This is a genomic window from Barnesiella sp. An55, from assembly GCF_002161555.1.
Classification (GTDB): domain Bacteria; phylum Bacteroidota; class Bacteroidia; order Bacteroidales; family Barnesiellaceae; genus Barnesiella; species Barnesiella merdipullorum.
Genome location: NZ_NFHZ01000007.1, coordinates 1 through 57,671 on the forward strand (window position 1 = coordinate 1; position 57,671 = coordinate 57,671).

At 52.5% G+C, this 57,671-nt stretch carries 45 protein-coding genes, 1 tRNA gene and 1 riboswitch; of the genes, 16 read left to right on the forward strand and 30 right to left on the reverse strand.

Translation table 11 applies throughout. From position 1 onward, the window contains the following. Positions 1-193: 193 nt before the first annotated feature. The gene (locus B5G10_RS05655) at positions 194-877 is read left to right on the forward strand and encodes an outer membrane beta-barrel protein (RefSeq protein ID WP_158098782.1); all 684 of its coding nucleotides are present in this window, start codon (positions 194-196) and stop codon (positions 875-877) included. A gap of 214 nt (positions 878-1,091) precedes the next feature. Then, positions 1,092-1,643: a hypothetical protein gene (locus tag B5G10_RS05660; protein WP_087423770.1), complete on the forward strand. Its 552-nt coding sequence runs from the start codon at positions 1,092-1,094 to the stop codon at positions 1,641-1,643. Positions 1,644-1,724: 81 nt separating this feature from the next. Here B5G10_RS05660 and B5G10_RS05665 read toward each other — a convergent pair whose 3' ends face one another. The 8 genes from B5G10_RS05665 to B5G10_RS05700 all read right to left on the reverse strand — a co-directional run bounded on the left by B5G10_RS05665 (position 1,725) and on the right by B5G10_RS05700 (position 7,494). Beyond that, positions 1,725-2,135: a secondary thiamine-phosphate synthase enzyme YjbQ gene (locus B5G10_RS05665; RefSeq protein WP_087423771.1), complete on the reverse strand. Its 411-nt coding sequence runs from the start codon at positions 2,133-2,135 to the stop codon at positions 1,725-1,727. A 41-nt stretch (positions 2,136-2,176) separates the two neighbouring features. Beyond that, on the reverse strand, positions 2,177-2,545 hold the full coding sequence (locus B5G10_RS05670) for a hypothetical protein (RefSeq protein ID WP_143241073.1): 369 nt from the start codon (positions 2,543-2,545) through the stop codon (positions 2,177-2,179). Positions 2,546-2,860: 315 nt separating this feature from the next. Further along, positions 2,861-4,108: a mechanosensitive ion channel domain-containing protein gene (locus tag B5G10_RS05675; RefSeq protein WP_087423773.1), complete on the reverse strand. Its 1,248-nt coding sequence runs from the start codon at positions 4,106-4,108 to the stop codon at positions 2,861-2,863. A 12-nt stretch (positions 4,109-4,120) separates the two neighbouring features. Beyond that, on the reverse strand, positions 4,121-4,915 hold the full coding sequence (locus tag B5G10_RS05680) for a DUF6048 family protein (RefSeq protein ID WP_087423774.1): 795 nt from the start codon (positions 4,913-4,915) through the stop codon (positions 4,121-4,123). Then, positions 4,905-5,441: a DUF6452 family protein gene (locus tag B5G10_RS05685; protein ID WP_087423775.1), complete on the reverse strand. Its 537-nt coding sequence runs from the start codon at positions 5,439-5,441 to the stop codon at positions 4,905-4,907. The genes B5G10_RS05680 and B5G10_RS05685 overlap by 11 nt, the downstream gene beginning before the upstream one ends. Then, positions 5,426-5,959 (reverse strand): nitroreductase family protein, encoded by a 534-nt coding sequence (locus tag B5G10_RS05690; protein ID WP_087423776.1) that lies wholly within the window; start codon positions 5,957-5,959, stop codon positions 5,426-5,428. The genes B5G10_RS05685 and B5G10_RS05690 overlap by 16 nt, the downstream gene beginning before the upstream one ends. Positions 5,960-5,984: 25 nt before the next feature. Further along, on the reverse strand, positions 5,985-6,938 hold the full coding sequence (locus B5G10_RS05695; RefSeq protein WP_087423777.1) for a glycosyltransferase family 2 protein: 954 nt from the start codon (positions 6,936-6,938) through the stop codon (positions 5,985-5,987). Positions 6,939-6,942: 4 nt separating this feature from the next. After that, positions 6,943-7,494 carry a DUF4199 domain-containing protein gene (locus B5G10_RS05700; protein ID WP_087423778.1) on the reverse strand — a complete coding sequence of 184 codons (552 nt, stop codon included), beginning with the start codon at positions 7,492-7,494 and terminating at the stop codon, positions 6,943-6,945. A 177-nt stretch (positions 7,495-7,671) separates the two neighbouring features. After that, a riboswitch (cobalamin riboswitch) is annotated at positions 7,672-7,868 on the forward strand. Positions 7,869-8,149: 281 nt separating this feature from the next. Between B5G10_RS05700 and B5G10_RS05705 the strand changes: the two genes are divergently transcribed. The 4 genes from B5G10_RS05705 to B5G10_RS05720 all read left to right on the forward strand — a co-directional run bounded on the left by B5G10_RS05705 (position 8,150) and on the right by B5G10_RS05720 (position 12,939). Next, on the forward strand, positions 8,150-9,580 hold the full coding sequence (locus tag B5G10_RS05705; RefSeq protein WP_087423779.1) for a DUF5074 domain-containing protein: 1,431 nt from the start codon (positions 8,150-8,152) through the stop codon (positions 9,578-9,580). Between the two features lie 21 nt (positions 9,581-9,601). Further along, complete coding sequence (locus tag B5G10_RS05710; RefSeq protein ID WP_087423780.1) at positions 9,602-10,576, forward strand: DUF5074 domain-containing protein; 975 nt, start codon at positions 9,602-9,604, stop codon at positions 10,574-10,576. A gap of 246 nt (positions 10,577-10,822) precedes the next feature. Further along, on the forward strand, positions 10,823-12,223 hold the full coding sequence (locus B5G10_RS05715; protein ID WP_158098783.1) for an endonuclease: 1,401 nt from the start codon (positions 10,823-10,825) through the stop codon (positions 12,221-12,223). A gap of 20 nt (positions 12,224-12,243) precedes the next feature. Further along, entirely contained in the window at positions 12,244-12,939 is a 696-nt protein-coding gene (locus tag B5G10_RS05720; RefSeq protein WP_143241074.1) for a hypothetical protein, read from the forward strand. A 122-nt stretch (positions 12,940-13,061) separates the two neighbouring features. Here B5G10_RS05720 and B5G10_RS05725 read toward each other — a convergent pair whose 3' ends face one another. The 5 genes from B5G10_RS05725 to B5G10_RS05745 form a co-directional block, all read right to left on the reverse strand. Beyond that, positions 13,062-13,517, reverse strand: a complete 456-nt coding sequence (locus tag B5G10_RS05725) for a YhcH/YjgK/YiaL family protein (protein WP_087423783.1) — start codon at positions 13,515-13,517, stop codon at positions 13,062-13,064. 44 nt (positions 13,518-13,561) lie between these two features. Beyond that, entirely contained in the window at positions 13,562-14,803 is a 1,242-nt protein-coding gene (locus tag B5G10_RS05730; protein ID WP_241147724.1) for an MFS transporter, read from the reverse strand. A gap of 83 nt (positions 14,804-14,886) precedes the next feature. Then, positions 14,887-16,071 carry an AGE family epimerase/isomerase gene (locus tag B5G10_RS05735; RefSeq protein WP_087423784.1) on the reverse strand — a complete coding sequence of 395 codons (1,185 nt, stop codon included), beginning with the start codon at positions 16,069-16,071 and terminating at the stop codon, positions 14,887-14,889. A gap of 22 nt (positions 16,072-16,093) precedes the next feature. Beyond that, positions 16,094-17,011, reverse strand: coding sequence for a dihydrodipicolinate synthase family protein (locus tag B5G10_RS05740; protein ID WP_087423785.1), 918 nt, complete (start codon positions 17,009-17,011; stop codon positions 16,094-16,096). Positions 17,012-17,129: 118 nt separating this feature from the next. Continuing rightward, a complete protein-coding gene (locus B5G10_RS05745; protein ID WP_143241075.1) occupies positions 17,130-18,260 on the reverse strand; it encodes a cyclically-permuted mutarotase family protein in 1,131 nt (376 codons plus the stop codon). Positions 18,261-18,396: 136 nt separating this feature from the next. Between B5G10_RS05745 and B5G10_RS05750 the strand changes: the two genes are divergently transcribed. Continuing rightward, positions 18,397-19,608, forward strand: coding sequence for an ROK family transcriptional regulator (locus B5G10_RS05750; RefSeq protein ID WP_087423787.1), 1,212 nt, complete (start codon positions 18,397-18,399; stop codon positions 19,606-19,608). Positions 19,609-19,645: 37 nt separating this feature from the next. Here B5G10_RS05750 and B5G10_RS05755 read toward each other — a convergent pair whose 3' ends face one another. Then, complete coding sequence (locus B5G10_RS05755; RefSeq protein ID WP_087423788.1) at positions 19,646-19,909, reverse strand: GNAT family N-acetyltransferase; 264 nt, start codon at positions 19,907-19,909, stop codon at positions 19,646-19,648. Positions 19,910-19,922: 13 nt separating this feature from the next. Then, positions 19,923-20,384 carry a TspO/MBR family protein gene (locus B5G10_RS05760; RefSeq protein ID WP_343285887.1) on the reverse strand — a complete coding sequence of 154 codons (462 nt, stop codon included), beginning with the start codon at positions 20,382-20,384 and terminating at the stop codon, positions 19,923-19,925. A 379-nt stretch (positions 20,385-20,763) separates the two neighbouring features. Between B5G10_RS05760 and B5G10_RS05765 the strand changes: the two genes are divergently transcribed. The 3 genes from B5G10_RS05765 (at position 20,764) to B5G10_RS05775 (ending at position 26,029) form a co-directional block, all read left to right on the forward strand. Further along, on the forward strand, positions 20,764-22,041 hold the full coding sequence (locus B5G10_RS05765; protein ID WP_087423789.1) for a porin: 1,278 nt from the start codon (positions 20,764-20,766) through the stop codon (positions 22,039-22,041). Between the two features lie 46 nt (positions 22,042-22,087). After that, positions 22,088-23,272: a MalY/PatB family protein gene (locus B5G10_RS05770; RefSeq protein ID WP_087423790.1), complete on the forward strand. Its 1,185-nt coding sequence runs from the start codon at positions 22,088-22,090 to the stop codon at positions 23,270-23,272. A gap of 132 nt (positions 23,273-23,404) precedes the next feature. Continuing rightward, positions 23,405-26,029 carry a valine--tRNA ligase gene (locus B5G10_RS05775; protein WP_087423791.1) on the forward strand — a complete coding sequence of 875 codons (2,625 nt, stop codon included), beginning with the start codon at positions 23,405-23,407 and terminating at the stop codon, positions 26,027-26,029. A 197-nt stretch (positions 26,030-26,226) separates the two neighbouring features. On the opposite strand, the gene B5G10_RS05780 is transcribed toward B5G10_RS05775, so the two are convergent. From B5G10_RS05780 to B5G10_RS05790, 3 genes are all read right to left on the reverse strand, one after another. Then, positions 26,227-26,724: an outer membrane beta-barrel protein gene (locus B5G10_RS05780; RefSeq protein ID WP_087423792.1), complete on the reverse strand. Its 498-nt coding sequence runs from the start codon at positions 26,722-26,724 to the stop codon at positions 26,227-26,229. A gap of 133 nt (positions 26,725-26,857) precedes the next feature. Beyond that, positions 26,858-27,478 carry a DUF4923 family protein gene (locus B5G10_RS05785; protein WP_087423793.1) on the reverse strand — a complete coding sequence of 207 codons (621 nt, stop codon included), beginning with the start codon at positions 27,476-27,478 and terminating at the stop codon, positions 26,858-26,860. Positions 27,479-27,918: 440 nt separating this feature from the next. Beyond that, positions 27,919-29,241 (reverse strand): UDP-glucose/GDP-mannose dehydrogenase family protein, encoded by a 1,323-nt coding sequence (locus B5G10_RS05790; protein WP_087423794.1) that lies wholly within the window; start codon positions 29,239-29,241, stop codon positions 27,919-27,921. Between the two features lie 358 nt (positions 29,242-29,599). Between B5G10_RS05790 and B5G10_RS05795 the strand changes: the two genes are divergently transcribed. The 6 genes from B5G10_RS05795 to B5G10_RS05820 are packed head-to-tail and all read left to right on the forward strand — an operon-like array spanning position 29,600 to position 38,725. Continuing rightward, positions 29,600-32,173 carry a DUF4493 domain-containing protein gene (locus tag B5G10_RS05795; RefSeq protein ID WP_158098784.1) on the forward strand — a complete coding sequence of 858 codons (2,574 nt, stop codon included), beginning with the start codon at positions 29,600-29,602 and terminating at the stop codon, positions 32,171-32,173. A 16-nt stretch (positions 32,174-32,189) separates the two neighbouring features. Beyond that, on the forward strand, positions 32,190-33,452 hold the full coding sequence (locus B5G10_RS05800; RefSeq protein ID WP_158098785.1) for a DUF4493 domain-containing protein: 1,263 nt from the start codon (positions 32,190-32,192) through the stop codon (positions 33,450-33,452). A gap of 1 nt (position 33,453) precedes the next feature. Then, complete coding sequence (locus B5G10_RS05805) at positions 33,454-35,565, forward strand: DUF4493 domain-containing protein (protein ID WP_087423797.1); 2,112 nt, start codon at positions 33,454-33,456, stop codon at positions 35,563-35,565. Further along, positions 35,558-36,289, forward strand: a complete 732-nt coding sequence (locus tag B5G10_RS05810) for a hypothetical protein (protein ID WP_087423798.1) — start codon at positions 35,558-35,560, stop codon at positions 36,287-36,289. The genes B5G10_RS05805 and B5G10_RS05810 overlap by 8 nt, the downstream gene beginning before the upstream one ends. Beyond that, positions 36,286-37,149 carry a hypothetical protein gene (locus tag B5G10_RS05815; RefSeq protein ID WP_087423799.1) on the forward strand — a complete coding sequence of 288 codons (864 nt, stop codon included), beginning with the start codon at positions 36,286-36,288 and terminating at the stop codon, positions 37,147-37,149. The genes B5G10_RS05810 and B5G10_RS05815 overlap by 4 nt, the downstream gene beginning before the upstream one ends. Before the next feature lies 1 nt (position 37,150). Next, positions 37,151-38,725 carry a PCMD domain-containing protein gene (locus B5G10_RS05820; RefSeq protein WP_087423800.1) on the forward strand — a complete coding sequence of 525 codons (1,575 nt, stop codon included), beginning with the start codon at positions 37,151-37,153 and terminating at the stop codon, positions 38,723-38,725. Positions 38,726-38,978: 253 nt separating this feature from the next. Here B5G10_RS05820 and lgt read toward each other — a convergent pair whose 3' ends face one another. The 12 genes from lgt to B5G10_RS05880 form a co-directional block, all read right to left on the reverse strand. After that, a complete protein-coding gene (lgt, locus tag B5G10_RS05825) occupies positions 38,979-39,836 on the reverse strand; it encodes a prolipoprotein diacylglyceryl transferase (protein WP_087423877.1) in 858 nt (285 codons plus the stop codon). A 177-nt stretch (positions 39,837-40,013) separates the two neighbouring features. Continuing rightward, a complete protein-coding gene (locus B5G10_RS05830; RefSeq protein WP_087423801.1) occupies positions 40,014-40,910 on the reverse strand; it encodes a diaminopimelate dehydrogenase in 897 nt (298 codons plus the stop codon). 100 nt (positions 40,911-41,010) lie between these two features. Continuing rightward, the gene (locus tag B5G10_RS05835) at positions 41,011-44,031 is read right to left on the reverse strand and encodes a type I restriction endonuclease subunit R (RefSeq protein WP_087423802.1); all 3,021 of its coding nucleotides are present in this window, start codon (positions 44,029-44,031) and stop codon (positions 41,011-41,013) included. A gap of 10 nt (positions 44,032-44,041) precedes the next feature. Beyond that, positions 44,042-44,920, reverse strand: coding sequence for a hypothetical protein (locus tag B5G10_RS05840; RefSeq protein WP_206396548.1), 879 nt, complete (start codon positions 44,918-44,920; stop codon positions 44,042-44,044). A gap of 21 nt (positions 44,921-44,941) precedes the next feature. Next, on the reverse strand, positions 44,942-46,126 hold the full coding sequence (locus tag B5G10_RS05845) for a restriction endonuclease subunit S (RefSeq protein WP_087423803.1): 1,185 nt from the start codon (positions 46,124-46,126) through the stop codon (positions 44,942-44,944). An 11-nt stretch (positions 46,127-46,137) separates the two neighbouring features. Continuing rightward, positions 46,138-46,869 carry a hypothetical protein gene (locus B5G10_RS05850; protein ID WP_087423804.1) on the reverse strand — a complete coding sequence of 244 codons (732 nt, stop codon included), beginning with the start codon at positions 46,867-46,869 and terminating at the stop codon, positions 46,138-46,140. A 5-nt stretch (positions 46,870-46,874) separates the two neighbouring features. Then, entirely contained in the window at positions 46,875-48,401 is a 1,527-nt protein-coding gene (locus B5G10_RS05855; RefSeq protein ID WP_087423805.1) for a class I SAM-dependent DNA methyltransferase, read from the reverse strand. Between the two features lie 191 nt (positions 48,402-48,592). Next, positions 48,593-48,666, reverse strand: a tRNA-Ala gene (locus B5G10_RS05860). 218 nt (positions 48,667-48,884) lie between these two features. Further along, positions 48,885-51,965 (reverse strand): glycoside hydrolase family 2 TIM barrel-domain containing protein, encoded by a 3,081-nt coding sequence (locus B5G10_RS05865; protein ID WP_162612479.1) that lies wholly within the window; start codon positions 51,963-51,965, stop codon positions 48,885-48,887. Between the two features lie 63 nt (positions 51,966-52,028). Beyond that, entirely contained in the window at positions 52,029-53,582 is a 1,554-nt protein-coding gene (locus B5G10_RS05870) for an arylsulfatase (protein WP_087423807.1), read from the reverse strand. A gap of 122 nt (positions 53,583-53,704) precedes the next feature. Beyond that, positions 53,705-56,014 carry a family 20 glycosylhydrolase gene (locus tag B5G10_RS05875; RefSeq protein WP_087423878.1) on the reverse strand — a complete coding sequence of 770 codons (2,310 nt, stop codon included), beginning with the start codon at positions 56,012-56,014 and terminating at the stop codon, positions 53,705-53,707. A 20-nt stretch (positions 56,015-56,034) separates the two neighbouring features. Continuing rightward, on the reverse strand, positions 56,035-57,609 hold the full coding sequence (locus B5G10_RS05880) for a sulfatase (protein ID WP_087423808.1): 1,575 nt from the start codon (positions 57,607-57,609) through the stop codon (positions 56,035-56,037). Between the last annotated feature and the right edge of the window lie 62 nt (positions 57,610-57,671).

Below are 57,671 nucleotides of genomic sequence, written 5' to 3' on the forward strand. Positions count from 1 at the left end.
CCTCTTGATGGCTACCGCAAAGTTACTGATGTTCTAATCGAAAAATTTTCTGATGTTTGTAACTTATTGATGTTTAATAATTAAAACATTGTCGGAGAATTTTTTTCCGGACACTAGTGTTTGCGCATCATAATTTACAATGGCGCCTCCGAAAACCATAGACAGAGTAGGAAAAAACGAAAAAAATGAAATCATGAAAAAGATTCTCTTCGCAGCCGCTGCAACGGCCTTGGTACTCACCAGCGCACAAGCACAAGAAAAGTTCAAACCCGATGCCATGACCGTATCCACCGAATTGAGTTACTCGCCCGGCGGTGCTACCGATGGCGGCTTCAGCCTGCCCGGGTATGGTGCCAAAGTGTGCCTGCACCTCAACGAAAAGATGGCCGTACGCTTGAATCTGGGATTGAACACAACGTCTTCGAAGACAACCGACTTTACGGCCAACGGCACTAACGAAGAAACCGAGACCTATCATCGAAACACACAAACGAAATTCTCGATCATGCCTGGCTTTGAATATCACTTTACCAAATACGAAAGAATATCGCCTTATGTTGGTGGCGAAATCGGGATACTCACCTCTATGACCAAAGAGACAGACAGCAGTTCGAACAGCGACATCAAAACCGTGACCAAAAGACCAGGATTGGGGTTTGGCATCAACGCGTTCACCGGTGTGGATGTGTATCTGTGCAAAGGCCTCTATCTGGGTTTTGAACTGGGTCTGGGATATGAATCGATGGATAACAAGCGTACACGGACTATCCACACGACAGAAACCGGAACTACCGAAGACACGGGAAATCAGGCTATACTGCAAACCGATTTCGGTTTCCATGCCACCCCGTCGCTACGCGTAGGCTGGTGCTTCTAATCGGCCATAAAGAGTTTATCTACTTGTATATCAACAGCGAGGCATATCACCACGGTATGCCTCGCCTCTTTAAAAATGTATTGCCCTCCCCTCAACGGCCGACAACTGCCGAAATATAAATGTCGGCCCCTATATTTTTACAGGCATTATTTGGTAAGCGAAAGTTTTTTACTACTTTTACATATCCAAAAAAAGAACTTAATTACACAACATCATGATCTATAAATTCAGAATTGTTTCGGACGAAGTTGACAATTTCAAACGGGAAATCTGCATAGACTCCGATGCCACCTTTCTCGATTTGCACGATACCATACTCGACTCGGTGGGCTTCACCAAAGATCAAATGACCTCGTTTTTCATTTGTGACGACGATTGGGAGAAAAAGACCGAAATCACGCTCGTGGATATGGGTAAGGATTCCGACGAAGATACCTGGATTATGTCTTCGACGCGGCTGAGCGAGCTGATCGAAGACGAGGGACAACGGCTGGTTTTCGTATTTGACTACATGACCGACCGTATGTTTTTCATGGAATTGAAAGAGATCGAAACAGGCAAAGACCTCGACGCCCCCATCTGCACGCGCAAAGAGGGAAATCCCCCGCAACAGACCATGGACTTCGACGAGCTGGAGAAGAAGAACGCAGCCAACAGCACATCGGATCTCGACGAAGATTTCTATGGCGACGAGACCTACGACCCCTCGGAACTCGACGACGAAGGCTTTGCCGACCTGAACATGGACGACGATTACACCTTGTAACACACATACACAGTAAAAACGGGAAGAGGCCCTCACATCAATGTGATGGCCTCTTTTTTTCATTCCTTAGCTGTTATCTCGCTACTCGACAATGGTGGCTGTAATGCGACGCGAGCCTCCGTCGTTGCGAAACTCACACAGGTAAATGCCCTGCCAGGTTCCCAAATCGGGACGCCCATTACGGATGGGAATAGTCAGCGAAGCGCCCAACAGCGAAGCCTTGATATGGGCCGACATATCGTCGTCGCCCTCGCAGGTATGCAGGAAATACGAGGCCCCGTCGGGTACGGCCCGGTCGAAAAACGAGGCGAAATCGCGACGCACATCGGGATCGGCATTCTCGTTAATGGTGAGAGCTGCCGACGTGTGCCTCATGAAAAGATGGAGCAGTCCCGCCTGTGGCAATTCGGGCAAACGGGTAAAAATCTCTTTTGTAACCAAATGGTATCCCCGCTCATAATGGGGTAACGTTATCTCTATCGATCGAACCATAGCTGCATCTCTTTTATTTTGTCTCCCCTGCAAAAGCAGAGTCAGGAATTGTCTTTGCGCATAAGACGATATTTGCACCAGTCATAAAACCTTTTTATCCAGTTGGTAGATTCGGGTTTGAAGTGGACGGTTACATCAACTTCGTCTCGATTGAAAAACAGAATATACGACGATGAAACAAGAGCCATATGATACTCAAATTTTTCAATACCATAGATATTGCGCAACAAAATGGTACGGAACGGATTGTCGTTGCTCATTTGAGAAAATGTGATGGTATCGTCGGTCAAAACGACCTGGTACAACTCGCCGCATATAGCCATAAACTCATCAAGGTTCAGGCTGACCGGTGATTTGGGCGGCTTCGAATATTTCTTATACAAAGCCTTGATTACTCGTTTCGATATCATAGCACATTAAAATATAAACATAAGCACTCTTAATTTCTGGATAAATATACATATGAATAACTATATAATCTCGTCCCCATTAAGTTTTTTTCTTAAAGTTAATATATCGGCACAACTAAATACAAACATTAACGCACAAATAGTTAATATCATAACACTCTCACTCCAAACAATTTAGTCCCCTTCGAATTGGTCCAGGACATTACCCCGACTATCGAGAAACCGTACTATTCCATACTCTGGTTTCAATAAAAATTACCAATCACTATCCTACCAAGCAAGAAGTAACACACTACACAAACGGTTGCCAAGACATCACGACAAATGGTCTTTCAATGTTTGAAAGTCGTAACTGCCCGGCGACTGATAGATGCGCAGGCCAAACTCCCGAGTCATACCCAAGGTGTGATCCATCAAGTCGGCAGCCACACCTTCATAAGCCTTCCAGGTTTTCTCGGTCGAGAAGAGGTACAACTCCACAGGTAGTCCCTTCTCGGCCATGGGCAGATAGCGCACCATATACAGCAAATCGGGATTCGACTTACCCATTTGCCTGATATAATTCTCGAGATAAATTCTAAACAACATGCTGTTTGTCACCCGCAGTTCCTCGGCTCGAAACAGATTTCCCTCATCGCGGGCCTCGGCCATAGCCTGCAAGCGCTGCGAAACAAACTCGCCCAGCAAGAAGTTCGATTCAAACCGGCGAAGTTCCTCTTCGCTCAGAAACGCAATGCTGTTTACATCGAGTAGAATCTGCCGCGAAATACGGCGCCCCCCACTCTCGAACATGCTGCGCCAGTTGGTAAACGACCCCGACACCAGCGCATAGGGCGGAATGGTCGTAGTCGTATTGTCAAAGTTCAAGACCTTCACCGTGTTGAGCGTCACATCCTGCACGATACCATTGGCATTGTGGGCCGGAGCCGTAATCCAGTCGCCCTTGTGCAGCATGTTGTTGGCCGAAAGCTGTATGCCGGCGACAAAACCCAGAATCGTATCTTTGAAAATCAACATGAGCACGGCAGCCGAAGCTCCCAAGCCGGCAAACAACCGGGCCGGCGACTCATCGATAATGGTACCTACAATGGCTATGAAACCCACCGAAAAAATAATCACCTGCAACGTCTGTACCCCACCTTTTATGGGATAATGCCGCAAATCTTCCCGCTCGTTGAGGATATCGAGGAAGGCATTCAGCATACCGTTCAGGAAACGGAGTATCAAAGCAATAATATAGACTTTGCAGATGCGCTCGGCCAAGATAAACCAGCTGCTTCCCAGCTCAAAAGCCGAGGGCAAAAAGGCATACAGAATAAAAGCCGGAGCCAGGGCTGCCAACCGGGCCACCACGTTTTTGTCATACAGGTGATCGTCCCACTCAAATTTGGTGCGGCGAATAACCGGTAGCAGCAACTTATTGATGAGCAGCTTACAAAGAATATCGCACACGAAGGCAATCAGCACAATCAACGCCACATAGATGAGGGTATGCCACACCACCGTGTCGTCAAAAAAGAGGCCGGCAGCCGAGTGCAAAATATTTTCTATCGATTCCAACATAACCTTTGCTTTTTATTCCACGGCAGGAGTAGTCTCGACACCCTTCTTCTCTTTTTTCTTGTCGAAGGAGAAACGATACCCTACCGTATAGGTAAACCCAAACGGCGACCCTTCGGGCCCGAATCCCGGGATAAACCAAGGTTGGGAGCGCTCATTCTTTTTGTAACCAAACATCATGCGGTAACGCACCGTCCAACCCATGTAAAAGTTTTTATAGACCTGCACACGCAGTCCGCCCAACAGTTCGCCCCAGTGGGCCCACGACTTCTGACCGGCGATGCGCAGTTGCTCGGTCTCCTCCCAATACGACGACTCCATCGTCACGTTGTCGATATCGTAGGTAAAGACCGAGAATCCATACCTGAGACCAATATAGAAGAAACTCATCGCCTCCTTGTTGTAGCCAAAGTTGTAGTTCATACCCACGCGGTTGTAGAGCGAAGGTTTGGTGCGATAGGTAAAATTCAACTCCTCGGGAGTATTGTCGGCATAGCCCACACCAATCTCCCACACCGGGAAGAATCGGTTGTGCAGGTCGAGTTCGGCTGCGATTTCATAATTGCCATAGCTCTGGCCAAACAGTTTGGTCACTCCGTCGATAATGTTCACATTCAACGTGAGGCCGTTGAAAAGCGGATAGAGATATCCCTTGATCTCGGGCTCCTCAGGCTGAGGAGCGGCCACACTATCGGGCTGCTGGGTAGTCACCGTGTCGCGCCGGGCCGTGGGATCGACCGGCGTAATGCGGCGCTGAGCCATCGACGAGAGTACCGTCAGCAAGAACAATATGAATAGTTTACTCCTCATCGGGTTCGGTGGTTTGAACGGTATAGAACAGGCGTACACTCTCCACGTCCTTATTGGTAATCTCGGGCACAGTCACAGCCACCGAGTCGAGCACATTGCGGGTGTAGCGGCAAGTCTCAATGTTGAAGTTGTACATGGCGCCACAATCGATCGACTCGAAATAGGGATAGGCCTGATAAACGAAAGTGAGCGTGTCGTTGTAGCGGGGTGACGAGAGCGAGTGCTGCAAATACTGGATGACATATTGCGTGGAGTCTTGCGTAAAGCGCAAGGGCAGATAGACCTGAGTCACGGCAACAGCCGAATCGAGCAGCATAGAGTCGTTGGGCTGCCCTATCCCGTAAATCGAAATCGAGTCAACCACCAGGGCCAACTCCTGACCTCCGTAGGAATAGAACTGTGCCAGAGGTATGCTGTTGCGGTTTTCCACACAGCCATCGCTGCCGCAGCTGCCCAACAAGAGCAGCCCGACACCCAGGCACAAGCCTCCGGCCACACGGGAAACTTTCGTCAGAAACGATCCCATTTCACTACATCGTTAAGCGGTTTGCGCTTACGCTCCGTCTCGGTTGCATCGGCCGGATAGCCTACCGGCAAGAGTACCACAGGCTCCCACGACACAGGCAGATTCAGCACCTCGCGGCAACGAGCCACATCGAAGTTGCACACCCAGCAAGCGCCCAATCCCTGCTCGACAGCAGCCAGAGCCAGATGCTCGGTAGCAATAGCTACATCGACATCGCAGAAGTCTTTGCCATCGGAGGCCCGTTTCCACGAAGCCTCGTGATTGCCACAAACGACAATACAGGCCGGAGCCGAGGCGAACCACTCGCGCGGATAGCACCCGTTGAGAGCCTTCAACTGCTCGGGATCACGCACGACCACAAAGCACCACGGCTGGAAGTTCACGGCCGACGGTGCCAACCGGGCCACCTCGAGCATATATTCGAGTTTGGCGCGCTCTACTGGAGCAGGAGCAAAAGCGCGCACCGACTTGCGCGCCTTTACCAACGCCATCAAATCGGGATATTTCTTTTCGTTCATATGAGTCCGTATCTTGGTTTCACAATTATTTCAGTTCGGTCTCTATCTGGTAGTTGTTGCGCTCGCTCGAGTTGCGCGAGATAAGCTCGCCTACAAAGCCAGCCAGGAACAACTGAGTACCCAGAATCATGGCCGTGAGGGCCAGATAGAAATAGGGCGAATCGGTCACCAACCGGTAAGGCAGCCCGTTGTAGAGGCAATAGAGTTTGTTGGCACCCACAACAATCACGGCAATAAATCCCAGCACAAACATCAAGCTGCCCAGCAGTCCGAAGAAGTGCATGGGTTTCACCCCGAAACGCGAGAAGAACCACAGTGTGATGAGGTCGAGATATCCATTTACAAAACGATCCAGACCGAATTTGGTTTTGCCATACTTGCGGGCCTGGTGGTGCACGGCCTTCTCACCTATCTTGTTATACCCGGCATTCTTGGCCAGGTAGGGAATATAGCGGTGCATATCGCCATAGACCTCGATATTCTTCACCACCTCTTTCTTGTAGGCCTTCAGTCCGCAGTTGAAGTCGTGCAGATTTTTGATGCCCGACACCTTGCGGGCCGTGGCGTTGAAAAGTTTGGTAGGTATCGTCTTGGAGAGCGGGTCGTAGCGTTTCTTCTTCCACCCCGACACCAGGTCATAGCCATCGACCGTGATCATGCGGTAGAGTTCGGGAATCTCGTCGGGACTGTCCTGCAAGTCGGCATCCATGGTAATGACCACGTCGCCTTCGGCACGCAGGAAGCCCGTGTAGAGGGCCGGCGACTTGCCATAATTGCGACGGAACTTCACCCCCTTGATGCAGGGATTCTTCTCCCGCAACGACTCGATTACCTGCCACGAGTTATCGGTACTGCCGTCGTTGATAAACCATATCTCGTATGTAAACTTGTTGGCGGCCATCACCCGCTCGATCCACGCTGCCAGTTCGGGCAGCGATTCGGCCTCGTTATACAAAGGTACGATTACCGAAATATCCATATTCCTATTGTTTTGTAAGATTTGACTTAGCACGCTGTTTGACAAGCCAGGCTATCGCAGCCGACAGCAACGACCCGAAAAACATATTCACCCACATACGCTCTACCACGACCGACATCGGCGAGGGCACATTGCCTTTCTCGACTCCCTCTTTGAGGGCTTCGAGCAGCGAGGGGTCTTTGGCCATGAGGTTCAACGACTCCATGAGCGCAACGGCCGACTGGAACTGCACCTTGATGTACTCGGGGTTGATATAGACGTAATAGATATATTGGGCCAGACTGCTGATGAGCGACGTGAAGAAAAAGAGCATGATGCCCATCATCCACAACTGGGCGAAGTAGCACTTCAAGCCGTTCATCACATCATACTTGCGCATTGCACGATAAACCACGATCGGGATACACAGCAACATGAGCAAAGAGACTGTGTTACAGAAAAAGGAGTCCATGCTCCACACCTCGAACACAAACTTTACCACAAAGTAGAGTCCCATATATACACCCCACTCCATCGCAAATTGCACGATACTTTTCTGCTCTTCGTTTTTTACCATCCGATACTCTTTTTCTGCATATACATTAGCGTACAAAGGTATCACTTTTACCGCAATATTCATATGCGGCAGGGGCAAAATCGTTGCTCGTGCCACAAAATAAATATCACCCGACCGGGACAAAACAGGAAGAGTCGTGAAAAAAGAGCGATAAATTACCATTCTCGAAAAAAAGTATTACTTTTGCAGACGATTGGTTCCAACAGGCCCTTCGGGTCTCGAGGATTAAAAGGGAATCGGGTGAAAATCCCGGACAGTCCCGCTGCTGTGAAGCTCTACCAACCACTCGAATTCTACACGCCACTGATCCATGTATCGGGAAGGCATCGAGTGGGGAGTCAGTCAGAAGACCTGCCATCGATTTTTATTTTTAATCGAGCCCGCGGACAGGACGGTTAAATGTACAAGGTTAAACGCTTTATAATTTTTGTAGGTTTTTCAGGCCGTTCATAACTCCTCACGGAGTATGAAGCTTCTTGTATCTGCCCAGGCATCCATCGACACGTCCCCGACTTTGGGTCGGAAGAGTGACGAGAGGATTTACATTGCCTGCCCCTCCCAAGTCTCTGGCTCACAAGTTATCAACAATAGAGCTGAACCATAAACATTTACATAAAGAATAAGATGAAGACAGTAAGAAAAACTTGGGGGGGGGGTGCTGCTGGTTGCAGTAGCTCTGGTAATGGGCAGTTGCTCGAAAGAGAAGGATGAACCTATTCCTGCTCCGAAATTTGAATGGACGACAGATATCGCGACCGATATGCCGGTATTTGTCGTTCCCGATACCAAAGTCGAGATTGGCTATGCCGCCGAATATGTGCAATCGGTTACAACAGGATCCTTGCCCAACGGGTGGAACGTAAAGGTGAATGAAGGAACTCAAAAGATTGAAATCTCAGCAACAGCCGACGCCGAAACCAAAGCCACACTGGAGGTTACGATAACGGGTAACGACGGGAAGCCTCTCTCGCAGCATGTGGAACTTTATTGCTTGAATACGTTTGACGATCCGGCCGGAGTCTTCGTTCTTAACGAAGGAAACATGACCACCGAGAACGGTTCGCTCACCTGGATTTCGCCCGAGGGGTATGTGCTGGACGATGCCTACAAAACGGTCAATGGCTCCGAGCTGGGTAATGTGGCTCAAGACATGGCCATCTATGACGGACAGATTTATATCATCTCGCAAAATGGCAACAAGAACCCGAACGGCACAACGTTCGAGAACGACGGCATGCTGGTGATTGCCGATGCCCATACCTTGAAACGGACGGCCGCTTTCACCAACGACGACCTCCAAGGGCTCGACTGGCCTACACATATCGCAGTACTCGATGCCCAGCATCTATACATTCGCGACAACGCCGGCATCTATCGCTTCGACCCGACGACCAAGACGCTGACCTTCATAACCGGCTCCGACGGTGCTCCCAAAAGCCGTTTCGTCACAATGGGAGGTAAAGCCTATACCTTCAAGTCGGGCTATTCGAGCAAGCTTCTCGAGATTTCGACCGAGAGCGATGCCGTGACTTCAATTTCGTTCCCTTACAGCATCCCCTGCATGATCAACCGGGTGCTGGGTATTCAAGGTGCCGATGATGGCCGCATGTGGGTAATGACCTCTACTTCGACTACTGTCGGCTCGGGACAGACGGCCATCGGGAAATTCAACCTCTCGGACCGCTCGATGATTCAGCGGCGAATCGGGGTTGAGCCGGGTGTAGGCTCATCGGGCGAGGCTTTTGCCGCCTATGGCAACAACCTCTACTATGCCGATGGCGTGACCGTCTATTGCCTGCCCTTCGACGAAAGCGAAGACCTCAAAGCCGATTCGGGTCTCGAGGCCGAGCAATGGATGGTAGATCTTTCGGCTTTGGACAAGAACGCCGGGCTGCGCTACAACGGGCTGGGAGTACATCCCACATCGGGACGTGTCTATATCAATACCATCAAATCGTATGCCCTCTTTGGACAGAATCAGATCTGGGGCTTCGACTTCGCCACCAGTACCAAGGCTCCGGCCGTCAAATATGAGAATTATACCAATTTCCCTGCCGGCTTCTATTTCCCTGCCGGTCGTCAATAAATCTTGTAAAATATTTGAACGATGAAAATGAAATGGATAACAGCCCTCCTGGTGGGGGCCATGATGGTGGCGAGCGGATGCACGTCCGATCCGGAAGGTATCAATAACCCGGGTGGGAACTCGGGTGGAGGCCAGTCGCAACCCCTCGGCGGATATGCGGCACCCGACGGTGTGCTCATTCTCAACCAGGGGGCTCCGCGCCTGGAAAACGGATCGGTGACCTGGATTTCGCCCGAGGGTATAGTTGAACAAAATGTCTATCGCACGGTCAACGGTTCGGCGTGCGGAAACACGTCGCAAGACCTCTACCTCTGCGGCAACAAGATTTACATCATGAGCAACAATAACGAAGTCCCCGATTTGGGAAACAGCGAGCCGGGCGATGGCTCGATTGTCATCGTCGATGCCGAGACCTTCCGTCGTGAAAAAGCGTTTCAATTCTCAGACTTGAAATTCCACAAGCCCGAAGGCTCGCTCGAAGTGGTCGATTCACTATCGCTGGCTACTCCGTTTGAGAATATGGCCGTCATCGACGAGCACAATCTCTTCTTTGCCGACGGACAGGGTATGTTCCGCCTCGACACCGAAACAGGTAAGTTGAACCTCGTCGAAGGGGGATATCACTTCGGTAACCAGGGAAACACCATTGAGACCGTCGTAGCCACACGGGGCATGACTGTCATAGGCGACCACCTCTACTTTGCGGCCGGCACCCTGACCGTAAGCCGCATCTCGCTCAAGACCTGGAAAATCGAAGAGTATATCCACGTGGAAAACGATGCTCCGCAAGCCCGGTACCTCACTTGCAACGTCGTGGCCGATTCGAAGAAGAATCTGCTTTATGTATCGGTATCGAACGACTTGAACGAAGCTCGAACCTCCGACGGGAATATTCTGGTCTATAACTGCAGCGGCGACGAACCGCAACTGGTCATGAACATCGAGAACAAGGCCAGCTACCCGATAAACATCTATCCAATGTCGAAATTCTATTGAGAAATCGAACCGAGACCACTACCACACCTTCTCGTGTAATGTCTGCAAAAGAGACCGACCTCACAAGACTCTGAGGCCGGTCTCTTTTTTGTATCCGGCATTTTTCTCTCATAGTCCCATAGACGCACTCGGTTCCTCGATACCAAGAGTAACTATTTTTTGTTAATGCACAAACCTAAAACCGGTAAACGATTTGGCAAATCACCGCTTTCTCGTTACCTTTGTGGCCCCTTTTACAGAAAGAGTATGAACAAACGATATGTAATGATTATCACCGCTCTATGCGGTATCTGCTTCTCGCTGCTGGCCGATATGCCCCGGGACTACTACCCCAATACTCTCGAGGGAAAAAGTGGCGCCGAGCTCAAAACCGAACTGCATAACCTGCTCAAGAATCATACCCGCATCGCCTACGGGTCGCGCAACTACGACGGGGCCTGTACCTGGACGGTATTCAGGGAGAGCGACAAACGTGACAACGGCAAAGTGTGGGACATGTACTCCAACTACACCTATAGTTTCCCCAACAGTGGCGCAGCCAAAGGCATGAACATCGAGCACAGCGTGCCCAAAAGCTGGTGGGGCGACAGCAACTACGACGACACCACTCCGGGTTATCCCTACCAGTACGATGCCTCCTACGACCTGCAGCACCTGGTGCCTGCCGATGCCAGTGCCAACTCGGCCAAAAGCAACTACCCGCTGGGCGAGGTGGTTACCGCCTCGTTCGACAACGGAGTGAGCAAGGTGGGTACCGGCTATGCCAATGGCAAGGCAACCAACCTCTTCGAACCGGCCGACGAATACAAAGGCGACTTTGCCCGCATGTATCTCTATTTCGTCACCTGCTACCAGGATTATGCCTGGAAGTCACTGGCAACCACCATGTTTGCCCAGAATTCCTACCCCACCCTCAACGCCTACGGCCAATCCCTGCTGCTGAAGTGGCACCGCCAGGATCCCGTGAGTCAAAAGGAGATCGACCGCAACAACGCAGTATATAGTTTCCAGGGCAACCGCAATCCCTACATCGACTACCCCAATATGGTAGAATACATTTGGGGCGACTCGATCGGCTACGAGTTCAGCTTCTCGGGGGCTCACTCCACAACCCCAAGCATCACGGTATCGAGCAACCTCATAGACTTCGGCTACATCGCCGACGGCACCTCGAAACAGACCGAGATATACATCAAAGGGCGCAACCTCACTTCGACCGTTACGGTTCAAATTCTCAACGACAACCGTGGCGAGTTCTCGGTAACCCCAACCTCGCTGACGGCCGACGAGCTCAACACGACGGGTATCAACCTCACCGTTAGCTTCTCGCCCCAGACCACCGGCTCACACAACGCCACCCTGCGGCTCACCAGCAACGATCTCGAATCGGCTACCGACATCGCACTCTCGGGATCGGTACTCTCGTCGCAAGTCAGCTATCTCGAGATTGTAGGGCTGAAATCGACCTATAAAAAGAGCGACAGCCCCGTATTGTTGCAACTGAACAGCGACGTGGCCGTCAAATGGACCGTCGATGGAACCAGCGCCACACACTTCACTCCCTCCAATCTCTCGCCGGGACTTCACACCGTTAAGTTCACCACGGCAAACGGGAGCGGGAAAATGCGAGTACAAATTATCGAATAACCTTTTAATGACAAATGTTTATGAACGCAACCCAATATATACGTTACATTGTCGCCTCCCTTTTAGCCCTGTCGCTGCTCTGCGGCTGCAAAGAGGAGAAAGAGGAGAACCAACTTACCGATTTTGCCCTGCGGGTCGATGAGTCGGTCACAATCAAGTTGCCCAACTCGACCACCTACACCCTCACCGTCAACAACCCCATTATCGATTATACCCAAGCAGGCAGCACGCTCACCGTCACGGCTATCAAAGAGGGAAAAGCCACGCTCACCGTCGTGCTCGACTCGGGCGAAAGCCGCAACTACACCTTCACCGTCACAGCCAACGCCTACCAAATAGGATTCACTATCGACTCCACACCGCGCGTGGAATCGTGGACAGGCACGAGCCTCAAGACCGAAGAGACCACCGGGCTGCAGGTTAGCTACGAACCGGGGCTCGACATCACCGGTTCGACGACCGGCAACTCGACCCGCTCCTACGCCTTCCTCTACCCCGAGACCGGCAAACTGCTGCGCTTCTCGGCCGAAGGAGACTTCACTCAAAAGGGTACCTTGAACAACGGTATCGCAGCTACCCGCGAGAGCCACAACGACCCGGTACAATACGAGGCCTGCACCGTCACCATCGAAAAGGTGAACAGCGAGGGCAAAATCTGGTTCACCCTGCAATTTGCCAACCGCAGCGACATCCGCATCGTCACCGAGGTCTTCTAAGGAAATTATCTATCCCTATCATACAAGCGGCCCCGGCGATTGATTTCGTCGGGGCCGCTCCCTTTATATAACTGCCTCTCTCTAAGCGGTTATCTTTATGAAATTAAAATCAAAATCAGCCATTACTTCTCCTCTATCTTCACCTTGCCAATCATCTTGCGAATCTTACCCTCGCCGATAATCGGGGCATGGGCGTCCTCGGGGAAAAAGACGGCCACCTGGCCAGGCACGAGATGCAGCCACGAGGTGGGACGATCGGCATAGAGCGCACAGTCGCCTTCGGGATCATAGGGTTTCACTTCGTCGGTCACATCTTCGAGTGCTTTCCATCCCATGGTTTCGCGACCCTCCAGCAAAATCTGCACGTCGATATAGTCGCGATGCACCTCCAGCACCTGTTTCTCGGCCGGCATACACTCGGGATTGGCGTTGTTGATAAAGAGATTGTCACCGTCGAGTTCGATGCGTCCGCACTCCATGTGCAGGATATCGTGGCTCTTGACATAATCAAACAACTGTTTGAATCGCGGATGAAGCGCCTCGATGCGGGCGGTATTCTGTAAGTTGGTAAGTATCATGGTTCTTTCTATTTGATATGCTGTTTTTATCGAGTTGAAACAAGTTATTTCATATTATCGGTCTTGGGCCGCAGGAAATAGAGTTGCAGCACGAGGGCCACAGCCACTACCCCGGCCAGCATGGCAAAGCCGCCCCCCAGATTACCGTCGTCGGTCCACTGGCCCAACAGACTGGTAATAAAGGCTCCGGCAAAAACGCCCACCATATTCATGATGCCATAGGCGGTAGCCCTCTGCCGGGCCGATACGAACTGACAAAGGATGGGCATATTGTTGGTGTCGAACATGCCATAACCGATGCCGAAAAGGAGGCCGGCTCCTACCACGGCCACGATGCTGTGCCCATAGCCCAGCAGAAGCAGCGACGGGATGGTGAGTCCCAACCCGATGGCTCCGATATAGACCCGACCGCGCAGATTTTTCTGCACCCAACGGTCGGAAAGCGTACCCCCGATGACGACTCCCAGGAACGACGACACCGCAATGGTGATGGTCGAGAGTGGCCCGGCCTCGGACATGGGCATATCGAGGTTCTCCTCAAAGAGCGTGGGCAACCAGTTCTTGGTAGCCCACCCGGGGAGACTGGGGGCGGCAAAATAGAGCAGAATGACCCAGAAGGCCACATTGCTGAAGAGGGTCTTCAGGCTCACCCATACCGGTTCTTTGGCGGGAGCGGCAGTCTCGGGAACCGGGTGCTCCAGATTCTCATCGGGCTTCTTATCCCGCAAAAAGAGGGTGAGCAGCAGAGCATAGGCAATGCCGATGATACCAAACCAGTGAAAGGTCGTATGCCACGAATAGGCGGCAGCCACCGTGGCACCAAAGCCTCCGATGGCCTGGCCGGTATAGAGTCCCGTCATGTGGATTCCCACGGCCAGCGAACGGGACTTGCCCGTGTGATAGTCGGCAATGAGCGACAGCCCTGCCGGGATATAGAGAGCCTCGCTTACCCCCATAAGGGCCCGAAGCCAAAATATCTGATTAAAGGTAGTGGCTATACCCATGAGATAGGTCACGGCCGACCACACAAACAGACTGCCCACGATGAGCCACTTGCGATTCAGGCGGTCGGCTATAATCCCCGATATGGGACTCATACAGCCATAGATGTAGAGGAAGATGGCCATGAGCCAACCAAAATTGGTAGCCGACTGCAACTCGACAATATCGATCTGCATGGCATCTTTCATGGTACTCAGCATCTGCCGGTCCATATAATTGAGCAGAGCTACTCCCCACAAAAGGGCAACCACAACCCAGGGATATATTTTAGAGGGTCTTTTCACGATACAAGATTATGGATTAAAGATTAAACGGAGCCACGGCCGGGAAGGACAAGTAGTCCCCTCTTGCACTCCCGGCCGGGCACTCAATAGCCATTCAGCATTTCCCGGCACAGTTCATACCCCTTGGTCATCATGCGGGGGATATGAAACGGTCCCTTGAAGAGATTCCCCTTGGCCGGCTGGGCCACACTACCGTCGCGATGCAGGTATCCAAACCATTCACCATATTGTGCATCGGGGAAGTGTGCATAGGTCCAGTCGCTTATTTGGGTGTGCATGTTCAAATATTTCTCATTCCCGGTTACCTTGTAGGCATAGAGCGTGGCGATGATAGCCTCGGTCTGCGGCCACCAGAATTTCATGTCCTGCGAATAGTCCTGAGGCGGATAGTTCTTGCAGTCGCGGAAGTTAATGATGCCGCCATACTGCTTGTCCCAACCCCACTCCCACGACCAGTCGAGAATCGTGAGAGCCATGCGGGTTATCGCTTCGTCGCCTCCCCGGTCGGCAGCCACGTCGAGCAGGAACCACGAGGTCTCGATGCAGTGCCCGGGATTGATTAAACGCCCGTTGATGGTGTCGATAAATTCGCCGCGAGGTCCCACCATCTCGAGCAGGGCCTTGAACTCGGGATGCATGAAGTAGTGCTCCAGAGCATAGAGCGACGTCGATATCTGCTCGTCGAGTTCGGGATCGGCAATCACCTTCTTGATGCGCGAAGCCACGTTAATCATAATCATCGTGATGGAGTGTCCCTGCGCTTCTACCGTGGGCAGATACTTGGGCTCGAGCAGCCCCGGAGTCGAGAGGAATCGACGCATCGCCTTAAAGAGGGCAAGTGCTTTCTCGGCATACTCCCGTTCGCCTGTGGCCAACGCATACTCGGCCATGGCTATGGCGGCAAAACTTTCGCTAAAGACATAACGACGTTTCCGCAAGGGAGTACCGTCGGCAGCCACCTCGAAGTACATGCGCCCGTCGTTGTCGAAACAGTGAGCCTCGATGAAGTCGAGTGTACTCTTGGCGGCATCGAGCCACGTCTGGCGCTTCTCTACCTGATTATAGGCATAGCAGCAGGTAAAGGCAAACCGACCTTGAAACCACACCGACTTGGTAGTGTCGATGAGGCTCCCGTCACGATCGACACAGGTATATACCCCGCCATGATCCGTGTCGAGACCATGCTCGAGCCAGAAGGGCAAGATGTTGTTTACCAGGTCGTCTTTATATCGCTCGGCCCAATAGCCGAGATACAGTTGGGTATTCATTGTGGTCTTCCTCCGATTAGAATTAAAATTTGTTGCAACGCTCAAAGAAACCGATGGCCTCCAACTCGGCCTTCATGCGGGCCTCTTCTTCATCGGTCATGTTTTGGAAGGGCGTGCGGTTCTTGCCCAGGTCGAGACCTATCAACTTCATAATGCGTTTACCGGCCACGATATTGCCCCGGTAGTGGCAGATTACGTTGATGACAGCCTGAGCGAAATTCTGGAGTTCGCGAGCCTTCTCGATATCGCCGGCGTTCCAGGCATCGATGATACCTACCAGATTGACGCCGTTATAGTTGGTCGTACCGCCTATTCCCCCCTGAGCGCCACCCATGGCCAACGAAGGAAGTATGGTTTCGTCCTGCCCGTGCAACATATCGAATTTGCCGTTTTTGTAGAGACGGCACTGATTGTACTCATAGATACTTTCATAGGTATATTTGATACCGGCAAAGTTGGGGATACGCCCATCCACGGCCTCGAGAAAGGCGGTCATGGGCAGATAGGCCCCATTGAAAGCGGGGATATGATAATAGTAGAAGGGCAACTGCGGGGCTCCGGCGGCAATCTCTTCGCAGTACTTCACCAGCTCCTCGATACGACCCACCTTGGGAAAGGGAGGCGCCATGGCTCCGATACCCCATGCGCCTATCTTCTGGGCATGTTCGGCCAACCGTCTGCTCTCTTTCACACAACAGCTACCTACGTGCACAATCACCTTGAACCCGGCGGGAGCCACTCGCACCCACTCTTCGGCCAGTCTCATGCGCTCCTCCTCGGTGAGCATATAGCCCTCGCCCGACGAGCCATTGATAAATACACCTTTCAATCCATTCTTGACCAACATGCGGGCATAGGCCTCTATCGGCTCAAGATTCACCTCACCATTTTCATAGAACGGTGTAAACGGCGCATCAATCAATCCTATTATCTTTTTCATCTTCGCTGCGTTTATAAATTGTTTTATTAACTACCCGCAAAAATAGGATTTTATATTTATTAATACAAATGAAACCAAGAAAAAATATCGACTCCTCGAAAGCCTGCCGAGAGCGCATTTAGTTCAGAGGCTCAACCTGTATATTTCCCTCATTCTCACTTAACACAAAAGCTCCTATCTGCGAGCTTCTTATCCCCGGCTTCACCTCGCCGCAAATCATGAAAAGCCTGTCGCCAAAGTGCAGCAGCGCACCCCCAGCTCTATCCATTCCTGTCACAGAGTCGCAAACCGTCCAACGGGCAAGGGCCGGGTCGTAAACAAGCACATCGCTATTAAACCGATACCACTCGACCGGCTTTTCCAGATAATCGGGAGGTACATTCCCCTCCATGGCTTCCTTAAATATTTTATAATCTACGCCCCCGGTCAACAGCAATTTGCCATCGACTGCCACACCACTTCCCCCCGAGAGAGCATACTGCCCGCCATCGGCTCTGGAGGGAAAAGGTATAGGTTCGCCCCACTCGCGCGTGACGATATCGTAGGGTACCATATCGGCTGGAATCGTACAGGTATTGGTCGGACGGTCGTCGCAGAAACCACCGGCCAAATAGAGTTTTCGCCCTACCGCCAGCAAGACGGGTTGTACCCGGACGGGGTCGGGATAATCGGGCAATCGGCTCCAGACCGTATCGCCTGGAGCAAGGGCATACAGCGCGCGACCGCCATCAGGCTGGTTGCCACCGGTCACATAAACAACCCCTTGGACCGATGCGGCAGCCCCATTGTCGATCGGCGAAGGTAATGCGGGCAGGTCGTTTAGCGTGAAATGCACCTCACCGGCAGGCCCCGCCTGCCGTTCCATACGAAATACACGGGTCACGGCCGAGTCGGCACCAAGGCCACCCACACACACCAACCCCTCGTCGGTCACGGCCGAGGCGCCATAGGCCAACGACTCAGGCATATCGGGGAGCGACTGCCACCCACTATCGACCCGATTCAGATCGAGGGCATAAAAGCGATTGCAAAAACGTTTGGCCCCGCCCCGGGCAGCAGGCACATCGGGGAAATTGCAACCGCCGCCCACCACCATATAACCGTCCAGCACACCGGCAAAGGGAGCCGAAACACCGCCCGGTACAGGATAATCGGGCAACTCACCCACACCCCTTGTGCCGCTTGCCGTGCAGCCACACATCATCACAAGGACTGTGCCGAGAATTATCAAACATTCTGTCGCTTTCATAAAAACAGATAAAAAGGTTACCGACAGCCAAATGTAACGATAAAGCTTCAGCTTCCTGCACTTATTGTCCGAAAAATTTAGCAACTTGAGAATTAAATCCTACATTTGCATAAACGAAAAACCCCTTATACAAGCCATGAGCCTGCTCTCCGAAATAGAAAAAGGCACCCGCAGTGCCGCCATGAAGAAAAAGATTATAGGTTTCTATCTCTACAACCAGTCGGCCACCCTGCCCGACCTGGCCAAAGAGCTGAACATAAGCGTCCCCACCGCCACCAAGTTTGTTACCGAAATGCTCGACGACGGCTACATCATCAGCTATGGCAAGATGGAGACGGCCGAGGGGCGCCCGCCCACGCTGTACGGGTTGAATCCCGAGTCGGGCTATTTCATTGGCGTGGACATCAAAAAATTCTCCATAAACTTTGCCCTCATGAACCTCATCGGTGGAATCATCGAGACCCGCATGGGAGTCGAATGCCAGTTGGAGAATACCCCCGAGGGGCTTGAGATACTGTGCAACCACATACGCGATTTTCTGGAGGCCATCAGCATCGACAAAAGTAAGATACTTAACATTGGCATCAACATCTCGGGGCGGGTCAATCCCGAGTCGGGGTTCAGTTTCTCCCAGTTCAATTTCGAAGAGCGCCCGCTGGCCGAAATCCTGACCGAGCGGATAGGCGTCGAGGTAAGTATCGACAACGACACCCGCGCCATGACCTATGGCGAAATGGTCAAAGGGGTGGTCAAGGGCGAGAAAGACATTATCTTCATCAACCTCAGTTGGGGGCTGGGTAGCGGATTGATATTCGACGGCAAACTGTATAAAGGCAAATCGGGATTCAGCGGCGAGTTCGGCCACTTCGGCGTGTTTGACAACGAGCGCATCTGCCACTGCGGCAAGCGGGGATGCCTCGAGACCGAAGTCTCGGGCGAGGCGCTCTATCGGGAGTTGCTGCGATGTGTACACGAAGGGAAACAGTCGATACTCTCGGATCGCATCCAACACGACGAAGCCTCGCTTACCCTGCTCGACATCATAGACGCCACCAACAAGGAAGATTTGTTGTGCATCGAACTCACCGAAGAAATCGGTCAGAAACTGGGACGATACCTGGCCAGCCTCATCAACCTGCTCAACCCCGAGCTGGTCGTTATCGGGGGTGTACTCGCCCAAACCGGCGACTACATACTGCAACCCATCAAGAGTGCCGTACGCAAATACTCGCTCAACCTGGTCAACAAAGACTCGGCCATCGTCCTCTCTAAGCTCCAGGATAAGGCGGGTGTGGTGGGTGCCTGCATGCTTGCCCGCTGCAAAATGTTCGATTGCGACAAAAGCTAAGCGGCCAGGCACGTTCAACCGGCAACCACTGCGAGTGTCAACCCTGTATATACGAGGGATGACGTTTCAACCACGCGGCCGCGTATTCGCACGAGGCACACGGAGTGAGGCCCTGTGCAAGTGCATAGTCATACGCCTCCTTGACCAAAGCGGCTGCAATGCCACGACCTCCAATCTCGGGAGGAACAATGGTATGTTCTATATCAAGGCAATCATTGTCAATCACATACGACACATAAGCTCTCACGCCATCGACCACGGTCTCGAACAGGCAGTGCGACATATCATGTACAATCTCCATAATCCGGCATATTTTAGTTATACAAATATATATATCCGTTGAGGTAGGTTGCAAACAAAAGCCACACAAAATAGGGCACAAACAGCCAAGCCGCCGCCCGATCGCGCCGATAGGCCCCCACCATATAGACCAGCACCAACACATCGAGCAACAAGATATCGACCAGCCCCAGCAGCGGATACCGGAAAGTAAAAAAGCACAGGCTCCACAAGAAATTGAGAACCAGCTGCGCCCCCCATATTCCAAAGAGAATACGATCACGACAACGCCCAATCAACCGTCCCAACGAGACTCCCATACACACATAAAGCAGACTCCAGGCAATGGGGAAAGCTATACCGGGAGGCGTGAGCACCGACTTGTCGAGAAACGGATACCATTCGACCATCGACCGGGTTTGAAAAAAACTGGCCGAGAACCCTACTCCCAGACACAACAGTGTGGGCAGCAGATAATACAAGATTTTTCGCATCATGGTTTTCTCTATTTTAAATATAACTTTCCAACAACTGGAGCACGTGTAAAGTTTATCGCTCCCCCAAAGCAGATACCCAATATATCCTCCATCCACGAGACAGGCCACTCAAAACGGCAATACCGAGTTTTTCGCCATCCGGGCTTTGGAATATTGCCACAATGGTTGTATTTTTGAAGCCAAATGAAGAACCGATGCAGGACGTTGAAAGAGGATACACTACCGGTGAAGTGGATATAAGCCCGGCAAACCATTGGCTGTCAAATATCAAGGGAAGCCACCTGTCTCTCGAAAAAGTTACCTGCATTTCAAATTCATTTCAAATTTGAAATTCATTTTTGTGGCATGAAACTTTAATCATGACAAAAAACAGTACGCTATGAATCCTCTACGACTCTTTTTATCGGCATTATCTTTCACGCTGCTTGCCTGGCCCGCATCGGCCGATACACAAGCCTTCAAAAACGATTCACTCAACATCACGCTCCCCAACACCAATTATGCCGACGAATTGAGAGACATACGCATGCACATGCCCGATATCGAAGTGGGCAACGGCATATCGTTCCAACCCAAAAACAAAAGCTATAAACTCACCATGCGCATCCGCATGCAGAACATAGTCGATGTAGGGTTCAACGACAAGTTCGAAGCTCAAGACATCGATGCCCGGGTAAAACGGCTGCGACTGCGCTTCGACGGCTACATCTACACTCCCAAACTCACCTACCTCGTGCAATTGGGATTCACCCCCTACGACATGAAAACCCTGCCCAACGGCAACAGCAATATCGTGCGCGACGCCATGATTTATTATGTGCCCAACGCCACATGGAACATCGGGTTCGGTCAAACCAAGATTCGGGCCAACCGGGCACGCGTCAATTCGTCGAGTGCCTTGCAGTTTGTCGATCGCTCCATCGTCAACTCCGAGTTCAATCTCGACCGCGACTTCGGTCTGTTCGGCGAGTACAACCAGCACCTGTTCGGGACATTCGACCTGGCCGCCAAAGCCTCGATTACAACCGGCGAAGGCCGTAACTGGGGCAACAGCAAAGGAAGCGGACTCGCCTATACCGGCCGTGTGGAATTCTTCCCTTTAGGCCGGTTCAAGGGTAAAGGCGACGCCATCGAGGGAGACTTCGAGCGCGAGTCCACCCCCAAGATTCTGCTGGCCGGAGCATATAGCTACAACGACCGCGCCATGCGGGCCCAAGGCTCCAACGGCGATTGGCTAATCTCCAACCAAACCCGCAACCTGTCGTCCTACTTCGTCGATTTCATTCTCAAGTACCGAGGTTTTGCCTTCTATACCGATTTCATGGGACGCGCATGTACCACCTCGCCCCTTATCAAATCGGGTGAAACGGTAGAGCAATACATCCTCACCGGCATGGGTATCAACGTGCAAACAAGCTATCTGTTCCCCTCCAACTGGGAGATTGCCCTGCGCAACTCCATCATCCTGCCCGACCGTGAGGTGCAACCCCATGCCAATTACCGCAAATACAACCAATCGACGCTGGGCGTGACTAAATACCTCATCGACCACCGGCTCAAAGTACAGGCCGACCTCTCCTACAACTACAAGGATGAGTTCACCGCCACCAACTACAACCGCTGGCAACTGCGATTCCAGATCGAGCTCGGGTTTTAAACCGGCTCAACAGACTCCGATAACCTAATACCTAAACAACACACATATGGCTATTCAGTATGATTTTGACACCATCATCGATCGGCATCACACCGGTGCCATGAAAACCGATGTGCTGAGCGAACGATACGGACGCGAAGACCTTATCCCCCTGTGGATTGCCGACATGGACTTTGCCGTAGCGCCTCCCATTACCGAAGCGCTTGTGCAACGCCTGCATCACCCCGTTTATGGATATGCCGAGGCTCCCGCCAGCTATTGGCAATCGATTATCGACTGGCTCAAATATCTGCACAACTGGGACGTAAAGCGCGAGTGGATTACCTATATCCCCGGTATCGTCAAGGGCATAGGGCTAGCCGTGAACGTATTCAGCGACCCCGGTGATAAAATCATTATACAAACCCCTGTCTATACCCCCTTCATGGCAGTGCCCGAGGGTAACGGACGGCAAGTGGTACACAACCCCCTCAAGTGGAACGGTACCCACTACGAGATGGACTTCAACCACCTCGAGTCGATTATCGACCCGCAGTGCAAACTGTTTATCCTCTGCAACCCCCACAACCCAGGTGGTGTCGTGTGGCCGCTCGAGACTCTGCAACGGGTAGCCGAGATATGTGCCCGCCACCACATCCTCATCATTGCCGACGAGATTCATGCCGACATGCCGATCTTCGGCTCCAAGCATCACCCCTTTGCCTCGGTATCGGAGACAGCCGCCCAAAACAGTATTTCGTTCGGGGCACCCTCCAAGACCTTCAACATCGCCGGTCTGGTGAGCTCCTATGCCATCGTGCCCAACCCCACGATACGCCAGCGCTTCTTCGACTGGCTCACCGCCAACGAGCTGAACGAGCCCACCTTCATGGCCACCATCGCCACCGAGGCCGCCTATAACCATTGCCGCGACTGGCGCGAACAGATGCTGGCCTATGTCGAAGGGAATATTCTCTTTGTCGAGGATTTCCTCAAGCAACACATCCCCGCCATCAAAGCCATACGCCCGCAAGCCTCGTTTATCGTGTGGCTCGACTGCACCCGTCTGGGACTCGACCACGACGCCCTCATCGACCTCTTTGTCGATAAAGCCCGGCTCGCCCTCAACGACGGCGAGATGTTCGGGCCCGAAGGCAAAGGACACATGCGACTCAACGTGGGCACACCGCGAGCCGTGCTACAAAAAGCACTCGAGCAACTCGCAACGGCAGTGAGCCTTTTCAACCGATAGGTTACGAGCCACTTTAGCGACAAAGAAATATCTTTTTCGGAAAATATTTTATACTTTTGCACCCAATTGGTACAAGGGCCGATACCCTTGTACCGCTTAACGCTAAGAAAGAATATCAGAATAAATCGCTTTATGAACGAACTTGCCACAAAGTACAATCCCGCCGACGTAGAGGAGAAATGGTACGCCTACTGGTTGAAAAACGGGCTCTTCAAATCGAAGCCCGACGGTCGTGAACCCTACACCGTAGTCATCCCGCCCCCCAACGTCACCGGTATTCTGCACATGGGGCACATGCTCAACAACACGATACAGGATATCCTCGTGCGCCGCGCCCGCATGGAGGGCAAGAACGCCTGCTGGGTACCCGGCACCGACCACGCCTCGATTGCTACCGAAGCCAAAGTGGTAAACAAACTCGCCGCCCAAGGCATCAAAAAGAGCGACCTCACCCGCGAAGAGTTCCTCAAATATGCCTGGGAATGGAAAGAAGAGCACGGCGGCATCATCCTCAAGCAACTCCAGAAACTGGGAGCCTCGTGCGACTGGGACCGCACCGCTTTCACCATGGACGAAATCCGCTCCAAGAGTGTGCTGAAGGTATTTGTCGATTTGTACAACAAAGGGCTCATCTATCGCGGTGTGCGCATGGTCAACTGGGACCCCAAGGCACTCACCGCCCTCTCCGACGAAGAGGTTATCTACAAAGAGGAACACAGCAAACTCTACTACCTGCGCTACTACATCGAGGGTGAAGACAAATACATCATCGTGGCCACAACCCGTCCCGAAACCATTTTGGGCGATACGGCCGTGTGTGTAAACCCCAACGACCCCCGCTATACGTTCCTCAAGGGGAAGAAGGTAATCGTGCCGCTGGTCAACCGGGTCGTACCTATCATCATGGACGACTACGTCGATATCGAATTCGGTACCGGCTGCCTGAAGGTAACTCCCGCCCACGACGTAAACGACTATATGCTGGGCGAGAAATACAACTTGCCCACAATCGATATCTTCAACGACAACGGCACCATCAGCGAAGCCGGTGGCCTCTACATTGGCATGGACCGCTTCGATGTGCGCAAACAGATTGCCAAAGACCTGCAAGCTGCCGGCCTGCTCGAGAAGGTCGAAGACTATGACAACAAGGTGGGTTACTCGGAGCGTACCAACGTAGTCATCGAGCCCAAGCTCTCGATGCAATGGTTCGTCAAGATGGGCAAACTCGCCGAGCCTGCCCTCAAGGCGGTCATGAACGACGATATCAAGTTCCACCCCGACAAGTTCAAGAATACCTACCGCTACTGGATGGAGAACATCAAAGACTGGTGTATTTCGCGTCAGTTGTGGTGGGGACACCGCATCCCGGCCTACTACCTGCCTCAAGGCGGATTCGTGGTAGCCGAGACTCCCGAAGAGGCCCTGACCCTGGCTCGCGAAAAGAGCGGCGACAACTCACTTCAACTGAGCGACCTGCGTCAGGACGAAGATTGCCTCGACACCTGGTTCTCTTCGTGGTTGTGGCCCATCTCGCTCTTCGACGGTATCAACAACCCCGGCAACGAAGAGATCAAATACTACTATCCCACAAGCGACCTGGTAACGGGCCCTGACATCATCTTCTTCTGGGTGGCCCGCATGATCATGGCCGGTTATGAATACACGGGTGAAAAGCCCTTCAAGAATGTCTATTTCACGGGTATCGTGCGCGACAAAATCGGACGGAAGATGTCGAAGTCGCTCGGCAACTCGCCCGACGCACTCGAACTGATAAAGACCTATGGCGCCGACGGTGTGCGCATGGGCCTCATGCTGGCCGCTCCTGCCGGTAACGACATACTCTACGACGATGCCCTGTGCGAGCAAGGACGTAACTTCAACAACAAGATCTGGAACGCCTTCCGTCTGGTCAAAGGGTGGAGTGTCGATGACAAGCTCGAGCAACCGCAAACGGCACAAATCGCCGTCAAATGGTTCGATGCCCAGCTCAGCCGCACCCTTGCCGAGGTGAAAGACCTCTTTGGCAAATACCGCCTTTCCGAGGCTCTCATGGCCATTTACCGTCTCTTCTGGGACGAGTTCTCGTCGTGGTATCTCGAGATGATCAAACCGGCCTATCAGCAGCCTATCGACCGAGCTACCTACGAGGCTACGCTCACCTACTTCGACGCTCTGCTGCGCATGCTGCACCCATTCATGCCCTTCATCACCGAGGAGTTGTGGCAACACCTCTATGAGCGCAAAGAGGGCGAAAGCATCATGTATGCCCGCATGCCCGAAGCTCACCCGGTCGATGACGAAATCATTGCCCGGTTCGAGACCACCAAGCAGATTGTAGCCGGTGTGCGCACCGTGCGTCTGCAAAAGGGTATTGCCAACAAAGAGCCGCTCACGCTGCAGATTATCGGAGCGCACGACCACACCAACGACTGCGTGCTTACCAAGATGACCAATCTCGCTGCTATCGAGACCATCGACGAGAAAGACCCCGCCGCTGCATCGTTCCGGGTTCATGCTACCGAATATGCCATACCGCTGGGCAACAACATCGACGTTGAGGCCGAGCTGAAGAAACTCGAAGGTGAGTTGAAGTATGCTCAAGGATTCCTCAAAACCGTAATGGGCAAACTGAACAACGAGCGCTTTGTTCAAAACGCCCCCGAGGCCGTCGTAGCCATGGAACGTAAGAAAAAAGCCGATGCCGAAGAGAAGATCAAATCGCTCGAAGAGAGCATCGCCGCCCTCAAGAAATAACGATTGATCGGTTGCAATACACACAAGGGCCGTGTCGAGGAATTTTCGACACGGCCCTTGTCGTATAATCAAGGCGCCATCTGTTCCCCAATACGCCTCATAGACTCGGGTACGAAACAGAACCTCCCCACCCCAAACAAAGGTCTAAAAAAAGGCCAGCTCGGCAGATGGCCGAGCTGGCTATATCAGAGATGAAATCAGAATTTGTAATAGAGACTGAAGCTCAAGTCATTTCCGCTCAGCGACAAGCCCGAAACGCTGTTGCCGTTGTATTGATTGCGATAACCCAGGAATCCATAGTGTGCTACCAAAGAGAACTCTTCGGTAAGGTTAAAGGCAATACCCGGTTTGAAACCGATTTCAAATCCATTCTCGGCTTTGAATCCTTTGTGTTTTCCAGTAGAGAAACCAAAACCACCATCGACCAACAGGCTCAGAAAATCTTTCGTGAAGAAAGTCCAACGAGCATACGGAGCAATGTAAAACGAATTGTAGTTGTCCATGTGAGTATAACCGATGGTCCCGGCTACCGTCCAAGCATCGTTAAAAGCATAACCAAACTCGGGTGCAATGCGGAAAGTCGTATTCTCGGTGTCGGTGTCATAAGTCAAGCCAAACTGACCACCCACAAAAAACTGTGCATTGGCTGTCAACATACCAAACACAAGAACTAAGGTTAACACTAATTTTTTCATTTTACTTATATTTTTAGTTTGTTTCAACAAATATAATAATTTATTTGAAACAAATTCGCTTTTTCCTAAAAATAATAAGCTCCAGAGGCAAATTTACCGCTTTCTTTCACCGAATGAGTATGGCTTCCCGAGACTACTGCTTGGTCAACTCAAACCCCATCAGCACGCCGTCATACCCCGACAATAGGCTGCTAATTGTCTGTAACGTAGAGTTCTGCGTTTTCGAGGCTATCGTGGTCAACACATTGATCAACTTCTCTACGTCAAAGAGAATCTCCATCGTATTACCGGTTTTGGTTATTGTGGCATCCATCACCATCACCGGGATGCGGCCACCCACCAAGGCAAAGGTTACTACAAACTTGCCACTCGGCTCATCCTTCACAATATAACCATTCAACTTGGCACTACCATAATTCATGACCATCGTCGTGTCGGCAAACGAGAAGGAGACCCGCGACGAGGTGATACCCGCTTTCTGATAATAGGTAGCCAACTTATTCTCGAGTGTTGAGGCAACCATCTCTCCTCCGGCCGATTTCAAAAGATCTTCACTCTCAAACTTGCATGCCGGAGCCGAATAACGCCATGTGCCAGCCAAATCGGCCACCGTGAGCGTAGCATCTTTGTTGGTTATTGCACCCACCACCTTATTGACGGTCGATGAATTTAACAGATTGTCCAGCGAAAATTGTGCTTGGGCACTACTCCCAAATAAACATAGCCCACACAAGGCCAATACCCAGCTTTTCATACTTAATCTTTTTTTATCTTTTACTCTGCCACAACAGGGACAAGCCACGGGGCTATTATTTATAGCCAAAGCAGTCCACCGTTATGCAATTAATCACATGCAAATATACATCCAAAATGAGAAAAAATGGTGTTCCATCTCTCTATTTTTCGGCTCTGTTACAAAGAGAAAAACCAAAACCCGATAAAATATTGGGCATAAAAACATCTCATCATCGAACCAAAACCGGGCTGCCATGTTATTATAGGCAGAAAGGGCGCTCGAGAGAAATTCCAAGCACAGTAACGGTAAAAGGAGGAGCAGCCATTGCGAGCAGACGAATATTCCACCGGCCCCTTTCCCTACTAAAAAAGGCAGGTATCCGTCCAGGGATAGGGCGCATACCTGCCTTACCTTTTTCCAGTGATTTATAAACCTTATGCTTCGTTGGGGCAACTGCCTTAATGCAACGGCCGGCCTATGCTGCGATAGACAAATCCAAGTTCTTTCATCTCGGCCGGGTCGTAGATGTTGCGGCCATCGAATATCACGGGCGACTTCATGGCTCGACGCACGGCATCCCAGTCGGGCATGCGGAACTCTTTCCACTCGGTAACGATGAGCAGAGCATCAACCCCGGCCACCGCTTCATAAATATTCTCGGCATACTCTACCCGGTCTCCTACCCGACGCCGACATTCGGGCATGGCCACGGGGTCATACACCCGCACACTGGCCCCTGCCCCACACAACCGGTCGATGAGAATCAAGGCCGGAGCCTCGCGCATATCGTCGGTCTCGGGTTTGAACGAGAGTCCCCACACGGCAAACTTGCGTCCGGCGAGATTACCCTCGAAATAGTCGTTCAACCGACGATAAAGCAACTCTTTCTGCGACTCATTCACCCGCTCTACAGCCTCCAGAATCTGCATATGACAGTTGTTCTCCTCGGCCGTCCTTATCAAGGCCTTCACATCCTTGGGGAAACAAGAGCCTCCGTAGCCGCAACCGGCATAGAGGAAGCGGCTGCCTATGCGATCATCGGCACCGATGCCTTTGCGCACCGCACCCACATCGGCCCCCACCTCGTCGCACAACAGCGCAATCTCGTTCATGAAACTGATGCGCGTCGCCAGCATGGCATTGGCAGCATACTTGATCATCTCGGCCGAAGGTATATCGGTAATGATAATACGATACTTGTTAATCATGAAAGGTTTGTAGAGCTTCTGCATCAAGGCCTCGGCCCGTTTGCTCTCCACACCCACCACCACACGGTCGGGGCGCATGAAGTCGGCAATGGCATTTCCCTCTTTCAGGAATTCGGGGTTGGAAGCCACATCGAAATCGATCTTCACCCCACGTTTGTCGAGCTCGCTCTGTATGGCAGCCTTCACCTTGCGGGCCGTGCCCACCGGCACGGTACTCTTGGTCACCACCACCAGATAGTCGTTCATGTAGCGGCCCACGCTGTGAGCCACATCGAGCACATAGTGCAAGTCGGCCGAGCCATCCTCGTCGGGAGGTGTGCCCACGGCACTGAACAGAATCTCCACCCCGTCGAGGCAGGTCGATAAATCGGTGGCAAAACGCAACCGTCCTGCCTTCATATTCCGGATAACCATCTCGTCGAGACCGGGCTCATAAATGGGGATATCGCCCTGTTTGATGCGGGCAATCTTCTCTGCGTCGATGTCCACACACACTACATCTACACCTATCTCGGCAAAACAAGTTCCTGTAACCAGGCCTACATAGCCTGTACCCACTACCGCTATTTTCATATATTTTACACTTTATAGCGCAAAAATATAAACATTTTTCGAGCCTGCCCTCTTTTTTGTCGAAATCGTCGAAAAAAGCGACCAACAACTCCGCTTCAAGAGGAAGAATGTGCATACCAAAGTCCTCACTCCAAATCTCTTATCTACTTAATTTATATTGTTATACCTAACAAAAACCGGCCGTCGGCTGTTCTATGTGCAGATTTTTTCTTATCTTTGGAGCGATTTTCGACTTATGCGAAAGTGTATCAGATACATTCCAAGGTTACTTCTTATACACTTTACTCCCCTTTTTGATAGAAGGGACTTAAAACGGACAAGCATGAAAATAAAAGATATTCTCTTATACGGCGCAACCATGCTATTGTTAGTATCTTGCGCAAAGGAAGACCAACAAGTCGATTCGGGATATGGGACCATAGATGTACAGGTTTCGGCCGATTATCAAGTAGTGCCTGTCACCCGATCGAGTGCCGAGACGACCGAGACGACCGAAACTCCGCAGAATCCCGATGTCAGTGAATTTGCCCTGAAACTGGTCTCCACCGATGGGAGCTTCTCCCGCTCGTGGGATAGCCTGGCCGACTTCGACCCCGCCGAAAAAATACCCGTGGGCTCCTACACGATGAGTGCATATTATGGCGACCTCGAAGACGAGGGATTCGACAAGCCTTACTATTTGGGTCAAAGCGAAGTATCGGTGCGCTACCGCGAGAACTCGCCCGTCGAGATACACTGCACGCTGGCCAACGTGAAGGTGACCGTCGAATATTCCGACGCCTTCAAGAAATATTTTGCCGACTATGCCACCACCATACATGCCGCCGAGGGTGACTATGTGAAATTTGAAAAAGAGGAGACGCGGGCTGCCTATGTGAAACCTGGCAAGATAACCATACAGACCTATCTGAAGAAACAGAACGGTATCGAATCGACCTTCGAACCGGCGGCCATCGAAGATGCCAAACCACGGCAGCACTACCGCATCAAACTCGACATTGCCGACAATGCCGCCGGCGAGGCCCAACTCAACATCAGTTTCGACGAAACCACCGAGACCCAACCGGTCACCATCAATATCTCCGACGAAGTGATGGAGGCCCCTGCGCCGTCGTTCCTGCCGACCGGGTTCGTATCGGGTACCCCCCTCGAAGTTAAAGAGAACAGCTACCCCGACAACAAGCAGGTAAACATTTCGCTCACAGCCAAAGCCGGCATTGCCGCCTGTACCCTCACCACCTCGTCGGCCAGCCTCGAGAGCGAAGGTTGGCCTCGCGAAATAGACTTGATGGGCATGAGCCAAGAGAACAGCGCCCTGCTTTCGCGTCTGGGATTGAAACTGAAAGGCTTCTCCGGGATGGGCAGCAAGATGGGATTCATCGACTTCTCCGAGGTCTTTGCTCACCTGCACACCACCGATGGGAGCGACCAGCACACCTTTACCCTCTCGGCCAAAGACACCTATGGCAAAGTGAGCGAAACGCCTATCACCCTCTCGGTCAAGAGCATACCCATCACCTTTGCCCTGCACACCCCCAAAGCCGTATTTGTGGGCAGCAAGAGTGCCACCATTCCCGTAGAATTCGACGGAGCCTATATCGACCAGATCAAATTCAGCTACCTCAATGCCTCGGGATCGAGGGTAAACAGCACCTCGTCGGTCGTATCGAACGAAGGCAACCTCTACCAGATAAAGATATCGATCGAGGCAACCGACAAGCCCGTAGAGGTAGAGGCCTCGTATGCCAATGGCGCCAAAACGGCCACCACCTCGATACCGGTCAAGACGCCGGCCTTTACCATCACGGCCGAGGAGTATGACATCTGGGCCCGCCGGGCCACCGTCAAACTCACGGCCACCGATCCCCAGTATCAGGATGCCGTGAACCGTTATGCGACACTCTTTGCCAACAGCACCGGCCAATGGGAGCCTGTAGCCTCGACCTTCAGCCAAGGGCTGCGCACTATCACCGGGCTCACCCCCGACACCCGTTACCAACTGCGGGGCTCGTGCAACAGCGGGCAGGACAACGTCAATTACAGCGGCGACTGCACCCTGCGCACCGAATCGGCAGCTGCCGTGCCCAACGGAGACTTCGAAACCCTTGTACAAACCATCTCGATACAAGATATGAAACAGGGTGGCGAATACTCGGTATGGCCCGTCAACTACCAGAACACCTGCAGTTTCACCATACAGGAACCCACAGGCTGGGCCAGCGTCAATGCCAAGACCTGCAACACCAGTGCCGCCAACCAAATGACCTGGTTTGTCATCCCCTCGACCTACAACACCACCCTCACCTGGGACGCTTATCGCAGCTTTGCATCGAGCACCGTGACCCCCGATCTCTATCGCGACCTCACGGCTCAAAACGGCAGCAATGCCATGGTGGTGCGCAACGTGGCCTGGGATGCCAACGGTACCACACCAGCCACCTCGGGCGGAGCCTTCAATACCACCTACTACAACACCAACGTGCCCAACATTGCCAACCGCTCGGCCGGCAAACTGTTCCTGGGCAGCTATACCTATAACGGGGGCACCGAGACTTACAACGAAGGGGTCAACTTCGCCTCGCGACCCTCGGTATTGAAAGGTTGGTACAAATATGCCAACGACAGCAACGACCCCACCGAGACGGGTGTAGTAACCGTGACCCTGCTCAACGGGCAGACGGTTATCGGCACGGGCTCGACCCACCTCTCGGCCGCAGCCGACTACACCGAATTTTCGGTGCCGGTAACCTACTCGGTTACCAATCGAAAGGCTACCTCGCTGCGCATCATGATCACCTCGTCGAACCACGCCTCCTACAACCAGAGCGAAGAGACCGCCGCGATAAAAACCTCCGTCTCGAACGGCCAGTACGAATCGGCCTCGCGTGGTGCGACACTTACTATCGATAACTTAACGTTCACCTATGAATAAGACAATGCACAACTCTATGAGAAATATATTGGGCATCTCGCTCGCCGTAATTTTGGCCGTGACTACGGCCTCATGCGACCGAGAGAAATTTACCTACGACCTGGGTACCGAGACCCCTTCGGGAAAAACCGGCACCCTCGACCTATCGACCTTCGAGGCCGTTCCCAACAACGACACGCAAATAGTAGAGAAGACGCCCGTGAGCCGAGCCGTCGATACTGGCGATTTCACCGTACAGATATATCCGGCACAAGGGCACGACACCCTCACCTGGAAATACCGCGAAATGCCCGAAATTGTCACCCTCAACATAGGGGAATACAAGTTGGCCGTATTCTCACACAAAGTGCTGCCGGCCGAATGGGAACACCCCTACTACTATGCCGACAAGGCCTTCAACATCGAAGAGAATCGGGTAACCCAACTCGACACGGTGGTATGCACGCTACAGAATATAAAAGTTACGGTCACCTACTCCGAAGATCTGAAGTCGTTCATGGGCAGCGACTGCAAAGTGACCGTCGATATAGGCTCGGGGACACTCGACTTCTCGCAGACCGAGACCCGGGCGGGTTACTTCCGCTCCGACAGCGAGAGCAATCTGCTCATCGCCACCTTCACCGGCACCATCGACGGATACGAAGAGGTGAACCGCATCCAGGTCGATAATGTAAAAGCCGGCGAATGGCGCAAGATACACTACGATATCAAACGGCCCGAACCGGGTAGCGAAACGGGTGGAGTAACCCCCTCGGTAACCCTTGATGCCTCGTGCGAGACCATCGACCACGAGGGTAACGTGACTGTCGAGGAGGAGATTATTCCCGATCCCAATCCCGTCGATCCGGGTTCCGACCCCGATCCAGACCCCGAACCGGGCGAAGCTCCCCAAATCACCAGCGAGACCATCCAACTGGGCACCCCCGTCACCATTACCGACGGCATGAAAGTGGTAGTCGATATTACCAGTTCCGACCCGGCCGGACTCACCGGACTCACTGTCGATATCGACTCGCCCACCCTTACCCCCGACGAACTTTCGGGCATGGGGCTTTCGGCCCATCTCGACCTGGTAAACCCCGGAGCCTTGAAAGAGGCTATCGAAAGTCTGGGCTTCCCCACCGAGAGCAATGTGCTGAACCAACCGAAAGTAACCTTCGACATCAGCGACTTCATGCCACTGCTGGGGCTGCTGGGTGCCGGCACGCACAACTTCATCATCAAGGCGACCGATGCACAAGGCACCACCACCGAATCGCTAATCCTCGTAACCGAATGATATGAAATACGATATAAAAAAATACTTGGCTTGCGCACTCCTCCTCATGGTACTCTTCACCGCCTGCAAGGAGGAGGAGATGGCCTTGGGCGAAGGGGCGGTGCGGCTGAGCGTAAACGTATCGGGCGACGTGTCGGTAGTCACGAGAGCCGTTGACCCCGGCATCTCGGCCTCCATGCAAACCCGCATTTACAGCAGCAAAGGGCTCATCCGCTACTACGATGCGACGACCCCCATGCCCGAAACCCTCAACCTGGCCAGCGGTCAATACCACGCCTTTGTACTGGCCGGCGACTCGGTTCCTGCAGCGTTCAATACCCCCTATTACACGGGTTCGACCGACTTTACCGTGCGTAGCGGCGAAACTACCTCGGCCAGTGTAACCTGTACCATAGCCAATACGCTGGCCACCGTCGCCTTCGACCCCGCCCTGGACGAAGTGGTTACCGACTGCAAAGTAAAGATATTCACCACGACGGGCGAGCTCTACTTCACCGAAGCCACTACCGACTCGGTGGGATACTACATGTTCAGTGGCAAGGAGCGTAACCTGGCCTGGACCTTCGAAGGGAAGAAGACCGACGGGAACAGCTACACCCAATCGGGGGTGGTCGAGCATGTAAACCCTGCCACCAAATATGCCTTTACCTTTAACTTCGATCCCGACGGTGCAGCCACCGGCGGTACCTTCCTCGACGTGAAGGTAAACGAGGCCACCATCGACTCGACCCACAACGTAGTCATCACCCTGCGGCCGCAGATCGTAGGCGACAAGTTCGACCTGAACGAACCGCTCTACTACGAGACCAACGGTGGCAGCGAGACCTCCCTGTGGGTAAATGCCGCCACCAAACTGCAACGGGTATGGCTCTCGTGCGACAAACTCACAGACCTGGGATTCCCCACCGACTCGATCGACTTCCTGGCTGCCAACGGTAGCCTGGCTGCCGACTTCCAGTCTCGAGGCATTTCGTGCAAGCATACCTACCAGGAGGATAAAGACCTCTCCAATGCCAAGATTACTTTGTCCGAAAGTTTTGTACAATCACTCCCCGGCGACGAATATACCTTCACGATAAACGCAATCGATGCCGCCGGTAAAGACAACACCGCCACTCTGTCGCTTGTCGTGTCGGATGCCATCGTGGTGACCGAAGAGGCCGAACGGTCCAGCATTTGGGCTCGTCGGGCCACCCTGCTGGGCTCCGTGGTGAAAGAGACCTCCGAGCCCCTCTCCTTCCAATTCCGCGAGGCAGGCACCGACAGTTGGACTTCGGTTCCGGCCAGTCGCTCGGGCATGACTCTCTCGGCCCAGTTGACCGACCTCACCCCGGGCACTACCTATGAATACCAGGCCATGGCCGGTACACAGGCATCGGTAAAGACAGCCACCTTCACCACCGAAGCGGCTACCGCTTTGCCCAACAGCAGTTTTGAAAACTGGCAGACCCTCTCGTCGAGCGCCATGGTCATGTATGGGCCCGGCGAAGAGATGTTCTGGGACAGCGGCAACCACGGGTCGGCCACCCTGAACAAGAATGTGACTTCGCCCGACGAGACCTACAAGCACAGCGGTCGCTACTCGGTAAAACTGCAATCGCAGTTTGTGGGTGTGCTGAGTTTCGGCAAGTTCGCGGCCGGTAACCTCTTTGCCGGTCAATACCTGCGCACCGACGGTACCGACGGCGTGCTCAGTTTCGGACGCCCCTTCACCTCGCGTCCTACCAAGCTGAAAGGGTATATCAAATACACCCCTGGGACCGTCGATTACTCCAGCACCAGCGACTTACCCACCGGAGCCACCGACATCGGTAACATCTATATCGCCATCGGCGACTGGAGCGAACCCATAGAGATACGCACCAAAGACAAAAAGCTCTTCGACAAGAACGACGAGAAGATTATCGCCTATGGTGAAAAGGAACTCACCAGTATAACGCAGGGAGCCGACGGCGGCCTGCTCGAATTTGAAATACCGCTCGACTACCGCTCGCTCGACCGAATTCCCAGCTACATCGTTATCGTAGCCTCGGCCAGCAAGTATGGCGACTACTTTACCGGCAGTACCGGCAGTACCATGTGGATCGACGACTTAGAATTGATTTATGAATAAACTTATCTATCCCATACTTGCCCTGTTCCTGTTGATTCCCGGCCTGGCCAAGGCCGAGGAATTCGACCGGGGCATTGTGCTCAACACCTTCATTCCCAAAGGTCAGTGGGTAGTGGGCAACTCCATCTCCTACTCGGAGTACAGCAACAACAACTACCAGTTCCTCGTCATCGAGGGTATCGACGGCATAGGCTACAACTTCAAGGTGAGCCCCATGTTCTGCTATATTGTCAAAGACAATCTGGGACTGGGCGGGCGATTTGCCTATGAGCGTAGCCTCACCAAACTCAACAGCGCCTCGATACAGATTGGCGACGACCTCAACTTCGACGTAAACAATGTCTATAACCTCAGCCACACCTACTCGGGCATGGCCATCATGCGCAACTATATCAGTATAGGAAACAGCAACCGGTTCGGGCTCTTCAACGAACTGCAACTCAACCTGGGTGGCGGCGAGTCGAAGATGGTAAACGGCTCGGGCGATGCTCTCACCGGCACATTCGAACGGTCGTTCAACCTCAAGATTGGTATTGCTCCGGGACTGATGGCCTTTATCAACGACTACACGGCCATCGAGGTAAACGTGGGCGTGCTGGGTTTCAACTACAGCCATGTGAAACAGACGACCGACCAGGTTTATACCGGCAAACGGTCGCAGAACCTGGCCAACTTCAAAGTAAACATTTTCTCCTTGGGATTAGGCATCGCATTTTATTTATGAAACACTGGAAATATATACTCATCGCCATAGGTCTCGCCCTCCCTGGTCACACGCTTCTGCAGGCTCAGGAGCTTGACTCGACAGCCGTAGCGACTCCCATACAGGAGTCGGCTCCTGTGGTTTCAATCGAAAAAGAGACTCCCGTGACACAACCCGACACGATTGTGAGGAAACGAGGCTTCAACCGAAAAAAATACACGCGAGGGTTGAAGAACTACTTGTTTATTCCTAAGAAACAGTGGATTATGGGCCTTACCCTCTCGCACGGCGAGTTTGACAGCAAAGACAACAACCTGTTTATCTTTGTCAAGGATTTCAATTTCAAAGGCAATATCACCACACTCAATCCTTTTATTGGATACTTCATCAAAGACAACGAGTGTATTGGTATCAAACTGGGATACAGCCACCTGAGTGCCAATCTCGACAATCTCAGCATCGATATCGACGAAGATATGCAATTCAACCTGAGCAACATGCGCTACCTGGGCGAGACCTTCTCGGCCTCAATCTTCCACCGGGCCTACATCGGTATCGACCGCAACAAGCGGTTTGGCTTCTTCAACGAAACCGAGCTGGCCTTCTCGAGCGGCTCGAACCGCTTTGTGAGAGGCAGCGACGAAAACCTGCGCAATACCAAGACGACTACCTCGGAAATCAAGTTGGGATTGAACCCGGGATTCTGTGTCTTCATCATGAACAACATCAGCACCAGCGTGTCGTTTGGCGTGGCCGGTCTGCGCTACGGCACCATCAAACAGACCACCAACAACGTAGAGACCGGTAGCCGCCGGTCGAGTGGTGCCGACTTCAAACTCAACCTCTTCAACATCAACATTGGCATGTGCCTGCATATATAGAATGAAAACGATGCGAAAACATATCATCTCTCTCTTCCCGCTGCTCGCGATGCTCCTGCTCGCAGGGTGTATCCAGAACGATATTCCCTACCCCCGCATCAAGGCGCAGATACTCGCTATCGCCGCCAAAGGTCAGGTGGGGAGTGCCACTATCGACAACGAAAACCGCACCGTGCGGATAGAACTGGCCGACACCATAGACCTGCGTCATGTGCGCATCGAGTCGCTCACGGTTACCGAAGGGGCTACGACCACCCTGCCGGCCGACTCGACCATCGACCTCTCCAGCAACTACACACTCACCCTGTCGATTTATCAAGACTACACATGGACCATACAGGCTACCCAGAACATAGCCCGTTCGTTCAGTGTCGAGGGGCAGATTGGTTCCCCGGTATTCGATGCCTACAACCACCGGGCCATCGCCTACGTCAACAAGGATGCCGACCTCTCGAACATACACATCACCGAACTGGTACTGGGCCCGGCAGGAATAACGACCTACTCACCGCAGATCGAGAACATCACCGACTTCTCCCTGGGATTCCAGAAGGTCGTGGTGGTCTATCACGACATCATGGAGGAGTGGACTCTCTACATCGTGCCCTCGGAGAGCGAAGTCTCGACCGACGGAGTCGATGCCTGGACCAACGTGGCCTGGCTGCACGGCAGTGGCAAGGAGGGAGCTCAAAACGGATTTGAAATCAAGGAGGCTACCGCCGATACCTGGGAGAAGGTGCCCGACGAATACATCACCCACGACAAGGGCTCTTTCACCGCCCGCATGATCCACCTCAAGGCCAACACCACCTATGTGTGCCGTGCCGTATCGGGCGACCTCGTGGGCAACGAGGTAACCTTTACCACCGGAGCCCTGGCCGAACTGCCCAACGGCAGTTTCGACTACTGGAATTTGGCCGGCAAAGTGTGGAATCCCTGGCCCGAGGGCAGCGAGAATTTCTGGGACACCGGCAACAAGGGGGCAACCACCCTCGGCGACAGCAACACCCAACCGACCGACGACACCTGGTCGGGCACCGGACAGGCGGCCAAACTGGCTACCAAGTTCGTGGGCATCGGTTCGCTGGGCAAACTGGCTGCCGGTAACATGTATGTGGGTAACTACATCCGCACCGACGGTTCCAATGGCGTGCTCAACTTTGGCAAACCCTTCACCCAGCGGCCTACCCGCCTGAAGGGATACTTCAAATACACCACAGCGCCTATCAACAAGACCAACAGCGACTTCACCTCGCTCATGGGTCAGCCCGATACTTGCCAGATATATATTGCCCTGGGCGACTGGAGCGAACCGGTAGAGATTCGCACCAAACCCAGCGACCGCAAGGTATTCGACAAGAACGACCCGCATGTGATTGCCTATGCCGAGATGTCGTCGGGAGAGTCGGTACTGGAATACACCCCCTTCACCCTCGAACTCGAGTACCGTGATACGGCCCGCATCCCCTCCTACATCATTGTAGTAGCCTCGGCCAGCAAGTATGGCGACTACTTCACGGGCGGCGACGGCAGTGTGCTCTTTATCGACGACTTCTCGCTCGAGTACGACTACTGACGCCTTGCCAGCCCACGGCGGTAAAAAACATAACAAAGGCCCCCGATGCTCGTTTCTGCATCGGGGGCTTGTGTTACTACTCATCTGCCCGACAAGGAATCCCCCCAAAAACGAAGAGCTATACCCTTAGCGGATACAGCTCTTCGCGATCATATATATGACCGCCTCTCTCTTCAAAATTCATGCGACTTCGCATAAGCCGCTATCGTCAATGGGGATACTCAAGGCATATCCCCGACTCAAATATGACGACTCACTTCTTGCCCTTGGCCCGGGCCGGAGCATATTTTATGGGAACTCGGTCGCGCGACATGGCCCGTACCACCAGCCACACACCGGCTATCACAAACGGGATACTCAACCATTGCCCCATATTGAGCGACATCGAAGCCTCGAAAGCCACCTGGTCGTTCTTGATAAACTCGATCAGGAATCGCGACAGGAAAGTACCGATGAGGAAGGTACCGAAAATGAGCCCCTCACGCTCCTCGGCATTGCGACGCCAATACATGTAGAGCAACAGCCCGAAGAGCAGCAGATAGCACAGAGCCTCATAAATCTGTGTCGGGTGCGAGGGTGCCGAGAATACGGGAGGTGCACCGGCCATCCACTCGGGCAGGTTCACGACAAAACGGAATCCCCACGGCAACGAAGTCTCGTGCCCGTAAATCTCGTGGTTCATCAGGTTACCCGTGCGGATGAGAGCCGCCACCAGAGCCACCGGGACCACCAGCCGGTCGAGTGTCCACAACATGCTGCGGTGAGTCACCCGACGCGAATAAATCCAGATAGCGATGAGAATACCGATAGCCCCACCATGACTGGCCAAGCCGCCTTTCCATATCTTCAGAATCTCAATCGGATGCTGCGAATAGAGATCCCATTCATAAAACAGGCAGTGCCCCAAGCGGGCGCCTATGACCATGGCCACCACCACATAGATAAACAGCGAGTCGAGCCACTTCACATTCAGTTGCTCGTGACGGAACATGCGATCCATCATGCTGTAACCCACGATAAACCCGATGGCAAAAAACAAGCCATACCAACGGATCTGGATAAACCCGTCATACAGGGCCGGGCTGGCTGTCCAAGTAATAAAATCGGTAATCATATCTATAAAACAATGCTCTGTCTATGAGAGATAGACAGAGCAAAGATAGTGAAAGTCGGAAGCAGAAAAAACAAGTTCGCTCGATTTTTTATGCCCAACCACCTCCTTCCTACAGAAAAGAGATCGGGCAATCGGCGAAAACATACCCGCTTCGCCTCAATTACAAATGGGACATCAAACCAGGCGACGCACCAGTTCGTCGCGGTCGCCATAGAGCAAATCGATAACCGGAATCTCGATGAGCGTGTAGCAACCGGGACGCTGCAACATGGCGGCACGGGCCGTACCCACCAAGATCTGAGCCGTCAGAGCCGGGTTGTTGATGGTCATGTCGAACTCGAAACGCTGGTTCTGCGTCTTGCCCGAGACACCCTTGCGCACCATGTTCACGCCATGGCCCATATCCTTGAGGGCATCGACACTATCGACCCGAATCACATGAGTCTCGTCGTGAGCAAAGTAGTCGTCGCTCTTGATGGCGCGCTCTACCTCGTCAAACTTATACCCCTCCTCGAGTTCGATGTAAACCATGCGGCGATGGATGCCCGTGCCCAGAGGTATCGTCATCGACAAGGCCGCTTTCACACCGGCAATCGCCTTCACGGCCACCGTGTGACCCATGCTCATGCCGGGGCCAAAGTTGGTATAGGTAATCCCCTTGGGCGCGCAAGCCTCCATGAGGGCACGCACCACCGAGTCGGTGCCCGGGTCCCAACCGGCCGAGATAATCGCTACCGAGTTGTGAGCCTTGGCCTGGGCATCGAGCGTCTTGCGCAGGTCGCCTATCTGGGTGTGAATATCAAAACTATCGACCGTGCGGATGCCCTTCTCGAGAGCCTTCAGGGCATAATGCTCTACCTCGCGGGTAGGCGTACAGAGAATAGCCACATCGACAGCCTCGAGTTCGTCGAGCGAAGTAACCACCCGATAGTCGGCCAACTCCCGGGGAATATCGGTAACACGACGACGCACCACACCCGCAACTTCAAAGTCGGGCGCAGCCTGCAAGGCCTCCAAAACAAAATGACCAATATTGCCATAACCCACGATGGCAGCTCTAATTTTCTTCATAACTTATTCATTTTTAAAATTTGGGGTATAAAGATACAAAAAAATCACCAAATACAATTCTATGGAATCACTTTCCAATCCACAGTCTCTGCCACATGATTCAATGACTATCCGACCACATCTCACACTGCTCCATGATGGTATTCAATGCATCTTCCTGCCCTTCGGGCGGATAGTGATACTTGCGTAGTAATCTTTTCACAAGCCGCCTCATCCCGGCTCGGGCACTCTCCTTCAGGTTCCAGTCGATGGTCTTGTTGCGCCGCAGGGCATCGGTAAGTTCTCGGGTAATGGCCAGCAGCTGGTCATTTGTATAGAAGTCGCGCACCGCCTCGGGCTTGGTCAAGGCATCGTAGAAGGCCAGCTCCTCCGACGTCAGATTCAACGCCTCGCCCACCTTCTCGCCATCGATAATTTCGCGTGCCGTCTTCAACAGCTCCTCGATCACCTCCTCGTTGGTCAACATCCCCTTCAGATAGTTGCTCATGGCTCGAGCGAGAATCTCCGAAAACTTGGCCGCCCGCACCGTATTCGTGCGGCGATAAATCTGCACCTGCTCGGCAATGAGTTTGCGCAGTAACTCCACAGCCAGATTTTTCTCCTTCATGCGGCCTATCTCTTCGAGAAATTTCGGGTCAAAGAGCGAGAATTCCTCCTTTACATCCGAGAAGAGATTGATAACCCCTTCGCTCTGAATACTCTGCTTGAGCAACTCGTTGATGCGTGCGTTAATCTCGCGGAATGAAATCTTGCCCTTCCCCTCGACTCGAGTCAACAACGTGCGCACCGCCTCGAAATAGGCCGCCTCGAGCCGCTGCTCACTATTCAACATACTCTGACACAACGACAGGGCCTGTCTGAGCAAAAGCGACTCCTTCACGTAACGCTCCTTGACTTCAGCCCGCTCGGGAGCCTGCAGAAAGTCGGCACCGCCACTGATGGCCCGGGCCCGCTCCAGATCCGACACCTCGCGGAATCCACCATAATCAAATCCATGCAACAAATCGCGGCACACCTCCAGTTTCTGCTCAAACTCCGGATAAGCGGTCTTGGCAATATCCGGATCCCCATAGTTGCGACGGTCGCGCTGCGTATAGTCGTTCATTGCCTGCTTCAAGGCTGAGGCAATGCCCACATAATCGACCACCAGTCCGCCCTGCTTGTCGCCAAAGACCCGGTTCACCCGAGCGATAGCCTGCATCAGATTATGCCCTGCCATAGGCTTATAGACATACATCGTAGCCAGTGAGGGTACATCAAAACCCGTTAGCCACATATCTACCACAATCACAATCTTCAGTGGCCCGTCGTTATCCTTAAAGCGCCGTTCCAAATCTTTTTTGTGGGCATCGTTGCCTATAATCTCGCGCCACTCCTCGGGGTCCTTGTTGCTCGAGGTCATCACCACGGCCAACTTCTCGCTCCAGGCCGGGCGCATGGCCAGCAGCCGGCGGTAAATCTTCATTGCAATAGGCCGCGAATAGGCCACAATCATCGCCTTACCGGTCTGTTCCCACTGGCGGAACTCCTCGTAGTGTTTCACGATATCCTCACACAGCGACTCCAGCGTTTCGTCGGCACCCAGTATCGAGTCGATGCGGCCCAACTCGCGTTTACTCTTTTCGATGGCATACTCCTCGGCCTCTTCGGCCATGGCATCATACTCGGCATCGATACGGCGCAGCGTCGCCTCATCGAGCTTGAGGTTAATCACGCGGCTCTCATAGAAGACGGGACGCGTAGCGCCATCCTCCACCGCCTGGGTCATATCATACACATCGATATAGTCGCCAAACACCTCTCGAGTCGAGCGGTCTTTCTGCGAAATCGGTGTCCCCGTGAAACCGATGTAGGTCGCATTGGGCAACGCATTGCGCACCAACCGGGCCGCACCGATGCGTACCCGTCCCGTGTGCGGGTCGATATGCTCTTCCAGCCCATACTGGCTGCGATGTGCCTCATCGACCATCACCACAATGTTACGCCTATCTGAGAGAGGACCGTCACTCTCCTCAAACTTCTGCATCGTCGAGAAGAAAATGCCGTTGGCCTCGCGCCCGGCCAGCAACTCACGCAAATGGGCACGGCTCTCGGCCTGCACAGGCACCTGCCGCAAAAAGTCGCTGCACTGTGCAAACTGTCCATATAGCTGACCATCAAGGTCGTTGCGATCGGTCAGTACCACAATCGTAGGCGAGGTCATAGCCCGCTGCAACCGCTTGGCAAAAAAGACCATCGACAGCGACTTGCCACTGCCCTGCGTATGCCAAAACACCCCGCCACGGCCGTCGGTCTCGGCAGCACGAAGGGTCGATTCCACCGCCTTGCGCACCGCATAGAACTGGTGGTAGGCACTCAATATCTTCATCTGCCGGCCATCCTTCACCGGGCAGCAAATGAAACCACCCAGCAACTCGACGAAGCGACTCTTCTCAAACATACCTCGAAAGAGCACGTCGAAATTGGCATATCGCCTGTCCTCTTCCCCACCGTCCACACTCTTCCACTCCATAAAGCGGTCCTCGCCCGCCGTGATGGTTCCAGCCTTCGTGATAGCCAGATCGCTCATCACACAGAAAGCATTGTACACAAAGAGCGAAGGTACCTCCTGCATATAGTTACGCAGTTGGGCATAAGCCTCCGACACGTCGGTCCCCTCGCGCGAAGGCGACTTCAGCTCGACCACCACCAGTGGCAGACCGTTTACGAAAACCACCACATCGGCCCGTCGCACCGACCGCTCCTCGACCGTCCACTGGTTGGCCACCATAAAGCGGTTATGCAAGGGCAAATCATAGTCTATGAGCCTCACCAGAGCCGATTGTGGCTCACGCCCGTCGAAGTAGTTGACCGCCACACCATTCTGAAGCATATCGGTAAAGCAGGCGTTTTTCTGCACCAGCGACCCGCTCTCGTGGTTGCGGATGCGGGCGATGGCCTCGTCGATAGCCTGCTGCGGAAGCCCGGGATTGAGCCGGGGCAACACCTCGCCAAGTATATCGAGACAGAGCGGCTCACTGTAGTCGCGCTCTACATCGGGACCGTAGAGATATTCATACCCGAGCAGGTCGCGGAATATCTCGAGTATCGCATTTTCAAAATGAGCTTCGGTAAAAGGCATAAGGCTGTTTTTATTTATCCGATGTATCACAAAAATACTGATCTATTTTCTCTTTAACACTTGTATAAAACTCTTTGTCTTCAGAACTAACGTCTTTATCAGTTAAATAATATGCTATCTCTTTATTGATGTTATCTTTAAGATTATGATCATATGAATCAACTGAAACATATAACAAATTATCCTCAACAATCAACTGAACCTCTATGTAATTGATACAAGAAGTTGCTATTAAATATCCTGCGCAATAAGATTCATTTTGATTTTGCCCCAGAACTGAAAGACGGAATTTTTTATTATTATCTTTTGATAAAATCCCTGCGTATAATGCCATTGTTCCCATTTTAGAAGATTGTTTTACAAATCGTTCCATTTTTGACACAGACTGACTGACTTTTTCATCTGAAACATTATAAAAATTCTGACGTATCTCATTAGTATTTGATTCTACATGATCTATCTTATTCAATATTTTTTGAATATTAAATTGCAAACTACCTGCAGATTCAGAATATGCTTTAGTTGCAACTTGAACTTTTTCTGCAGCTTCTCGAATTTTTTCAGCAGCCTCTTGTGATTTTTCAACTTGACCAGACGAACGGCTATTACTGTAAAATGAATATATTATCGTGATAATGGCTAAAATAATTGAAATCAAAGCAGATGCCAATGAAACAAAATCGAGCACATTTCTATCCCCATAAAAAATATAAGATAGAATAATGATTGCCAGAATAGTTAAGATACTGGAGATAAATATATATCCTTGCCAAGACTGCTCTTGTTGCTTCTTAATTCTATATCCAGAAAGAAGCACAAGCGCAATAACAATAACCGTGCAGCATATAACAATCGTTTGCACAATGCAAGGGGTAAGTAGTTGGTTCATGATGATAATATTTTAAGTTTTTTACTCTTTTATTTCTCCCTTCATTAACTTCGGCAGCAGGGTGTCGCGAAGAGTGGAAAGATGTTCATTCTCCATACCATTTCTGTAAATCATATCATAAATGGGCTGCAGCATATTATTAAATTCTTGTATTCTATTCTTATCCGGAATAAGAATAGCTTCTTTATTTAGGAAATCTGTAATATTCAAATTTTTTATCCCTGTTGTTCCATTTTCATAACTGAACATTATATTTTTGTTATAAAGATACTGCCAATACAAATAAATAAAAAAAGAATAACCCGAGACAGGTTTCAAAGCACGACAGAAATTCGTACAAATTACATCCTTACCCAAACCACGAATTAACGAATTAGTAATTAAGCAGATCCGACCCGTAGATTGAGTTAGACTTCCTCCCGAAATTTCTACAACAAGATCGTTCTCCGACAATTTTTTATTTTGCAAATTCTTTTCCAAAATAAAACGAGTAGGAAGGTTTCCTTTATCACCACATTTGATATTTGGGATATCAGCACCTCTAATACAATACACCTCTGATAAGTAGTTCCCTTTGGGTACTTCTTGCCCCCAATCTCCGCTTAATGTAGTTTGAATAATATCTTTAAAAAATCCAGACTTACTTTTTAGCGATTCATTATCTATGAACCACGACTTAAAGAGGGCTTGCGCCTGCTCCTCCAGATTTGTATTAATGCGGCGATTCAATTCGATTTTATCGTCCAATGCTCCCAAGATACCTGCAATCTTCCGCTGCACGTCAAGAGGTGGCAAATGCAGTATTTGATTTTCAAAATCTTTTTTCGTTAAATGCAACATCACGCTCCCGTGCGTTCCTCCAAGATTGTATTTTGTATGTATGATCAAATAATAGTAAAAGAACTGTCTATCTATAATTTCTGTATTCTCTTTTAATTTCCATATATGATAATGATAAATGCATTTCCCCCCTCTCCAAATATATGGAGCGAAACCACAGGACCAAGCATATAATAAATCCCCATTATAGCAATATTTATCATCTGGTAGTTCCAAATCGGAATAGTACCAATTATTTCCTTGAAATATATTACCAACTCTAAGAACAGGATACTCTCCTCGATTTAATAATTCTTCCTGTTTATATGCTCGTCCATTTATAACTTGACATATCTCCCCCAGCCTGTATGTTTTCCACTCACTCATTCCACTTTATTTTAATTGATTGAATCATGAAAAGCCATATTATCAATTCTCTTTTGTTCTTTCTGGACAAAAGCACATAATTCTTTTTCGAATATGTTTTTCTTCGCTATTAAATAGTTAGAAATCACATGACAAAAGATATTCATTAAATTTATAGCCCTATCCAAATCATTCGTTTTCATGCTGAGTATCTTTTGAATATCCTCTTCACTCTCTGGTGCAATTTCTCGTGACAGCTTCACCATCGTTGAAATTATATTGGTTAACTCTGAGGGAAAAATTACGCGGCTTGTATTGTACAAATTGAGAATGGATATATCTCTGACCCATTCTCCATATTTCTGGCGCATCTGACTCAAAACCATCAAAACACTCTTTACCGATTGGTTATTATCGTACTTTACCAATTGGATGTCAAGCCGATTATTGTCAGACCGATCTTGCGCAGCCAACTGGTCTATAAAATGCCTGTCATCTTCAGAAAAAATTCCCTGAATCAGTTTCATAGAATAATCGGCTACAACGATGGGCTGCATTGAATCATTCATTTTCATCAGGTTTTCAACCAACTCATCCAATCTTTTCTGTTCAATTTCACGTTGCATCAACAAAAGTTGCAACTGCCGATTTCTTTTATTTTGTTTGTCAGAAACATAAATAGCCCTATAAGCTATAAGCATAGCCACAAAAGTAACTATGGAACCTATCGCTGTCCAATCAATAGTATATAAATCGAAACACATACGCCTCACCCGATTTTAAACCCAATACTTTCCAATTGGCGGCGTATCTCGTCTTCCAGTGCGTGCGACCGGTCGAACAGCTGGGAGAGCTCGGTGGTCAACCGCTCCATTTTCTCCTCGAAGGGTTCGCCGTCGTCCTCGGTGGGGGCTATGCCCACATAGCGGCCGGGGGTGAGGATAAAGTCTTGCGCGGCAATCTCGTCGGTGGTGGCTATGGCGCAGAATCCCGACTCGGGCTGGAACCGGCCCTCGGCATAGGCCCAATAGGTATCGGCTATGCGCTGTATATCACCCCGGTGGTCGGGCTGGTCGCAGTCGGTGAGCTCACGTAGCTTGCGGGTAACCAGGCTGCCGAGGTTGCGGGCGTCGATAAAAAGGGTGTGGCCCGGCTGCGCTTTGGCTTTGCTGAAGAACCAGATGGAGACGGGTATCTGTGTCGTGTAGAAGAGTTGCGAGGGCATGGCCACGATGCAGTCCACCAGATCGGCCTCGATGAGCCGACGCCGTATATCGCCCTCGCCGCCACTCTGGCTCGAGAGCGAACCGTTGGCCAGCACCACCCCGGCCCGCCCCGTGGGGGCGAGGTGATGGATGATGTGTTGTATCCAGGCAAAGTTGGCGTTGCCGTTGGGCGGTGTGCCGTATCGCCAGCGCACATCGTCGGCCAGCTTGTCGGCACCCCAGTCGCTGAGGTTGAAAGGGGGATTGGCCAGCACGAAATCGGCCTTGAGCGTGGGATGGCAATCGTGAAAGAAGGTATCGGCACTGTGCGGCCCCAGGTCGGCCTCGATGCCCCGTATGGCGAGGTTCATCTGCGCCATCTTCCAGGTGGTGGGGTTGGAGTCTTGCCCATAGACCGAGATGTTGTTGATGTTGCCGGCGTGGCTCTCGACGAAGCGGGCCGACTGTACAAACATGCCGCCCGAGCCGCAACAGGGGTCATAGACACGCCCGCGGAAGGGGCGGAGCACCTGCACGAGGGTCTTGACCACACAGGCCGGGGTGTAGAACTCGCCGGCCAGCTTGCCCTCGGCCTCGGCAAAGCGCGACAGGCAGTATTCGTAGGTGCGGCCGAGTATATCTTTCGAGTCGCCGTGCTCGTGCATGCGTATATTGGTGAAGAGGTCAACCACATCGCCCAGGCGCCGCTTGTCGAGTTCGGGGCGTGCGAAGTTCTTGGGCAAGATGTCTTTGAGTCGCCGGTTCTCACGCTCGATGGCCCGCATGGCATTGTCGATAACGGTACCTATCTCGGGGGTGTGTGCCTGGGCGGCAATGGTCTCCCAACGGGCCTCGGCAGGAACATAAAAGATATTATCGGCCGTATATTCGTCCTTGTCCTCTTCGAACCCTTCACCCTCATCGACCAACTGGCGGAATTTGGTTTCGAACTTGTCGGATATGTATTTCAGGAAGATAAGGCCCAGGACTACCGACTTGTACTCCGACGCGTCGATATTGCCGCGCATCTTGTCAGCTGCCTTCCAGATCTCCTTCTCAAAGCCTATATCGGCTGTATTCATGGTTGCCATAGTTTTTTCTCGCAAATGGAATATTTGGAGTAAAGGTAACAACTTTTACAAAAAAAATACAATTTGTGAAATAAAATAACGACTCAGTACTCCTGGCTACCATAGAGACGAACGGTATGTTGGAGGGGGAATAAAAAAAAGAGTTTCTCTCTCGAGAAACTCACCTAATACTATATTATGGATAAAAAATGTGGAGTATAGCGGACTCGAACCGCTCACCTCGACACTGCCAGTGTCGCGCTCTAGCCAGATGAGCTAATACCCCTTGAGCTGATTTGCGCTGCAAAGATAAGCGGTTTTTTCGAACCGTGCAAGTGTATGACAAACTTTTTTCGACCAACCCGAATGACCAGCTTATTCCCAAGCAGTTACACCAAAAAAAATTTTACAGACACAAAAAAGGCGGAGCGAATGGTATCTCCACTCGCTCCGCCGGTACTGACTTGACGTCATTTCTACATCTTTCTCTTTTCTTGCTATATGCTATTTCACAACCGGTATGAAGGTGAAGCCAAATTGATAGGTCTCGAGCGGCAGTCGGTAGGCCGGCAGTACGCCCGGGCCACAGGTGGCGGTGCCTACCCCGGTTTGGGCGGCGTCGATGTGCACGGTCACCGTGCCGTCGGCTTGCAGTTCGTTCACATGTGTGGCGGCATCGATGCAGGCATCGGAGTATGGCGTGGCACTAAACTGGAAGGAGGCATCGGACACAATCTTCCAGCCGTGACCGGCCTCGTCGCTCAACGTAGCCCAACGGGTATCGGTGCGGTTGCCGGTAGCCTGGGGCACGACATAGCAGTGGAACATCTCGTCGGGGGTGGTTTCGTAAATGGCTATCTTGCCGGCGAGCCTATCGACATAGGTCTCCATATCGCCCCGACCCAGATAGGTTACCCGGCGACTCTTCTCGGCCGGCATCCCGAAGGTGAGGCCCACGCGCGGCAGCGACTTCACCACCGTGGTGTCGGGGGTAAAGCGGGTGTTGACCGTGAGCAGACCTTTGCGGTCGAGGGTATAGGTCAGGGTTCCCGTCCCTACCGACTGCCCTTGGGCATTGGCAAACGCCACGGCTACCTCGAATCCGTTTTTAATGGGCTCGATCGAGGTCACCTGCTGCGATACCGACGAGAGGCCGGCTTTTACCCACAGCTGACCGCTGGTCTTGTCTTTCTTGTCGTTCTCGGTCAAGGGGCGGTAGAGCGAGAGCAACAGAGGCTCGGCGAGCATCTCGTTGCCGTTGTAGCAATAGGATACCAGTGCGCCGGTCTCGGGCGAGACGGTTGCCGATACCCGATCGTTGCCCCAGGTATAGTCGGTGCGCTTGATCGACCGGCCCGAGGGTAAATCGATCTTGGCCGTATAGCGGGGATTGGCCTCGAGCACAAACTGGTCGTAGGCTACCTCGTCGGTAGTCTTGACAAAGGCCGTGGCCCGGTTGGGAGTCCAGCTGAGGTTGAGATAGACCTCCCGGGCGTTGTCGGGCATCGCCACGCTACCCAGCGTGACATCGACCGTTTGGTGCGGCGCACAGGCCACCACCTGCTCGCCACGGGCCAGCACGGTGCCGTTGTCGGCCGTCACGTTCCAGTGCAGGGTGTAGTCCTTCAGGTCGGTAAAGTCGTGCCAGTTCTTCACCGTGACGGTGAGGTTGCGGGCATCGGTGAGGGTCGATTTGATATATTGATATACTTTCTTGACGGCAAACAGATGGGGATGCGGCTCGCGAGCGGCATTGACCAGACCGTTGCAGCAGAAACTGCCAAACGAGGGTATTCCCTCGGGACCGTAGTCGCCACCATAGCTCCAGTACCAGCGACCGTTGGCATCGACCTCGCGGAACGACTGGTCCACCCAGTCCCAGATGCAGCCACCCTGGGCCATCGGCTCCGACTCGAACACCTTCCAATAGTCTTGCAGACCGCCCTCGCTGTTGCCCATGGCGTGGGCATACTCACACAGTATAAAGGGTCGGTAGATATCGGGCTGGGCCAGATAAGCTTTGATCTCTTCGATGCTGCGGTACATGCGGCAATAGATGTCGGTATTGAAATTCTGCTCGGCGCGCTCGTACTGCACGGGACGGTTGGTCTCGACCGACTTGAGCCACTTGTAGGTCTCCTCGAAGTTTATGCCGTTGCCAGCCTCGTTGCCCAGCGACCAGATGGAAATCGAGGGGTGATTCTTGCTCCGCTCATACATGCGGCGCGTGCGATCCATGTGAGCCTTGAGCCAGGTAGTATCCTTGGCCAGCGTGGCCGGGCCGTAGCCCATGCCGTGCGACTCGATATTGGCCTCGTCGATGACATAAAGCCCGTAGCGGTCGCACAGGTAGTACCAATAGGGATTGTTGGGATAGTGGGCGCACCGCACGGTGTTGATGTTGTTCTGCTTCATGAGCCGTATATCCTCCAACATCAGCTCCTTGCTCACGGTGCGGCCGCGGTCGGAAAACTCGTGACGGTTTACCCCCTTCACCAAGATGGGCACCCCGTTGATGCAGAAGCGGCCATCCTTGATCTCAGAGGTTTTGAATCCTACCATCGTACCTGTCGTTTCGACCACTCGCCCGGCCTCATCCTTCAGGTTCACAACCAGCGTATAGAGGTAGGGATGCTCGGCACTCCAGGCCTTCGCATCGGGGATTACCTGCTCGAAACGCACAATGCTGTCGGCCGAGACCTCACGGGTATCGCGCACCACCAAACGGTTGTCGGCATCGTACAGTTCATAGGCCACCGTGGGCATGTCGTCCTCCCGGGCTCCCCCCACATGCACGGCAAGCGACAGTTCGCCATCCTTGTAGGCCTGCTTGTCGAGGGGCGACACCACCTTGTAATCGGCAATATATTGCTGCGGGGTGCTATACAGATAGACATCGCGCTCGATACCACTCAACCGCCACATGTCCTGGCACTCGAGATATGAGCCGGCGCTCCAGCGATAGACCTCCACGGCGAGTACATTCTCGCCCGGTTTCACCCGGTTGGTAATGTCCCACTCGGCCGGGGTCTTGGAATCCTGGTTATACCCCAGCAATTCACCGTTGAGCCACACATAGTAGAACGAGGCTACCCCCTCGAAACAGAGTACGATGCGGCGGTCCTCCCACGACTCGGGCACGGTGAAGGTGCGGCGATAAGAGCCCACCTCGTTCTCGGCATAAGGCACCAGCGGCGGGTTTTTCTTGAAGTGAAACATGGGGTCGTCAAACTCATACGACTCGTTCACATAGATGGCCGTACCGTAGCCCTGACGCTCCCAGTTACCGGGCACCTCTATCTCGTTCCAGTTGCCCACGTAGTAGTCGGGTCGATAAAACTCGGCCGGACGCGTATCGGGATTTCGCACCCAGTTGAAGCGCCAGGCGCCGTTCAAACTCATGTAATAGGGCGACGACTCATACGCCTGCTCGCGAATGGCCTCGACATCGCCACTCTTATAGGGCCACACATAGGCATGCGGGGTCAGTTTGTTCAGCCCCGTGGCATATTGGCTCTGCCACTCGGGTTGGGTATCACGGGCCTGTATCGCCATTGCCGAAAGGCACACAAGACCAAGGCCCATCCATATCGTCTTTCTCATTGCTTCAAATAAATATAGATTCCAAAAAAAGTTTTCTCTCACAAGTTACTCAAGCGGGAGCCCCACCCGATTGTCTTTTATCTCGGTCAACTTGCGCGACAGCTCCTCGACTACAGCGGGATAGCGATCGGCCACGTTTTGCTTCTCGCCCAGGTCGCTGCGCATGTTGTAGAGTTGAGGCTCGGGACTGTTGCCGGTCTCGATGCCCACGTTGCTGTTGTAGGGGCTACCCTTGCCCGGCTCGATATACTTCCAGTCGGCAGTAATGATCGAGAGGTTGTTTTGCGCATTCTGCTCTACCAGGCAGGGACGTCCCTGGGTATCTTTGCCCAACCAGGCATCGAGATAGTTTTCGCTGTCGGGAGCTGCACCGGCAGGTATCGACACTCCCAGGAGAGAAGCCAGCGAAGTCATCCAGTCGAGCTGGCAAACCAGCGCATCGGAGACAGCCGGCTGCACGTGACCGGCCCAACGGAGGATACACGGCACCCGGGTACCGGCCTCGTAGAGGCTGTATTTACCCCCACGGAAGGGGCCTCCCGGCTTGTGGTCGCCCAGCAGCTCAACGGCCTGGTCCTGATAGCCATCGTCCACCACGGGGCCGTTGTCGCTCGAGAGTATCACGATGGTGTTCTGGTCGAGCCCCAACCGTTTCAAGGCCGCCATCACCTCGCCCACACTCCAGTCGAACTGCAACAGCACATCGCCTCGCGGTCCCATGCCCGACTTGCCGGCAAACCGAGCGTTGGGCACCCGGGGCACATGAGCATCCTGTGTGGCAAAATAGAGGAAAAAGGGGTGGTCTTTGTGCTGCTCGATAAAGTCGATGGCCTTGGCCGTCAACACATCGGCTATCTGGTCATCTTTCCACAGGGCCGATTTTCCCCCCTTCATGAACCCGATGCGCGAGATACCGTTCACAATGCTCTGGTTATGTCCATGCGAGGGGCGCATGGTGAGCAACTCGGGGTTATTCTTGCCCGTGGGCTCGCCCGGGAAATTCTTCTGGTAACTTACATAGATGGGATCGTTGGGATCGAGATTCGCTACTCGCCCGTTCTCTACAAAGACGCAAGGCACCCGGTCGCCCGTGGCGGCCATAATGTAGGAATAGTCGAACCCTATATCCGACAGGTTGGGCGTGATGAGGCCGTTCCAGTCTTGAGTCCCCTTCTTGTCGCCTAACCCTAAATGCCACTTGCCTATGGCTCCAGTCGTATAACCGGCCTCGTGAAACATATCGGCCAGAGTATAGCGGTCGGGGCGGATAATGAGGCCGGCATCGCCATCGGCAATGCCCGTGCCCTGCCGACGCCAGGCATACTCGCCAGTGAGCATGGCATAGCGGGCCGGGGTACTCGTGGCCGCCGCACTGTGGGCATTGGTAAAACGCACCCCCTCGGCAGCCAGCTGCTCTACATGGGGAGTGCTGATGGTTTTGGAGCCGTTGCAACTCAAGTCGCCATAGCCTATATCGTCGGCATAAATAAATATCACATTCGGTGTTTGTGACTCTCCGGCAGCTACACGTCCGGCAGCTTGGCTCACAAAGGGCAACGGCAGAGTCACCAAGGGTAATATCAATGGTATCGATTTCATCTCTATTTCAGTATATCATATGGTGTTGTCCTTTCTACAAAAAAGAGGAGAAAGGAGCTGTAAAATCAAAGTATATTTTTTCTCAGTAGGCAGTCTCCAGACTTACCTCAGGCTGTTGGGAACTATCTCACCATCACCTCGTCGAAGTACACCCACGTTTTCTGCCCTTCGCGAATATCGCCTGCCGGGCAGGCTCCCGGATTCTTTATCTCGAACTTCAGATAGCGGGCTCTCACATCGAGATGATCAAAGCGGGCATCTTCGACAGCCGTACGGTTCTTGAAAATCTCTTCGGTCGTGTAGGTAATCTCGCCCACCGGCCGGTAGTTTTTCTTGTCGTTCGAGACCAGCAACCGTATCGAGGCAGGCTTGTGAACCGCCATGCCCGAGTTGGTAATGCAACCGAGGGTCACCTCACTCACCCTACTCTTCTTGCCGAGGTCGAGTACAAACGAGGCATCCTGGTCGTGCCAGCCGGCCCACTCGAAATCGGTGTGCCGCAAACTACCCCGCACACCGTTGGTGAGCACATAACTATTCTCGTTGGTGGTGATGACCCGTTTGCCCGTAGCAAGATTCCAGCCCAGGTCCAGTGTCAACGTCTGCCCCATTTGGGCTCCCTGTGCAAAGGTCGCAGCCTTGATACAGGTAGCGGCATCGACCGTGAAAGGCTTGTCGTATAGCGGCGATGCAGACGTTGGCTCGCTGCCGTCGCTGGTATAACGTATCTCTACATCGGGCCGTATGCACGAGAAGTTCACCCGCAACTTGTTTTTCTCGGGGATCACCTTGTGGTCGATATTGTACATCGAGCGGGCACAAGTCATACCCAAAGCCTCGACATGAGGCAACACACCATCCAGGCGCGTGAGGAACCGAGACCAGTCCTTGGTTCCCTTCTGTGCCCAGGCCACATCGGCCAAAGCCAGCAGACGGGGGAAAAGCTGATACTCCACGTCGGACGCCGAGCTACAGAACTCGGTCCACATCGAGGCCTGTACTCCCATGAGCAAAGACTCGTAGGCCGGCTTCCAATCGTCTTGCACCGGTTCATACAGATAGACATCCTTCAGCGTATTGTTGCCGAAGTAGGTCAACGGTTCGAACCACTGGGGGCCCTGGTAGCGAATGAGGTAGAGTATCCGGGCCGGAGTCATTACAAACCTATGCCCCTGCTCGGCGGCTTTGAGGGCTGCCTTGCCCATGCCCTGCCAGCCATAGATGATGGCCCCTTCGGGCAGCGTGCTGTTGGTGAGCTCGTCCCAACCCATCACCTCTTTACCTTTACTGCGCACATAGTTGCTCATGCGGGTCATAAAGTAGCTTTGCAGCTCCTCGATATGTTCGATGTGCTCGGCTTTCATGCGAGCCTGACACTTGGGACAGCGGGCCCAGTTTACCTTCGAAGCCTCATCGCCCCCCAGATGGATATACTTCGAGGGGAAGAGCTCGGCCACCTCGTCGATCACATCCTCGAGAAAGGTGAATACGCTGTCGTTACCAGCACAATAGACAATCTCTGAGTTCTTTCCACCAATGCCCGGCAATACACCGATAAAACGATCTTCTATGGGACAAGCCAATTGAGGATAGGCTGCCAGCGACGAGTTGGTGTGAGCCGGCATCTCAATCTCGGGAATCACCTCTATTTGCCGTTCGCCGGCATAGCGCACAATCTCCCGAATATCGTCCTGGGTATAGTAGCTCCCTTCGGTAGCCTCCTCGCCCCGCACTTGATTGCGGCGATTGGGGAAGGGCTCGTCGCGCTTCACGCGCCAAGCTCCTACCTGCGTGAGCCGGGGGTATTTCTTAATTTCAATTCTCCAGCCGTTATCATCGACCAGATGCAAATGCAACTTGTTAATTTTTAGAAACGAAGCTACCTCTATGATTTTCAACAGGTCGTCCTTGGGGACGAAATACCGCGACACGTCAATCATCAGTCCCCGGTATTCGAAGCGGGGCGCATCGTTGACCGTCAATGCCGGGATGCGGCAAAGATTACGTGCTACAGGCTCCTGCCCCTCGATAGCCGACGGGAGCAGTTGGCGCAGCGTCTGCAAGGCGTAGAAGAAACCGGCATTGCCCGATGCCTCTATCGTCACCCGCTCGGCAGTCACCATGAGCCGATAGGCCTCGGGAGCCATTGTCGCTACCGTTGTAAAGCGCACATCGGGCTCGGTAGCCCCCACCTCGATACCCGGCAGGAAACCAACCGTGTGCCCCAACAAAGCCACAAAATTGGAGGCCAACTGCAGTTGCGACTCATTCTCCACCCCAATTGTTGTCGAAGGAGTAAAGTAGAAGTAGCCGCTATCGACCTTGCACTCCATGGGCTCCGGTATCAGCGGCAGTGTGGTTTGAGGGACCGACTCACCCGCCCATACCGGGAGGTTCAAGGCAAGAAGGCACGCCATCCATATGTTTCTCATCTTCATGGCTCTACCCTCACTCATTCGTTAATGGGAAACTCGTTCAAGATAGGATCGTCGTATTGTTCCTGCAGCCGCTTCAACTCTCTCTTCAAGTCGCGTGTAATCTGCTCGGTACCCTCCTGGCCGTAAATGTTGTGCATCTCATAGGGGTCGTTCTGCAAGTCATAGAGTTCCCACACATCGATATCGTTGTAGAAGTGGATGAGTTTATAGCGGTCGGTGCGTACCCCGTAGTGGCGTTTTACCATGTGCTCGGCCGGGAACTCATAGAAGTGGTAGTACATCGAGGTGCGCCAGTCGGCAGGCGACTCACCTCGCAAGAGAGGCACCATCGAAACGCCCTGCATATCGTCGGGGACAGTGACCCCAGCCAGTTCGAGGAAGGTAGGTGCATAGTCGATATTCTGTACCATTTGAGGGATATCGCCCCGCTTGTCGAAGCCCTTGGGCAAGTGCATGATGAGCGGTGTGTGCATCGACTCTTCATACATGAATCGCTTGTCGAACCAACCATGCTCACCCATATAGAAGCCCTGGTCCGAGGTATAGACCACGAGTGTATTGTCGAGCAGCCCCTCCTTCTCGAGGTAGTCGAGCACCCGACCCACGTTGTCGTCGAGCGACTTCACCGTCTTGGCATAGTCGCGCATATAGCGCTGGTATTTCCAACGAACCAACTCTTCGCCCTGGAGATTGGCCTTGTAGAATTGATCGATAATGGGATTGTAGAACTTGTCCCAGGCAGCTTTCTGTGCCGAATCCATACGACCGTAGAACTGTTCGTAGAGCGATTTCAGGCGGCTCTCCTTATCGGGACGCAACATCTTCAAGTCGTAAATCAGGTCCATATCCTTGGCAATACTCATCTCTTGAGCCGCAGCAGCCAGGCGTCCCTCGTAGGTATCGTTGAAGGTCTCGGGATACGGGAACTCGCGATCTTCATAGAGCGCCAGGTTGCAAGTGTCGGCCATCCAGTTGCGGTGTATGGCCTTATGGTGAATAAAGAGACAGAAGGGTTTATCCTTGTCGCGCTTGTTCTGCAACCAGTCGAGACTCTCGTCGGTAATGATATTGGTCACATAACCATGCTTACGCACGGTATCGTTGTTCTGTGTAATGAAATCGGGGTTATAGTAATCGCCCTGCCCCGGCAGGATTTCCCAGAAATCGAATCCCGTAGGCAGCGACTCGAGATGCCATTTGCCCACAATAGCCGTTTGATAACCGGCCTGTTGCAACAGCTTGGGCATGGTTTGCTGCGAGCTGTCGAAACGACAGGTGGTATTGTCGGTAAAACCGTTTTTATGGCTGAACTTACCGGTGAGCATACAGGCCCGGCTGGGACCACTCAACGAGTTGGTGACGAAGCTGTTGGTAAACCGCACACCGTCGCGCGCAATGCGGTCGAGATTGGGAGTCTCGATATAACGGGTGTCATAGCAACTCATCATTTGAGCCGTATGGTCGTCGGTCATGATATAGATGATATTGGGACGTTGAACCTCTTTTTTGGAACTCTGGCAAGAAGCCAGGCTGCCCAATACCGTAAAAGAGGCTACGGTGTAAAGCAAATTGGAGTCGATCGATTTCATAAAAGATTAAGCACTATAACGTTGGATAATAACACAGATTTACAAATATAAATAAAATGATA

What these genes read in the sequence shown, in the direction of transcription:
- B5G10_RS05655 (WP_158098782.1), top strand. Translation starts at nt 194, where the DNA reads ATGAAAAAGATTCTCTTCGCAGCCGCTGCAACGGCCTTGGTACTCACC.
- B5G10_RS05660 (WP_087423770.1), top strand. Translation starts at nt 1,092, where the DNA reads ATGATCTATAAATTCAGAATTGTTTCGGACGAAGTTGACAATTTCAAA.
- B5G10_RS05665 (WP_087423771.1), bottom strand. Translation starts at nt 2,135, where the DNA reads ATGGTTCGATCGATAGAGATAACGTTACCCCATTATGAGCGGGGATAC.
- B5G10_RS05670 (WP_143241073.1), bottom strand. Translation starts at nt 2,545, where the DNA reads ATGATATCGAAACGAGTAATCAAGGCTTTGTATAAGAAATATTCGAAG.
- B5G10_RS05675 (WP_087423773.1), bottom strand. Translation starts at nt 4,108, where the DNA reads ATGTTGGAATCGATAGAAAATATTTTGCACTCGGCTGCCGGCCTCTTT.
- B5G10_RS05680 (WP_087423774.1), bottom strand. Translation starts at nt 4,915, where the DNA reads ATGAGGAGTAAACTATTCATATTGTTCTTGCTGACGGTACTCTCGTCG.
- B5G10_RS05685 (WP_087423775.1), bottom strand. Translation starts at nt 5,441, where the DNA reads ATGGGATCGTTTCTGACGAAAGTTTCCCGTGTGGCCGGAGGCTTGTGC.
- B5G10_RS05690 (WP_087423776.1), bottom strand. Translation starts at nt 5,959, where the DNA reads ATGAACGAAAAGAAATATCCCGATTTGATGGCGTTGGTAAAGGCGCGC.
- B5G10_RS05695 (WP_087423777.1), bottom strand. Translation starts at nt 6,938, where the DNA reads ATGGATATTTCGGTAATCGTACCTTTGTATAACGAGGCCGAATCGCTG.
- B5G10_RS05700 (WP_087423778.1), bottom strand. Translation starts at nt 7,494, where the DNA reads ATGGTAAAAAACGAAGAGCAGAAAAGTATCGTGCAATTTGCGATGGAG.
- B5G10_RS05710 (WP_087423780.1), top strand. Translation starts at nt 9,602, where the DNA reads ATGAAAATGAAATGGATAACAGCCCTCCTGGTGGGGGCCATGATGGTG.
- B5G10_RS05715 (WP_158098783.1), top strand. Translation starts at nt 10,823, where the DNA reads ATGAACAAACGATATGTAATGATTATCACCGCTCTATGCGGTATCTGC.
- B5G10_RS05720 (WP_143241074.1), top strand. Translation starts at nt 12,244, where the DNA reads ATGAACGCAACCCAATATATACGTTACATTGTCGCCTCCCTTTTAGCC.
- B5G10_RS05725 (WP_087423783.1), bottom strand. Translation starts at nt 13,517, where the DNA reads ATGATACTTACCAACTTACAGAATACCGCCCGCATCGAGGCGCTTCAT.
- B5G10_RS05735 (WP_087423784.1), bottom strand. Translation starts at nt 16,071, where the DNA reads ATGAATACCCAACTGTATCTCGGCTATTGGGCCGAGCGATATAAAGAC.
- B5G10_RS05740 (WP_087423785.1), bottom strand. Translation starts at nt 17,011, where the DNA reads ATGAAAAAGATAATAGGATTGATTGATGCGCCGTTTACACCGTTCTAT.
- B5G10_RS05745 (WP_143241075.1), bottom strand. Translation starts at nt 18,260, where the DNA reads ATGAAAGCGACAGAATGTTTGATAATTCTCGGCACAGTCCTTGTGATG.
- B5G10_RS05750 (WP_087423787.1), top strand. Translation starts at nt 18,397, where the DNA reads ATGAGCCTGCTCTCCGAAATAGAAAAAGGCACCCGCAGTGCCGCCATG.
- B5G10_RS05755 (WP_087423788.1), bottom strand. Translation starts at nt 19,909, where the DNA reads ATGGAGATTGTACATGATATGTCGCACTGCCTGTTCGAGACCGTGGTC.
- B5G10_RS05760 (WP_343285887.1), bottom strand. Translation starts at nt 20,384, where the DNA reads ATGATGCGAAAAATCTTGTATTATCTGCTGCCCACACTGTTGTGTCTG.
- B5G10_RS05765 (WP_087423789.1), top strand. Translation starts at nt 20,764, where the DNA reads ATGAATCCTCTACGACTCTTTTTATCGGCATTATCTTTCACGCTGCTT.
- B5G10_RS05770 (WP_087423790.1), top strand. Translation starts at nt 22,088, where the DNA reads ATGGCTATTCAGTATGATTTTGACACCATCATCGATCGGCATCACACC.
- B5G10_RS05775 (WP_087423791.1), top strand. Translation starts at nt 23,405, where the DNA reads ATGAACGAACTTGCCACAAAGTACAATCCCGCCGACGTAGAGGAGAAA.
- B5G10_RS05780 (WP_087423792.1), bottom strand. Translation starts at nt 26,724, where the DNA reads ATGAAAAAATTAGTGTTAACCTTAGTTCTTGTGTTTGGTATGTTGACA.
- B5G10_RS05785 (WP_087423793.1), bottom strand. Translation starts at nt 27,478, where the DNA reads ATGAAAAGCTGGGTATTGGCCTTGTGTGGGCTATGTTTATTTGGGAGT.
- B5G10_RS05790 (WP_087423794.1), bottom strand. Translation starts at nt 29,241, where the DNA reads ATGAAAATAGCGGTAGTGGGTACAGGCTATGTAGGCCTGGTTACAGGA.
- B5G10_RS05795 (WP_158098784.1), top strand. Translation starts at nt 29,600, where the DNA reads ATGCTATTGTTAGTATCTTGCGCAAAGGAAGACCAACAAGTCGATTCG.
- B5G10_RS05800 (WP_158098785.1), top strand. Translation starts at nt 32,190, where the DNA reads ATGAGAAATATATTGGGCATCTCGCTCGCCGTAATTTTGGCCGTGACT.
- B5G10_RS05805 (WP_087423797.1), top strand. Translation starts at nt 33,454, where the DNA reads ATGAAATACGATATAAAAAAATACTTGGCTTGCGCACTCCTCCTCATG.
- B5G10_RS05810 (WP_087423798.1), top strand. Translation starts at nt 35,558, where the DNA reads ATGAATAAACTTATCTATCCCATACTTGCCCTGTTCCTGTTGATTCCC.
- B5G10_RS05815 (WP_087423799.1), top strand. Translation starts at nt 36,286, where the DNA reads ATGAAACACTGGAAATATATACTCATCGCCATAGGTCTCGCCCTCCCT.
- B5G10_RS05820 (WP_087423800.1), top strand. Translation starts at nt 37,151, where the DNA reads ATGAAAACGATGCGAAAACATATCATCTCTCTCTTCCCGCTGCTCGCG.
- B5G10_RS05830 (WP_087423801.1), bottom strand. Translation starts at nt 40,910, where the DNA reads ATGAAGAAAATTAGAGCTGCCATCGTGGGTTATGGCAATATTGGTCAT.
- B5G10_RS05835 (WP_087423802.1), bottom strand. Translation starts at nt 44,031, where the DNA reads ATGCCTTTTACCGAAGCTCATTTTGAAAATGCGATACTCGAGATATTC.
- B5G10_RS05840 (WP_206396548.1), bottom strand. Translation starts at nt 44,920, where the DNA reads ATGAACCAACTACTTACCCCTTGCATTGTGCAAACGATTGTTATATGC.
- B5G10_RS05845 (WP_087423803.1), bottom strand. Translation starts at nt 46,126, where the DNA reads ATGAGTGAGTGGAAAACATACAGGCTGGGGGAGATATGTCAAGTTATA.
- B5G10_RS05850 (WP_087423804.1), bottom strand. Translation starts at nt 46,869, where the DNA reads ATGTGTTTCGATTTATATACTATTGATTGGACAGCGATAGGTTCCATA.
- B5G10_RS05855 (WP_087423805.1), bottom strand. Translation starts at nt 48,401, where the DNA reads ATGGCAACCATGAATACAGCCGATATAGGCTTTGAGAAGGAGATCTGG.
- B5G10_RS05865 (WP_162612479.1), bottom strand. Translation starts at nt 51,965, where the DNA reads ATGGGCCTTGGTCTTGTGTGCCTTTCGGCAATGGCGATACAGGCCCGT.
- B5G10_RS05870 (WP_087423807.1), bottom strand. Translation starts at nt 53,582, where the DNA reads ATGAAATCGATACCATTGATATTACCCTTGGTGACTCTGCCGTTGCCC.
- B5G10_RS05875 (WP_087423878.1), bottom strand. Translation starts at nt 56,014, where the DNA reads ATGAGAAACATATGGATGGCGTGCCTTCTTGCCTTGAACCTCCCGGTA.
- B5G10_RS05880 (WP_087423808.1), bottom strand. Translation starts at nt 57,609, where the DNA reads ATGAAATCGATCGACTCCAATTTGCTTTACACCGTAGCCTCTTTTACG.